This window comes from Dorea sp. AM58-8 (assembly GCF_003464045.1).
Taxonomy (GTDB): domain Bacteria; phylum Bacillota; class Clostridia; order Lachnospirales; family Lachnospiraceae; genus Claveliimonas; species Claveliimonas ammoniilytica.
The window spans coordinates 57,672-115,342 of sequence record NZ_QSDM01000006.1; the positions used below are offsets into that span (position 1 = coordinate 57,672).

Sequence of the window (57,671 nt, forward strand, 5' to 3'; positions counted from 1 at the left end):
AAATCACTCTTGTCCAGCGGAAATACCTGCGTCTTATCCTGCAATCTGCGAAAGGACGCACTTCCTATAATCCGATGGTAGTCTTTCTCGAACTCACTGCGCAGATCTGATTTACCGTTGCTTTTTGCAATTTTCCCAGTTCTGTATCTCTGCGTTGATAATAATTGCTCCCAGTTCACTCCGTCACTTCCTCATAATCCCGTTATCTTTGCCGGACGATCTTTTTTCATTTAGTCCAGATAAATCGGTTCTTCGTAATCTTTGCCAAGTAACGCTTTCTTACGCTCCTGATATCCCAAGAATGCCCATTCCGTCATATCTGTCCACGCATGATCTCTACGATCATATACCTGCACATAACCGATGCGCTTTGGATGCATACGGACACTGTTGCTCTCATACTCATGTCCTGTATACGGATTCAACTCTCCGCGCTCCAGATCTTCCGCATCATCATCTTCCTCTTCTGCATAAACCGCCTGCGCGATCTCTTCTTCCTGAGCCGGCTGCTGTTCCTCATAATAAGTCTGCTCTGGCTGTACCGGTTCTTCATATTCAATAAAGTCACTTTCTTCTTCCATTGCTTCTAATGGTTCTGTGGCTTCCTCAATCTCTCGTTCGATCTTCTCTTCTTCATGCTTTTCTTCCTGACGCTCTTTTTTATTACGGCGCTGGAACATTGCTCTCCATCCGGTCAGCTTCTTCTCGTGATGAGTCTGCTCTTTCTTCTCTTCCGCGTAAGCTTCCTCATGAACTTCTTCCGGAATCTCCTGCTGAACCTCCTCCTGAACCTCCTCGTGGATTTCTTCATAACGAGGTGCTTCTGGGATCTCTTCGTGCGTTTCTTCATAGACTGCTTCGACTGCTTCCGGTGCTTCTTCTATCGGTTCTGCTTCCATTAACACCGGCTCGTCAGAGATCTCTTCCATTACAGATTCAGATTCTTCCGTCACAGGCTCTTCTATCGTCTCATTTACAAACGGAAGCTCTCCAGTCTCTCTGCGTACCAGCTCCTCATGAATATCCATGTAATCGCCAAGCGTCATCTCTTTTTCAGATGCGCCGCTCATATCGGTTACCTCTGACGGAATCTGTTCCATTGCGGCATGAAGCTGTTCTGCTTCTCTCGCTTTTTTCTCCTTACGGGCCTTGGTCTTTGCAAGCTTATGCAGTTCCTTCTCTGTAGGGACAATATCCTCTACATTAGCTGCACGCTCTGCTGCCTCGCTGTCTGCAAGAATGCTCAGCTGAAATGGGCATCCAAGAATATCTGCGATCATACGCATATCCTGTTCCTGAAAGTTATCTCGTCCCAGCCTCTGCGTAAGATTCTGACGGGACATCTTCTTCCCGGTTCTCTCTTCAATTGTCTCTGCGAGTTCTTTGATGGTCATGCCTTTACGGCTTAAGATAATCTTGACTTGTTCTCCGAATGTAAGATCTAACATGATAATCTCCTCCTTATTAATCCTTCCGCCCTGCAAGATACAACGACGGACAGACAGAGTCAATGCCCTGTCTATTGTTTATACTCTCCCCACAGGTCTATCTCTCCCACAAACGAACTTATGATAACAAGTTCGTCTTGTAAACTCATAAGTTTCTTGATAAACCTATATTTTTCCCATACAATATTTTATCAAATGATATTTCGTTCGTCAAGATAATGAAGTTCACCAAATTTCTTTTCTGTACTGCATACTGCAACTCTGGCATCTCCTGCATCCGTCTGATACTCCTGATAATAGTATGTTCCCGGCACTGCCTCCGGCTGTCGCACCAGTCTCGCTCCCCGTTCATCCAGTGCTATCTCAAACTCACGCAGATCCTGTTTCATTCCCAGACGTATCGCCTTGATAAAACTCTCTTTCAACACCCAGTATCTGTAAAATCCTTCTGCCTGCTCTGTTTCGTTTTTCTGACTCTGGATCCAAGCCACTTCCCCTGGGCAGAAATATCTCTCAGCCAGTCTGATCTTATTTCCTTTAATCATTTCCACATCGCATCCCACCTGTGCATCCGGTTGTGTGCTGACCGAACATAGCGCATATTTCCCGGAATGCGACAGATTATATGGCATCTGATCTGACAGCTCATAATATTGCCGCATCTGCTGATATAAAATCCATGCCCCTACGCTCTGCATTTTACCTTCTAAGGGTCTGATCCGGTCAGCTTTCTCCCTGCGCCAATCCGGAAGACGGTTGTAACATTTTCTATATATCATGTCGTCCTGAAGAGGCGTGACATCCATAATCCATGTATATATCATTTAGTTCCTTTCTGCATACTGCCCTATATAGTAACCATAAGTTTCCAGTAAAGCGGACATTCGCAATCCGCTTCGCTACTTGCTCATGAACGCAGTCGCTTCGCAATCTGTCAGTGGGAGCTTTCAACTCCCACTGACAGAAGCATCCCCCTCACCCGCCGCTTAGTACTCCGCGCACTTGAAGCGGGGGAATGCTTATCTGCGTTCAAATCCTGCTATCATTTACTAACTATATCAAAGTATAACATTTACTATGTTTTATATCCATTCTTTTATTCATCCTCAATTAATCATTTTGCATTAAATAAGTATCGTATTGACAACAAATAAGATACAGGATATGATAAAAATACAATATGTGCATACTACTATTTTACCATTCACTTTATATGATTATGGTAATTCATTTACTTATTGACGATACGTGCAAATCACTGTATGATTGTATCATCAGATTTCTGTTTGATAATACAAAAGAGGAGTTTATATGTACGATATGACCGAAAAAGAAAGAAAAGATGCAAAGATGGCCACCTTATACGAATTACGCCTTATTTTTGCCAACAGCGAGAAAGCTGAATATTCTAAAGATGAGATTGTGGAACTTCTTGATAAAATCGCTATGGCTAAAGAACAAGAATAACCCATTCCCTCAAAAGAATACATAAAGACCGGGCAGCTACATCTGACAGCCTGCCCGGTTTGCCTTTATACTATTTTATTTCGTTAACTACTCCCCTGTTTCTTCTATGCTTATCATATTCTGTGCCACAGTTTCACTGATGCGATATACCATATCAGAGCCTTCCACCATGACGTATCTGTTCTCCCCTGCATCATCAGTCTTGCCCAGATACACGGTAAAGGTCTGCTCTTTATCTGAACTGTCAGTATATACCGCCTTCGCAGTAATTCTCTGGCTTTCATCCAGTCCATACTCCGCAAGCTGCTCTGCCGATGCATGATAATTCGCACAATCTGTCAGACTCAACGCCCCAAAACCTCCGGCAAGTTCTCCGACTTGATCATCCTCTTCATATACGGTATCTGTTCCATTTTCAGTAATCGTCACACTCTTCAGATTACCGCTTCCGATGGACGGAACTGTATCGTATTGAACCAGATTGGTCAGATCAAATTGCAGATAATCCTGGAAACCTGAACTGATCGTGTATACCTTTCCGCTGTCTCCCACTGTAGCATAATAGTTCTCGCCTGCGCCGTTGCCAATCAGAATTTCTGTTGCCACGCCATCATTGTCCTGAAACTGAATTGTATAGGACGGTTTATCCAATCCATAATCCGACAGTTGATCCGGATTCTCCAGTTCCCTCACTGCCTCCATCTGCCGGATAGCATCTGCGGTACTCTGAACCGTGTCCTGATTCATTGGAATCTCATTATCTTCATCATATTCCCATGTATCATCCACCTTTGCAAACGACATATTCTGGCTTCCGTCACTATAAGAATATGCAGTAATATCACTGGCATCCGTCAGATATATCTTTGAAGCTTCTGCTTCCTTTTCTTTCTTCCTTTCCGACTTATCGTTCCATGCACTGGCAACACCATTTGCTACGACAAGCAACAGAATCATAGCCAACAGAATGATTGTTTTTTTCTTCTTTCTATCCATAAGCCACCTTCCTGTCCGTGCTAAGCTTTTCGACGTTTCAGCCATTGCCGGAATCCGTAGATCAATACGATAATCGGAATACCGATAATACATGCAAATCCGATTAATCCTGTGTGCTGCATCGTATTATAAGTAATAGAAAGGCTCTTCGGCTCAATAGCCACATTCTGTACGCCATCGAAGTTTGCTGTCACCGCATTGGCAAACAAGGTCAGATTCTCTAATGTTGAGAAAGAATAGGTAATCTGACTGTCCAGCATACTCTCAGAAGTAATCACCGTAAACCGACTCTTCACGGTCTCTGTTTCGGTATCGGAATCCTCCTCATTCTTATCTGTGACATCCTCGCCTTCAATTGTCTCCTCTGCAATTGCACCGAGTACATAAGTGCCCTTCTCCTGGCTGTCCTCCGTCACCGCATATCCATTCGATGATGTGGTCATAAATGATGTAGTCGTAATCGTATCACGTTCCGGATCTGTAAGTTCCATGCCCTGCGCATTTACCATCATTACCATCTGTGTACTCATACCGTTCATCAGATCTGAGTCCCCACTAATATCCGGGAATATATAATAGTAGTTGCCCTGATAACACCGTTCCATATCTGCAATGTAACCATTCACCCTCTGCATGCCATATTCTTTCAGCAATGCATCCAGATTAGGTACATCACCTTCTATATTACCAAGCAGCACCATCACATCACCGCCGGACTTCATGTAACTTTCAATCTGGTCCTTTTCTTCTGTTGTCAGATCTGCGGAAATACCATTCATGATCAGAAGATCACAATCATCCGGAACCGCACTTGTCATCAGCAGATTCAATTCTTCGGAAGAAACATTATTTTTATCCAGCTGATCCTGTACGGATGTGGAAAATGAACTCTCGCCATGTCCGGTTGTGTAATACACCTTATTCTGACTGTCATTCGTTACATAGTTGATCGCACTGGTAAGCTGTCCCTCGCCGTCAAACTGTGTTGCATCCGCGCTTCCTGTCGTGTAATATGCATACTCATCTGTAACCAGAATCTCGTCAAATGTGATTGTGTCACTTTTTCCGGTGTCTTTGCAAGACACTACGATCGAATTCTCTGACACATTATTCTTCGTAAGCTCTGCCGGATGAAGCACCGGATCTACCCATTTTACGGTCACGTCCTTAGACAGTGCCTGATACTTATTTAAAAATGTACGTATCCGTTCATCGGTACTGCTCTTCTCTGCATAAACGGTCACGGTTACCTTCTGGTCCAGCTTTTTCAATAATTTCTTACTGGTATCTGTAATCTCATAGATCTTATTGTCACTGACATCAACCTTCCGCACTCTTTCCGGAAGTCTGGACGCCAACATATTCACCAGCACCACAACACACAGCACCAGCACGATCGCACCTACACTGTAGCTGCCGTTGACTGATGCACTTTTCTTAAACTGCTCTTTCAAACGATTCATGCCGCACCTCCTAACTCCATCGTCTCTTCTGTATCATTTCCATCGTAAGAAATACAAAAAATACGATCAGACTCAGATACAGAATGATTCCACTGACATCTAACAGGTTATTGGAGGCAATGCTGTTAAATGTATCAATCAGGTTCAGCTTGCCACAAATGGTTGAAAGCAGGTTTTCGTAAACTTCTGACTTTACTGCGTATACAATTCCATTTACTCCGAGATTCACAATCTCCAAGATCAGACATATCACCCAGTTCTGGGTCATGCGCCAGACAGCCCAGACTAACAACGACAGTAAAAATGCTATTCCAAATACATTAGCCATAGCTGACGAAGGCAGGAATCCTATGATTCCACTCCACAATTGAATAACCATTAGTATACCAAAGGTACCGATTGCCGCAATAATCTGGCTCTCTGTCAACGATGACACGAACATTCCGATTGCAATATATACACAGCCCAGCAGAAAATATACCAGAGTAGATAAGTAATCCGATAATATATAGGCCGTTCCCTGCATCTTGATCATTAAAGGAAATAACAGATATACCGCACATGGGATTCCTAAAATGGTAATCATTGCAAGGTATTTTCCCATTACGATCTGGAACAGGCTGACCGGCGCTGTCAGAAGCAATTGATCTGTCCGATTCTTACGCTCTTCCGCAAAGCTTCTCATGGTCAGTAACGGTGCTGCGATCAGCAGCATGAAGATACCGCCGGAAAGCACATAGGAAAAGTACGGATATCCGTAATTCAGATTATATGCCATAAAATATATACCTGAAAATGCAAGTAAAAATACAATGATCACATAACCGATCATGGTATTAAAATATCCTTTTAATTCACGCCTATAAATCGCTGCCATCACCTGTCACCTCCTCTTTCCCATCATCCCGAATCTCCTGTTCTGCCAGAGACGCTGTATATTTGCCCTGGGTAAGCTCCAGGAATACTTCTTCCAGTGTAGTCTGTGACAGACTGAGTGTCGTTAACGGCTGATTATTTCTCGCAAATGCGGTAAATATCTCTTCTCTGATATCCTTCGCATTCCTTGTCTCAATCTGAGCTGTTGTCATTAGATTGTTATCCTTTCGGTAATCCACTTTCTTAATTCCGGATACTTCCTTCAGAATCTCCTGTACTCTCGTCACAGGTGCTTTTGCCTGCAGTTCAATATGTCTGCTGCTCTTAAGTCTGTTCTCCAGATTCTCCGGGGTATCACTTGCCACCAGCTTACCTCTGGAAATGATCATAATGTAATCGCACACTTCACGGATCTCTGCCAGAATATGCGAACTCAATATAATCGTATGCTTCTTAGACAGCTTACGGATCAGCTCTCGAATCTCAATGATCTGCTTCGGATCCAGACCAACCGTCGGCTCATCCAGAATGATCACCTCCGGGAATCCAAGGATTGCCTGTGCAAGCCCAACTCTCTGTCTGTATCCTTTGGACAGGTTCTGGATCAGTCGATTCTCCACTTCACGGATACCCGTCATCCGAATCACGTCATTCATCTGTTTTTCACGTTCTTTTTTAGGGATCTTCTTCAGTTCGGCTGCAAACTGCAGATACTCCCGAACTGTCATATCCATATATACCGGCGGCTGTTCCGGCAGATAGCCAATACTCTTCTTTGCAAGCTCAGGCTCTTTCAGAATATCATGCCCCTGGATTAACACCTTCCCCTCGGTCGCCCCAAGATATCCTGTCATGATGTTCATGGTTGTAGACTTTCCCGCACCATTCGGTCCAAGAAGACCATAAATATGCCCCTTCTCAATACGAAAGCTCAGATGGTCCACTGCTGTATGATCGCCATACATTTTCACCAGATTCTGCACTTCAATCACAATATCTTCCTCCTCTTCAATACTCTTAAAGTATCATTGTAAAAAGAAAGTATGACGATTCATTGTAAAAAATGTGTTTTTTGTGTGTTCAGTTTGTGAAGGTAACATTACCCGCATTCATGCTAATCTCAAACTAATTGCCAAAAAATAATCATCTGAAATATCAAAAGCAGGCATCCATGCTAATACATAGATGCCTGCTTTCACAAGTTATCTTGCTGTTTATGCTGATAATACATATTTAGTCTTTAAGTCATTGCAACGATTATAATTTATGAAACCTTCCTTTTGCAGACGTCCGACAACAATTCCACACAGGATATTTTGTTTCTGAGCAAAAGAGCAAATGGATGCTTTTGAAAAATCATTCAGAGACGTAAATGCATTAAATTCTACAGTAGGAATTAATGTCTCTTTTGCGAAGTTGTCAGCAGCTTCTTCGTCTTCATCTGTTGTACCATCAGATTGATTGATATGTCCAAGCAAAATATGACCGAGTTCATGAAATAAACTAAACCAGAATTTATCTGCATCTTTGCCACGTACTGTTAATCCAACAACTATTTTATTTCCATCACAGAAAGTTGCTCCATGCAGGAAAGAACCTCCGATATGAGGAAGGAAAACAAGTGCAATACCACAACCAGATAACATCTCAATCAGTTTAGGACAAAAATCAGCAGGGTTCATTGCTGTCATGCTTCGAATTTCCGGTAGTTTCTCCTTAAGAGTTTTTAAATCAATCAATGACGTTTCAATGGCACGAGCTTCCAGTTTTGCTTTCTGTGCCCATGCTAATAGAGCGAGATTACCCTTTTCTGTTTCAGCCAATCTGCGACATGCAATTTTTGATAATTTCATATCCTTGATAATCTCAAGATTTACAACTTCAAAATATTTTCTAAGATAAATTACCTTTTCGGTTGCCTCTCTGGTTTCCGGTACCCAACCATTCTTTGACATTTCACGATAAGGTAGTTTTTTCACAAGCTCTTTATCAGAATCCATTTCGTTCTCTGCATTTGCTTTTATGAGTTTTTCGCGATAAGTAGCTTCTAATTTATTCCAAAACTTAGCAGGAACGCCTAGTACCATTCTAAACGAACTGCGACTTCCGGAGTCAACTGAACATCACCATTGATTAATTTACTAATATGTTTTTCGGACATACCCATACGTAATGCAAACTCTTTCTGGCTAAGCCTCTGTCAATCAACTGTTCTTTAATAGTTGCTCCCGGCGGTGTTGCAATAAAACTGCGACTTTTCACCATCGTAATACCACCTCCTAGTAGAATGAAAGTATAATGATAGTTTACAATTTCCATTACGTTTGCAATTAGAATTTCATTCCCTTTTCTTTCAAAAACCAGTCTGTAAGGATGAACTAAATCCATTGCGTATTGGCCTTTTCGATTGCCTTTTAATGGATGGCATCTTCCGATATGGAATTTAACCATTTCCTCAACAGTATCAGATGCAGCTATTTCGTCTATACGCTGATGGATTTTTTCAGCCATTTCTAAACCGTATTTCTTTTCTGCCTCACTTGCTAGTGTACACACCTTTTCAATCCTGCGAGACTTATATGTTATTTCCAATCTGTCACCTCTTTTGCGAATTTACCTTTGAGGTAAATCTATTATATTCTGTTCAACTATATATGTCAATAATCTCAATCAACTCAACTGGCAAAATACGTTTCATTTGTATTGCAACATTTTTTATTCAGATTACATATATACTACATCCAAACGAATTATATGTCAACATTTTCATAACCTCACGTTTTAACTCGTCACAACATAAAAAGAGAACCTGCCTTTCGGCAAAGTTCTCTCCATTTTTTCTCATGCTAATAGGTTCTGAATAATTACGCTCTTTTCATATTCTTGATGACTTTCAGTCTGGTGAATTCCTCACGCTCTTTTTCTTCCAGTGCATTATTAATATTATGAACCAGATTCGTATACATCGGAATCGTTATATTCTTCAATGCGTTGGCACGCTTCTGCGTCTTTTTAATATTTGATGCCAGACGATACGCAGAGTTCTCAACCATGGACAACTTAATCGTCAGGTCTTTCACTTCACGAAATGCCTCTCTGGCAATATCGATCGACTCGCTGGTCGTACTGAATGAGTACGTAAGGTTATTCTCTTTTTCATCATATTTCACATGCGGAATCTCAGTACCCATGATGCTTCTCGTCTGGATACGAATGGATTCCTCTATCGGCACGGTAAATGCGAGCTGCTGCACCTTGCTGATACCGTGTTCAATGTTGGCACGCTGCAGGCACGCATATGCCTTGGTAAATGTGCTGTCGATCTGCTCCTGAATCTCCTTTGCCTCATCGATCAGAGCCATCAGTTCTTTCAGAAGCACGTTACGCTTCTTATCCATCAGGTCATACCCCTGACGGGCAAGAGCCAGAGAATTCTTCGCCAGCATCAGATTTCCTTTGGTGGGAAACTCTCGTGGATCCATATCATCGACTCCTTTCCTTTATAGTGAAAAATCCGCGTGAACTCACGAACTCCGTTCGCTCATTCACGTCAAACCCGGCTATACAGGCATCATCCTGTAGATGCTCCGCATCTCCGTCTTATGCCTGTGCATCCGGGGATTTTTCACGTGGATAGTATTTTTCTATGATCTTGGTGTCGATTCGGTCGAGTTCTTCTTTCGGAAGCATTCCGAGAAGTTCCCAGCCGAGGTCAAGTGTTTCCTGAATCGTACGGTTCTCTGTCGGTCCCTGTCCTACGTAACGTTTCTCGAATTCTTTACCGAACTCCAGATATTTCTTATCCAGTGGGGACAATTCGTCTTCGCCGATTACGGATGCCAGGTTTCTTGCCTCACCTACTTTTGCGTATGCAGAGAATAGCTGGTTGGCAAGTCCCTGATGATCTTCTCTGGTGTATCCTTCACCGATACCGTCCTTCATCAGACGAGACAGTGACGGAAGTACACTGATTGGAGGGTATACACCCTGTCCGTAAAGGTTACGATCCAGTACGATCTGACCTTCAGTGATGTATCCTGTCAGGTCAGGGATCGGATGTGTGATATCATCGTTCGGCATGGTCAGGATTGGAAGCTGTGTTACCGATCCTTTGGTGCCCTCTACGATTCCGGCACGCTCATAAAGTGTTGCCAGTTCACTGTACAGATATCCCGGATATCCTTTTCTTGAAGGAATCTCTCCCTTTGAGGAAGATACCTCACGGAGTGCCTCTGCAAATGATGTCATATCTGTCAGGATAACCAGAATGTGTTTGTTGCATTCAAATGCCAGATACTCTGCAACGGTCAGTGCAACCTTCGGCGTGATCAAACGCTCTACAACCGGGTCATTTGCCAGATTCAGGAACATACACACGTGATCGGATACGCCGCTTTCCTCAAATGTCTTACGGAAGAAATCGGCTACGTCATGTTTTACGCCCATCGCAGCAAATACGATCGCGAATTCTTCATCGGAATCATCTCCCAGTGATGCCTGCTTTACAATCTGTGCCGCCAGCTGATCATGCGGAAGTCCATTGCCGGAAAAGATTGGCAGCTTCTGTCCACGGATCAGAGTGGTCAGACCATCAATTGCAGATATACCTGTACGGATATAGTTACGCGGATATTCACGGCGCACCGGATTCAGCGGCAGGCCATTGACATCTCTCTTATCCGTAGAAAGCAGTGGCCCCAGTCCATCAATCGGTACTCCGACTCCGTTAAATGTTCTTCCCAGCATATCCGGTGACACTGCCACTTCCATCGGGTGTCCGGATAATTTGGTATGTGTATTTACCAGGGACATATTCTCGGTTCCTTCAAATACCTGGATGACAGCTCTGCCTTCATACAGTTCAATAATACGTCCCATTTTCTTTTTATTACCATCTACAACGAACTCTACGATCTCATCATAGAATGCGTCCTGAAGTCCTTCCAGAACTACGAGAGGTCCGTTGATATTACTTAAGCCAAGATATTCGATTGCCATTATCCTCTCTCCTTTCTATGCGTTCTTTGCTAATACGTTATTGTAGAATTCATCAATCTTCGTCTTATAGGTATCCAAAAGCTGAAGATTATCGTTTGGTACATCGTACTTGATAGCGATAACTTTCTCAAAGATGCCTTCTGCTTTCAGTACTGACATCGGATGTCCCATTGCCACCAGCTTACGGCTGGTCTTATAAAGATACAGGATAACATCCATCATCTTAAACTGCTTTTCCAGTGACACACAGGTATCGTCTTTATGGAAGGCATTCTGCTGCAGGAATCCCAGACGGATTACCTTTGCAATCTCCAGGATCAGCTTCTGATCATCCGGAAGTACATCCGCACCGATCAGTTTAACAATCTCCATCAGACTGTTCTCCTGCCCAAGCAAAGACATTAATCTGTTTCTATAGTCCACAAATTTTGGCGATACATTATCCGTATACCATCCGCTAAGGTCTGTCAGATATTCACTGTAACTGGTCAGCCAGTGAATTGCCGGGAAATGTCTCGCATATGCCAGAGACTTGTCCAGTCCCCAGAAGCAGCGGACAAATCGTTTGGTATTCTGTGTAACAGGCTCAGAGAAATCACCACCCTGTGGGGATACCGCACCGATAATAGATACAGAGCCTGTAGCACCGCCCAGTGTCTGCATCATTCCGGCTCTCTCGTAGAATGCTGACAGACGAGATGCCAGATATGCCGGGAAACCTTCCTCAGCCGGCATCTCTTCCAGACGTCCGGATAACTCTCTTAATGCTTCTGCCCAACGCGATGTAGAATCTGCCATGATCGCTACGTCATAACCCATATCACGGTAATACTCAGCCAGTGTAAGACCTGTATAAATTGATGCCTCTCTGGCAGCTACCGGCATGTTAGATGTATTCGCGATCAGTGTCGTACGATCCATCAGCGGATTACCGGATTTCGGATCGACAAGTTCACCAAACTCTTCCAATACCTGTGTCATCTCATTACCACGCTCACCGCATCCGATATAAATGATGATATCCGCATCGGACCACTTTGCGATCTGATGCTGCGTCATGGTTTTACCGGTTCCGAATCCCCCTGGGATTGCTGCCGTTCCGCCCTTTGCGATTGGGAACATCGTATCCAGAATACGCTGTCCGGTTACCAGCGGTACGCTTGCCGGATATCTCTGATGCACCGGTCTTGCTACTCGGATCGGCCATTTCTGTGTCATAGTCAGTTCCTGAATATCCCCATTAGAACGCTGGATCTTTACCAGCACTTCATCAATGGTGTAATCTCCATCTGGAACGACGTCTACTACTTTTGCTACTTCAACCTCCGGCGGCACCATACATTTGTGTACAATTGCGCGGGTCTCCGGCACTTCTGCAATTACAGATCCGCCGTGTACTACATCACCCTTTTTTACCGTCAGATGAGTCTTCCATTTCTTTTCTCTATCCAGGGAATCAACCGATACACCTCTGGTAATAAATGCACCACCCTTATCAGCGATACGTTCCAGCGGTCTCTCAATTCCGTCAAAAATATTATCCAGGATACCAGGTGCCAGCGTTACTGACACCGGTGCTCCGGATGCTTCTACGATCTCTCCCGGACGAAGTCCTGAAGTTTCCTCATATACCTGAATGGTCGTACGTTCTTTGTCCAGTGCAATAACCTCACCTACCAGACGCTGTTCACCTACATATACCATTTCAGACATCTTAAAATCACTTTTTCCTTGCAGGTAGATTACAGGACCATTGACGCCGTAGATAACTCCTGTCCTTTTCTTATCCAATGCCCGTACCTCCTCTAAACATAAAATCCTGGAATTCTTCTTCCAATGCTCCTTTGTACGCATGGTCAATCAGCACATTCCGGCCTTTTACCACCGCTCTCACACCACCGACAAAATTCTCTTTGCTGACTGTAAGCGTCATTCCTGTGCGTTCCTCCAGCCATTCCTTTTTGTCTGCGTCTGACGGGTTAATATAGATCTTGAGATCTTCCCCATTTGTGAATCGTGCCGCTTTCTCGATATATGCTACCAGAAGTTCTTTATACTCATCCGTCTTCATGAACTCCTGTAATTCTTTCAGCACTTCCTGAAACAGTTCCTGCTTCAGTTCTTTCTGACGTTTGCCATACTCACGCTTCAATTCCAACTGTGCCTTAGATACAGCCATATTCTGCTGCTGTCTGGCACTGACTGTTTCTGCCTTGATCCGCACATCTGACTGACGGTTGGCCTCGCCTTTGTGCTGATTCAATACATTCGTCAGAGTCTGTTCATGCTGTTTTACAATCGCGTTCGCCTTTGCTCTTGCTTCTTCCATAGCAGCTTCCTGCAAATGCGCTACTCTCTCGTCTATCGTCAAGCTTCTCACCTTCTTCTCTATAATTTCAGTCCAATCGCCTCATTTACATAGGATGTGATAAAGTCTTTTTTACGTCCGGTTCCGTGTCTGTCAGGAATCTCGATCAGAAGCGGCATCGTTCTCTTCAGCTTAATCTCATCAATCAGCTCCGGAAATTCTCGTCCGAAACGCTCTGTCAAAAGTACAATGCCTACATCCGGATCTTCCATAGCAGTCTCAATCGCGTTACGTAGTTCTTCTTTTTCATGGACAACCACGCCATCTACGCCCGCTAACCGCATTCCTGTCAGAGTATCCACATTATCACTGATCAGATACATCCTCATCTTACAATTTACCAAGGATCATGAAGGAGATGATCAGTCCATACAGACACACACCTTCCGCCAGACCTACGAAAATAAGAGATTTACCAAGTGCGCTGGAGTCTTCACTGATTGCTCCCAGTGCTGCGCTTGCTGCACTTGCTACTGCGATACCACCGCCGACACAAGATAAACCGGTTGAAAGTGCTGCTGCAAGGTATCCAAATCCTGTTGCGCTGCTTGCTGCTGTACCAGCTGCCTCTGCTGCCTGTGCAGGCATTCCTGAGAACAGCATGATTCCAGCTACGACAAATGCTCCGAAGAAGAAGAATGCATTTGCTCCGATCGTACGTTTATAACGTTTTTTTGATTTCTCTCCCAGAAGAAATGTTCCGAATGGGATGATGATGCCAAGCACCAAAGCTGCGATAAGTAATAATTTTACTGCTAATGTCATTGTAATAGTCCTCCTTGTCTTAAGTCATATGATTATTTTGTGTTTATTTGGTTAAATGGTTTGAATTCTCGTCCGCTTCCCTTATAGAACCGGCTGAACATCTCATAGTATTCAAGCCTCAGTACCTGAATACCTACAACCAAACCTTCCAGTAACATTACGATTGCATTACCGATTACAATTCCGATCCAGTTCGGGCTTCCATTCTCAGCGCCTGAAAGCATCAGTACTACCTGCATGATTGCTGCATGACTGACTGCAAATGCTCCGATACGCACATAGGACAGCGTATTGGAAAAGTAACTAAGCATCGTCTCGAATAATTCAAAAAATCCCTGTACCAGAAACATCCCTTTGCCGACTTCCATTTTCTTATGTCTCTTCTCGACAATATTACCAAGAGGTTCTTTGAACAGGAACAGCAATATTGGAATCCCCAGGAAAATTACCATTAATATATTACCTGGTGTCTTGTGACCTGTCATATAAAGCACGATCGTCATTACGATAAATGCATAAAATACCAGTCCCGCAATACCATTATGAGAGAACAACATATCTTCCAGATCATGCGCTTTTGCTGCATTGATAATCTGGAACAGCATTACCAGTAAGTTGAGTCCCATACCAAATGCAATTGCTACAATAAATACGGTATTCAGCTGACCGATAAACGGTAAGTTGGTCATCGCGTCTACCGGCTTCAACCACACAGCCGGTATCACATTTTCGAATCCAAATACACTTCCATACATAACTCCAAAGAACATTGAGAATACTCCGGCAACGGAAATAATGCCTGCCAGATTCATTTTCTTCTTCAGGTACAGGATGCCGCCCACGATAAAGAGCAATGCCCCCTGTCCGAGATCTCCGAACATGGCTCCGAATATCAGTGTGTATGTGAGTGCCACAAACATGGTCGGATCCATCTCATTAGCCGCCGGAAGCCCATACATCTCAATGAACATCTGAAACGGTTTGAAGAATTTCGGATTCTTGAGCTTGGTCGGTGGCTCTCCAAAGAACTTTTCTTTATTCTCCTCAACCACTGCCATAACCCTGTCATCGTCATTAATCTCTTTCAGGAACTGCTCTATATCCGCTTCGCTCATCCATCCACAGATCACATAATGACCGTCTTTGTTTTCTTCATCCTCGATGATCGCTGCCTTTTTACGAATGTCAAAGTATTCTGCCAGCTCTGTCAGTCTCTGTTTTGCTCCCAGAAGTTTGGATGCACTACTGCTCATCAGGCTTGCTTCCTTTTCATCAACCTCAGCAATCTCCTGGTCTGTCTTTTCAATCTCCTTCTGTACTGTCATCCAGATCTCTTCTGGAGTACCTTCTTTATATTCATTGGTTAGATGGATTCGTTCAAAATGCAGTGAATTAAAAAGTGCATCCACTTTCGCTTTGTCTTTGTTGGCTGTAATGTATCCGCCATAGACATAACTGTCATTTCTTGATCCTTCCAGAAATACTGCATCCAGATCTTCAAATAAGTACTTCTCAAGTCTTCCGTAGTAGTCCAACCCAATTCTGCCAAAACGTATCTTTAGAAACTGATAAGTGGACACATGTCCCAAATCAATTTCTAATGATCGGAATGGTTCCAGTGCATTTGCAGTTTCTTTCAGTTCACCTGCTTTTTTCTTTAATCGTTCCCTTTTCTCCTGAAAATCCACGTAATCGTGATTAATATCACGTAAGAGTCCCATCATCTCATCTCTGCTCAGAGATGTATCCGGTGAAGCCTGCGTATTACCAAGTAATGCACAGAACTGCTCCGCTTTTCCTAACGGATCACGATACGGATTCACTTCGATGAAGGGCTGCAGATTGTCCGTCGTCTTCAGTTCAGCGATAGCACTCTCCAGCTGCATTTCATGTCTGGACAGATACTTATTGCACATTCTGTCGATATCCGATTGCGGACCGCTGATCTGCAGGAATTTCATCTTTACTATCATTTCTTAGCACCTCCTATGTACCCCAAAGTCTCCCTCGGTGTCAGGCCGTAGCGGATACACTCAAGGGCTGTAGTCAGTCTGTTGATCTCCTCTTCCTTCAGGAACAGATAGGTATTCACTGTTGCCAGCGAATATGGATTCCTTCTGCGGTCTGACAGATACATGCCATGGATACATGCCTTATAGAACTGCTCTATACCTCGGATCTCTGCATCGCATGGAAGCGATTCTCATAATATGTATTTGCCAGAAGTTGCATAAACTGATCTACAGTCGGCGCTTCAACCAGCGCCTTAAATTCATCTATCTTAATCCGATAATGGATTGGTATGGTCATCAGATAAATGTCCGGTGGAAGCATATGATAATACTTCTTCGCACGGTAGATCCAGTTCAGATTCAGCAGATCAATCTTCATCCCACAGTCTCTGGTGTAGATCTCCTTTTCCTTTTTATCCAGGACCTTACGCTGTCTGGTCCACGCATTTTTAAAATAATACTGTTCCAGTACAGTTTCGTAGTCATACAATGTCGCTTCGCTGGTATCCTTCAATTTCACCAGCGGCTCATAGTATTCGGTACCTTTCAGGTTCTCCACCAGTTCCTCAATATTGCCGGATGTTACCAGCTTATCGATGGAAATCTGCGAATACCTGTCAAAATACTCTTTCTTGTAATTCAAATCAAACGGTACATCATAATGATTGAATACGATCCGGAAACAATAATTAATCAAATCTATTTCATACCGTTTCCAGAATCCTCTCATAAACTGCTTCTGTTTCATACCCGCAAATCGATACAATCTTGTATAATCTGCGTACAATGACTGTGCCAGCACTTTTTCCACATTACCCCTGTGATACAGTGTATCATCCATCCGGTTCAGTGCATCCGCATACGCGGGTTTTCCTTTCAGATATTCCACTGCTTCCGGAACGCTGTGAAGTGCGGCAATGTTCTCAAAATCCTGATCTGTCAGAAGTTTTGCCTGCATAGCCCGTACTTTTGTAACCAGACCACTGTATGCCATCACATTTCCCATAGTCTCACCTCTGTGTTATACCTCTATGATACGCTCCAGAATCTCTTTTACATAAGCCTTGCGATTCTGATTATAATCATTTTCCAGATTATCGATAACGGAATGATGTCGTTCCTTCTCTTCTTTCAGGATCTGCTCCATCTTCTTCTCAGATTCTTGTTTGATCTGATCCAGCTTCTGCTTCGTATCTTCTGCCAGTTTCGCATCGAACTGGTCCCGTTCTTCCTGCAACCGCTTCTCAATCACAGCTTTTTCTTCTTCTGCGTGCTCCACGATCGCTTCTGCTGTCATTTCTATATCTTCCAGCTTTTGAAATACAGAATCCATATGGCACCTCCATTCTTTTTACATTATCGGATAAGTCTTTTATCTAATTGGATATTATGCGCTCTTTTATTTTTCAATGCAATCGTCATTTTCAACAAAAGACTATCATTAATTCTATGAAAAATAGTACAAAACCTACTTTTCCAAATACTTGATAAATAGCTCCGCAGCCCAGCTTTTTCCCACACCTTTATCCCATACCATCTGGATATCCCGGGGCGGCATCTTCATATCCACATCAATCTGCACCAGCTCTTTTTTTTCTAATAATGGCTCTGCCAGTACTTCTGGCACGAACCCTATCCCTAGGTCATTTTGTATCAACGGCAGCATCAGATTGGCCGTCGCTACTTCCATATCCAGTTCATAATCGATCTTCGCCTCTGAAAAAACTGCCTTGTATAATTCATAAGTTGCTGTTCCATTACCCAGTCCGATCAGAGGATAACTACATAACTCCTTGAGTGTCTTCCTGCTCTCTGCAAGTTCTGCATAAGTGCTGCCACCTACCAGGATCTCATGAAATTCCGTCATCTTCCTGCTGGTTAATTTCTCGGATACAGAAAATGGATTGGTAATAAACGCAATATCAGTCTTACCGCCATTCAGATCATCAATCACCTCCGGTGTCGTATTGTTACGGATCTTAATCTTAATCTCCGGATAGCTCTTCTTAAATTCACAGATCTTATCCATCAGATACAAGTGAAGTGCTGTCTCTGTCACTCCTATCTCGATCGTCCCTCCCAGCTCTTCGCCCAGACTGCTGAGTTCCGCCTCTGCATTAAACAAATGCTGACACGCCACCTCTACATGTTCATACAGACGTTTTCCTTCTTCTGTAAGCTTCAGACCTCTCGGTTCACGGATAAATAATGTGCAGTTAAGCTGTGATTCCAGAAGCTTAATTACTCTCGTTACATTGGGCTGATTGCTTTTCAGTACACCTGCTGCTTTCGTAATATTCTTATACTTCGCTACATAGTAAAATATCTTATAGTACTCAAAATTAATATCCATATAAATTTTATATTCCTCACATATAATATATATATTTTTAGTATTTCTTTAAAAGTAGTATAATCCACATCGTAAAGAAAGTAAACAGGTGATCTCATGAGAAAATCAAAAAAACAAATGTCCGAGTCTTTCCGGACCGCTGCATTCCTGTCAGTGTCCGGTGGTCTGCAGGATGCTTATACTTATATATTCAGAGATAAGGTCTTCGCGAATGCGCAGACCGGTAACATTGTGCTCTTAAGTCAGTGCATTGCAAACCGTGACTTAGAATTATCCATTCACTATATTGTACCTTTATTATTTTTCGCAGTCGGTATCGCTGTGGCCGAGATAATCCACGGCAAATTCAAAGAAGCCAGACGCCTTCACTGGCGGCAGCTGGTTTTGATTATTGAAATTGCATTACTATTTATTGTCGGATTCCTTCCTGAGAAATGGAATCTTCTTGCCAATGCGATGGTATCCTTTTCCTGTGCAATGCAGGTACAGGCATTCCGCAAGGTGAACGGTTATGCCTTTGCCAGCACCATGTGTATCGGTAATCTCCGAAGCTGTGTAGAATCGCTGTGTGCATATGGAAGAACCCGTGACAAACACATACTTCAGAAAGCTTTCAGCTATCTTGGTATCATTATATTGTTTGCAGTAGGCGCAGCACTTGGCGGTCACTTTATTCCGGTTATTGCTGCACGTACAATATGGATTTCCTGTGGACTTCTGATTGTAAGCTTTCTGTTCATGTTTATCAGGGAAGAAGTGGAAGAACATCCGGAACTTTTGGCAGACGAGAAGGCAATCAAAGAAAGCTTTCATAATATAAAGGAAGAAACATTAGACGTTACGCACATTCTGGAAGACGACATCAAATCATCCAGAAAAGACAAATAAATATTAGATTGTCAAGTCCCATATGCAAAGAAGCGAGAGGTATGTGTCCAACCTCTCGCTTCTTTGCATTTCACATTTATTCAGTTATATTCTCCACATTTAGAATCATACCGCGTGGATCGCATTCACAATCGCACGCTCCATCACCTGTGCAGCCAGTGTCCCAGCGACATTGATATCTGCCTCTACATCACCAACAGACGCCGCATAGATTGTATCCCCATCCGCCAGTGTCCCTACCGGATTAATACATCTTGCATATGCATTGCGTGTCATTGATGCAATCTTATTCATCTCTGCTTTGGAAAATTTACCATTTGTAATCACAGCGCCAATTGTTGTATTACCGGTAAACATATCGGTTCGCTTACTAAGCTTATACAATTCTTCCCTGGTGTCTGCAAAACCACTGCCATCCTCTGACCGAAGTCCTGCAATCTTCTTGCCGTTTTCCGGATCAAAGATATCTCCCAATGCATTTACCACAACTACTGCTGCCATCTCCAATCTGCCAAGTCGTACCGCATAAATGCCAAGCCCTGACTTAGATGCACGCTCCATGCCACACAGTTTACCGACGGTTGCTCCGCATCCGGCTCCTGTATTACCGCTTCTCGGATGATTCGCTTTCGCATCCTCACAAGCTTCATACCCCATCGCCGCATCCGGTCTCACGCTGGCACTTCCAAAGCCCAGATCATAGATGCAGGACTGACATACCAGCGGTACTCTTGCATAACCTGTGTCATATCCTATGCCATGTTCTTCCAGATACCGCATCACGCCATCCGCTGCTGCAAGTCCGTATGCCGAACCGCCAGCCAACACGATCGCATTGATCGGATTATCTGCTGTAGTTGGATCTGCCAGATGCGTCTCTCTGGATGCCGGTCCGCCACCACTGACATCCACTCCGACTTTTGCACCTTTATCAAATAAAAGTACCGTCACGCCTGTCTTCGCCTGATCATCCTGCGCATTACCGATCCGCAGTCCCGTCAGATCTCTGACAGATATTTCTTCTAATTCGCCTGTCTGCTGCATTCCTTACACTTCCTTTAATGCTGCTGCCAGCGCACGTGCAACTGCTGCTCCCACTACGGTACATACAACTGCCTCGATTGCGCCCTGCACACCTACAAATGCGACTACAAATGCAAATGGATTAGTTACGCCAAGCGCATCTACAAATCCCTGAATGTAGTCTGTATTATAAAAGAATAACACCAGAGAGCTCATGTAGAAAATGGTATTCAGAACCGGACAAGCCAGTCCGCCTGCAAAATACGCCAGATTCTTGTTCTTGCTTCTGACTGCTTTGAATATCAGACCGCTGAGCAGACCTTCCAGGATTCTTGGAACGATACATGTAAATACGGTACCGAATGGATTGATTCCAAGAAGCATTGCCCCAAATGCGCTGGTTCCAAAGCACTGCATCAGACTTGTGATACCAAATGCTGCTCCACAGATCGCGCCGCCTTTCGGTCCAAGGATCATCGCTGCTACTGCTACCGGTACGGTCAGGAATGTAATAGACAGTCCCGGTGTTCTGAGGTATCCTAACGGTGTGAATGCCATCACAAAAATGATTGCGATCATCAGCGCCAGTTCTACAAGATACTTTGTGCCTCCCTTAGTGTTAGTTGTTGTCGTTGCTTCCATATTCTGTTCTCCTTTTCTGCTGATAAAACGGCACTTTTCCAAGTGTTCCCCTGTCTTTCAGCCACGTATTATAGGGAAATGAGCATCGCTATCAGACTTCGTCCTCCCCTTAGGCGGTTGCCGCCTTACGGTCAGCACCGGTTCAGATTCTATCTATAAGATATGAAACGCCCGGTGACATTATATCACCGGGCGCACATTTTCTCAACTAATTCCTGTTTCTTTCCGAAAATTCACGACATAGATTCCCACACATACCATCACAAGTGCTGACAGGCTGTACAGATTAAATGCCTCCTGCACCTCTCCCAACACCAACGCTGACAGAATCACGCTACACAGTGGATTCACAAATCCAAGAATTGCAACCCGAGATACCGGATTATGCGCAAGCAATATTGACCATAACGTATAAGCCACCGCTGATACCAGTGCCAGATATAGGATCAACACAGCTCCGGCTGCAGTCAGCTTATCCAGATGCCCGCCCATAAACTTTCCTATTATAAACAGTAAGATGCCGCCCGCAAAAAACTGGCTGCCACTCAACAATATCGGAGACATCTTCTTTGAATAGCGATTGATCAATAACGTAGATACCGCATAGGACACCTGCGATATCAGCACAAAACCTTCACCGGTAAGCTTAAAGCCCATATCTAATGTACTTCCATTCAGATTGATCAGCACCACACCTGCAAAGCCAAGCAGACATCCAATCATCTTCCGCCCCGTCAACTTCTCATTCCGAGCCACCAGACATGACATCAGAATTGCAATAAAGTTCCCTGTTCCGGTAATAATGCCACCCTTCACTCCTGACGTATGGGCAACACCTATATAAAAGAAGAAATACTGCACCAGTGTCTGTGCCAGGCATACCGGCACAATATACCTGATCATAGACTTCTCTGGCAACATGATCTTCTTTTCACGAATTGTTCCAAACAAAAGAACAAGCAATCCAGCCAGTGCAAATCGGATTCCTGCAAATACAATCTGGCTTGCAGTGTCGGACGATTCCACTTCAAGCAGGCGGTATCCCGTCTTAATCGCCGGAATCGCACTGCCCCATAAGACGCAGCAGATGCTGGCAAGTAACACCACCATCCAGGTTCTGGTTAATATATTCTCTTTCTCGGACATATAAATTCTCTCTTTCTCCTATAGTAAAACATCTGTACCCCACAAACATTTACAGATATTTTACCCTTAAGATTTTTGTATGTAAAGAGAGAACAGCGCGTATCAGGATTTTTGATAATGTATAACTGCCTGTTTACCACAATGTGCCAGGCCGATATAATAAACCGGAGTGCCCAAATTCACATCATACTTTTTATCTTTCATCTGCTCCACTGCACTGGCAGCAAGTTTATCCAAATCCTCTTTCTTATCCTTGGTATATTTAAACTCCAGAATCATATTAGGATAGCCGCTTCTTTTTGCCCTCATCAAAAGATCCGCTCTCCCATTTCCGTTCTCACGATTACTTTCTATAATATAATTCTTCTGTTGAAACACACACATTCCCAATACCATCATATGATAACTATTTTCACATTGCAGGTCATGATAGGATGGAAGTGTCAACAAAATGTTCTGATACCTTTCCGCAAACTCATCTATATTTCCCCGAATCAGCTCCATAAATAATTTCTGCATATCTTCCTCATCTATTTGCAGAGAAAATGCAGTCAATTCGCGAAAAGCCGACCATACCTCCTGATTAGGAATCCGCAGTGTATAATAGTCATCTCCCAGATTTTCTTTTATCGTCAGCATGCCTGCATTTACCATCAATCCCCATAGCGAAGCATCACTTTGATGTTCATAGTACGCAGTAGTCAATGAGACAACTGTTGTTATCTCTCCTGTCTCAATCAACTTATTATATTCTTTTTCAAACGTTGTTCCTCGTTCTCTCAGCGCATCTTTTAAAATACTGTTCTCGGCAGTATTTACCCAATATGGTGCCAGCCTTTTTCTTACCGCATAATTGGTCACTGACCACGGATTGTAGATATCCTTATTGCCAAATCGGTACCCATCATACATCTCCTTCACTTCATCCGTAAGTTCCAAGTCAAAGTCATCCAAGAGTTTCCTGACTTCTTCCCCAGTAAAACCAAAACAATCTTCATATTCCGAATCATTTACAGTAAGCACCGTTAGGTTATTCAATCCGGAAAATATGTTTTCTTTCGCTACACGCTGGATTCCTGTAAGCATCGCTCGTTCCAGATAAGGGTTCCCTTTTAACGATGTACTGAGAAATCCCGCTAAAACAGAACGTACTTCTGAATAATAACCATTCCTATTCGCCGACATAAACGGCGTATCATATTCATCTATGAGAAGATAAACATTCTTTCCATAATATAAACTCAAAACTTCACACAGAGTCCGGATTGATTCTATAATACAAATTCTCCATGATTCCATATTTCTTATATCTGCTAAAGCTCTGTATATCTTATTAAATTTTTCTTTTTCTCTATCCGATAACATACTATCGTTTATCAGAGAATAATATCTCTCATATTCTTTTGTTACAGTCTCCCCGATTAATTCACAAAGTCCTTTCGAACAATCTGATTTTATATTCAAAAATGACAAAAATATCACTGGACACTGATTAAGTTCCACCATCCATTCTGTCCTGCTAATGTTAGTTCCTTCAAAAATTGCTTTTGAATCTTTGGTGCAGTCAAGAAACTCTGCAAGCATAGATATGTTCATTGTCTTCCCGAATCTTCTCGGTCTGGTTATCAAAGTAATCTGATACGGCGAGTTGAAAAATTCCCCGATCATCATTGTCTTATCCACATAATAGGCATGAAGCTCTCTCAACCTGCGAAAGTCCTGCAAACCAATAAGAACCTTTTTCTTAGCCCTGGGGCTTCCGTATCGAACCGCTTCCTCACGCAGCATCACACCACTGCCAGAAGTATCCCTTTTATAACCTCCACTTCTGCCAAACAGTTCATCCAACGAACATTTCAGTACATCCGCAATGCGTATCAACGTGTCAAATCCCGGTTCCGCCGTTCCGTTCTCATACTGTGAATATAGCGATTCCTCAATTAACAGCTGCTCTGACATATCCTTTTGTGAATATCCGGCACGCTTCCGATATTCCAATAAATGTTTACAAAATATTTCGTTCATGATGCACCTCCTGCTCTTTTTTTGATAGTATCACAGGTACACATCGTTTTCAACATAATTATTTATTTAAATTTATTGTTTCTTTTTCATTTTTATATATTGACATTTTTAATTTCAGAATATAATATTATGTCACAGTCGATAGGGTGCATGCTGCCGTTTCCGAGCTTTAAGGAAAGGGGAGTGATTCTTATGAGTACATATGAAGAATTTATGATTATACTGGCGACCGCCAACTTGATTATATCTGTTCTAAGTTATACGAAAAAGAAATAGCACCTCCGCTCTGACAAAGTAAGGTGCTATTCTAGCTTCTGAAAACCGCCAGAAACGGATAGGCTTGATCTATCGTATCGGCTGTCTTGTTAATTTCATTATATATGTACTTTTTTAAATGTCAAGTAATATTTTCGATTCATTTCAAAATCTAAATTCAGCTCTTTTACAGAATATCGATATATTCTCCTGCCAGTGCTTTGTTCATACTACGTACTGCGCAGAATTTTCCACACATGCTGCAGGTATCGCTGTGATCCTCTTCCGGACTTCTGCTGTCACGGATTGCCTTTGCATGCTCCGGATCCAACGCACATGCATACTGTGCTTCCCAGTCAAGCTTCTGTCTTGCTTCAGCCATCTTGTCATCAATGTCTCTTGCGCCCGGCACGCCCTTAGCAATATCTGCCGCATGAGCCGCAATCTTGGAAGCAATGATTCCCTGCTTCACATCATCAACATTTGGCAGTGCCAGATGTTCTGCCGGTGTTACATAGCACAGGAATGCAGCTCCGCTCATAGCGGCTACTGCTCCACCGATTGCACTTGTAATGTGATCATATCCCGGTGCAATATCAGTTACGATAGGTCCCAGTACATAGAATGGAGCTCCCATGCAGATGCTCTGCTGGATCTTCATATTAGCTGCCACCTGATCAAGCGGTACATGTCCCGGTCCTTCTACCATAACCTGTACATTATGTGCCCACGCACGTTTGGTAAGTTCTCCCAGACGTACTAACTCTTCAATCTGGCATACATCGGATGCATCAGCAAGGCATCCTGGTCTGCAGGCATCACCAAGCGAAATCGTCACATCGTATTCTTCACAGATATCCAGAATCTCATCATAATATTCATAGAACGGATTCTCTTCACCTGTCATGCTCATCCATGCAAATACAAGACTTCCGCCACGGCTTACGATATTCATTTTACGTTTGTGCTTTTTAATCTGTTCGATCGTCTTTCTTGTTATTCCACAGTGCAGCGTTACAAAATCAACGCCGTCTTCGGCATGCATCCGAATTACATCTACGAAATCTCTGGCAGTCAGTGTTGCCAGATCTCTTTGATAGTGGATGACGCTGTCATATACCGGAACAGTACCGATCATTGCCGGACATTCACTGGTCAGCTTTCTGCGGAATGGCTGGGTATCGCCATGGCTGGACAGATCCATGATGGCTTCTGCCCCCATATTTACCGCACTCATTACTTTCTGCATCTCGATATCATAATCTTTACAGTCTCTGGATACGCCCAGATTCACATTAATCTTTGTACGTAGCATACTGCCGACTCCTTCCGGATTTAAACAAGTATGATTCTTGTTTGCGCAGATGGCTACCTTACCCTCTGCTACCAGCTTCATCAGCGCCTCGGACGTCATGTGTTCTTTCTCTGCAACCACCTTGATCTCAGGTGTTACAATTCCTTTTCTTGCTGCGTCCATCTGTGTTGTGTATTCTCTCATCTTTTTTCTCCTTCTTCGGGATATCCCGGTTCTTTATTGCCCACAACATTTTTCTTACGCGACAGAAGGTGGTGCCCCCAATCTGCCGCCATGCATTACCTTTCAGTCCGTATCTGGTTCAGTGCTCCACCCTTTTCCAATGCAGAGATCAATACATATGCCAGAATACTTCCCACAACTGTAGAAACAAGAAATGGCACAATATAGACAAATAATCCTGTTGGATTCAGTCCCATCAAAAGCTTTGCAACCGGATAAGCTGCAATTCCTCCCAGCACGCCGGTTCCAAACGCCTCAGCACAGCAGGTCAGCCAGAGTTTTCTACACATTGCATATACCAGTCCACAGCACAGAGCTCCAACCATACTTCCCGGAAATGCCATCAGACTTCCGAGTCCAAGAAGGTTACGGATCAGACTTGCCGCAAATGCAATGCCGACTCCCCACCATGGTCCAAGTACAACTGCTGCCAGCACATTTACCATATGCTGTACCGGTGCACATTTACTTCCAAGTATCGGAAAGCTGATAAAGCTTCCGACTACAGCAACCGCTGTCAGAACACCTGCAAGAGCAAGCTTCTTAACTGTGTCATTCTGTTTCATCTTGATTATCCTCCTTTCCTGCCGTAGAGCCCCCGTTATGATGCCTATGTTATGATGCCCACGGATTGTTTCGTGCTTCGCACTCCCACAATCCTACCCTCCATTCGCATATCGTGGGATTATCATCCCACTTTTAGGCTCATGTAGGGGCGTGTTCCAAGGTCATTCATCCACTTATGAGCAAGCTCATGTGGATTTCGACCTTTTTCCCCTGGCATCACACAAAAAAAGAGACCCCCCGTAAGGGCATCTCCTAAATCACTGATTACTCGCTTTGTTGTCCCTACGTTGGCATTATCCAAATCAGGTTATGGGTCGAGAAATGCATTCTCCTCTCAGCCAGCTTTTTACGCCAGCTCCCCGTAACGATCATTCTATTCGTCCTACATTATACTATTATGCAAGATAATTTTCAAGGTAATTATCATAAAAGTCCCCTGTTCAATTATTTCTTTTCCGCTAAATAATAAAACGCTCCCGTTCAGATAAACTGTTTATAACTGTCCATCTGAACGGAAGCATCTTATTTTATAAAGACAATCTCATCTTAATATATTCTTCCATCATATCAGCTGTGCCATCAAGTCCCAGTCTGCTGCTGTTAATGCTGACGTCATATCCTCTGGAGTCACCCCACTTGATCTTACAGTAATGATTGTGGTATGTCTTACGCTTACGATCATGACGTGCGAGCAATTCCTCGGCTTCTCCTCTGGATACACCTTCACGCTGCATGGTACGTTCAATCTTGTCCTGCATATCCCCTAATACGAAGAAACTGATCAAGTTCGGATTCTCTTTCAGAACCGTCTCTGCACATCGTCCCACGATAACAAAAGACTCACCCTCGTCAGCTTTCTTTCTCAGAAAATCAAACTGCAGATTAGCAATGTTTTCCTGTGGAGAATTACTGTAGCCTTTTACCGTTCTAGAGAAAAATGGAGTCTTCGGCAACTCATCGAATTTTTCCAGTGTCTTAACATCCACTTTCTTGTCCAATGCAATCTCGCCGAGCATATGATAATCATAAAAAGTCAGTCCAAATCGTTTTGCCAACTCCTCTGCTATCCTATGTCCACCGCTTCCATACTCACGTCCAATGGAAATAATCAGCTGTTTCTTCAGTTCCATACTATCACATTCCTTTCCATTAACAATATCTGAGCCAGATTCCTACTGTTGCAACCACCATTACGATAATTGTTGCCGGAACTGCACTCTTGCAGTATTTGCCCCATCCAACGATGTGACCTTCTTTTGCGATAACCGACATACCTACTACATTCGCTGATGCTCCGATTGGTGTTGCGCTTCCTCCGATATCTGTTCCCATAGAAAGTCCCCATGCCAGTGTAGAAATATTCACACCATTCAGAGCTGCCAGACTCTGGATAACAGGAACCATTGTAGCCGCAAATGGGATATTATCTACAAATGCACTTGCAATTGCAGAAACCCAAATGATAATCGCTACCATTACATACAGGTTGCCACCACTGACACTACCAATAAATTCGGCGATCAGCTTCAAAACATTTGTCTGCTCCAGACCACCTACTACGACAAAAAGTCCAATGAAGAATAACAGCGTCTTATAATCTACGCCTTTAATCACCTTCACTATATTTTTACCGGATGTAATCAGTGTAACGATTGCAATTCCAAGACCAATCGTCGCTACCGTAAGTCCTGTCTGTGCATGTGTTACAAGAAGTACAACTGCACACAGAAAAATGACTGTGCTGATTGCAAAACTTGTCTTATTGGTAATCGCTGACTTCGGATCCGGATATTCTGCTACTACTTTTCCAGTACGCTTTACACGAAGTTCTTTGTGGAAAATCAAATAGTAATAGATTACTACCAGAATCAGTGAAATACCAGCCAGTACACCAGTATTGGTAATAAAGTCTGCAAATGTCAGCTGCAGAGATGTTCCGACAATGATGTTCGGCGGATCTCCGCACATAGTTGCTGATCCTCCAAGGTTCGCGCAGAAGATCTCTGCCAAAACCATCGGCACCGGGTCAAAGTCCAGCAAATCAGCAAGTTCCAATGTAACTGCTGCCAGGAACAGGATAACTGTAATACTGTCAATGAACATTGCCAGTATCGAAGACATAAACATGAATGTAATAAAAATCGGTATCACTTTATATTTTACCGCTTTTGCGATCGTCATGCAAAGCCATCTGAAAAATCCCGCTGCTGCCATACCTTCTACCATGATCATCATACCGGCTACGAAAATGATCGTTGCCCAGTTGATGCCGGCAGAGCTCTCAGAAGCCTCACCTGCTGTGTACCAAAATCCCCTCGTAAATATCTGAGCCACATTCAATGTCTCAGTCAATGCTGTCATACTATGCATGCAGATTCCAAATACAACAACCATTGTAACCACTGCACATCCCAAAGTAATAATATGACGTTCAATCTTGTCCATGATAATCAGTAAAAACATTACCAAGAATATCAGGACAGCCGCAATTTGTGCCGCCATAGCTTATTGCCTCTCTTTCCTTTGTATTTTCAATTTCCAAATGCCTATTATAGTCGGAAAGATTGTTAAATTCAATGTCAATCTAGCAAAAAAATTGTACTAAAAAAAGTGCTTTTTTTCTTTCTGTACTTTCTCCACAGGTCAGGCCAAAAATCTAACAGTTGGAGGCCGGTACAAAATAATACACTCAACTGTTATTCATCCAGTTTTATTCCCGCCAGTGCCTGTGCAAATGCATTGTTCACCGGTTCCTCTTTCTGCTTTTTCAGATACTTCTGCACATCTTTTTTGGACACGCCTGCACCTTCTTTGGCTCTTCTCGCCTTAAATGCCTCCAGCTTTTCCTTATATCCACATGTGCACACAAATGTCTCTGCATCGCCTTTCTTGATCAATTCCATCTTTTTATGACAGTTTGGACATCTCGCATTGCTGGTTCTTGCTACCGTCTCTTTATAACCACATTCTCTGTCCTGGCACACCAGAAGCCTCGCATTCTTACCTTTAACTGCCAGCATCCTCTTCCCGCAGCGCGGACACTTGCTGTTCGTCAGATTATCGTGACGGAAAGTTCCATCTGCCTGCTTAATCTCCTGAATCAAGTCTTTTGTGTAATCTTTGATCTCATGAAGAAATGTCTTTTCTTTCCCATTTCCAGCGGCAATGTCCGACAACTGCATTTCCCATCTGGCTGTCAGTTCCGGTTTCTTCAGGTCTTCCGGCACTAATTCTAGCAGTTGTTTTCCCTTTGATGTGATCCGGATCTCATTACCATTCTTTTCTATCAGAAACGTATGGAATAACTTTTCGATAATATCTGCTCGGGTTGCTACCGTTCCGAGACCACCTGTTTCGCCCAGTGTTTTCCGCTCTTTGACATTATCAGACTCCATATAACGGACCGGATTCTCCATCGCACTCAGCAGGGTTGCCTCGGTAAATCTTGCCGGTGGCTTCGTCTTTCCCTGCGACCGCATAATTTGGGAAATATCTACTTCCTGACCTTTTTTCAGTGTCGGAAGCTGCTGCCCTGCTAATCTCAGCTGATCCCCGCTTTTATCATCTTCTTCCTCATCCAGAGACATATTGTCATAGACCGCTTTCCAGCCTTCTTTCAATACGACCTGTCCCTTCGCCCCAAATACTGCGGTAGCCACAGATGGCTTCGCAGATGTTTGCACAGCAGCTTTCATCGTCGTCTGTTCATACTCATATGCCGGATACAGTACACCGATAAAACGGCGTACTACCAGATCGTAAATCTTCCGTTCTTCATTACTCATGTGATCTAATTGTACGTATTCTTCCGTCGGAATGATCGCATGGTGATCGCTGACCTTCTTATCATCCACAAATGCTTTGCTTGTACAGATCGGTGCCTTCAAAAGTGCTGGAATATATGCTTTATACGGTCCGATATTGCAGGCTTTTAACCGTTCTTTGATGGTTGGCACAATATCCGAACCGATATATCTGGAATCGGTTCTTGGATACGTCAATACCTTATGATGCTCATACAGACGCTGCATGATATTAAGCGTCTCCTTCGCCGAGAATCCATACCGCTTATTGGCATCTCTCTGAAGTTCCGTCAGATCATAAAGACCCGGAGATGACTTCTTCTTTGCCTGCTTCTGCACATCCGTAATGACCAGTTTCTGCCCCTTAATGCTCTTTTCTATCTGATCAATAACTTCCTTCTTAAATGACCTGAGGCTTCCGGTCTTTGCATTCTGCCAGGTCCATTTCACGCCTCCTGCCATACACTGTAAGCCATAATAATCTTCCGGCTTAAATGCACGGATTTCTTCTTCCCTGCGTGCGATCATCGCCAGTGTCGGTGTCTGCACACGACCACAGGATAACTGCGCATTATACTTGCAGGTCAGTGCACGGGTTGCATTGATTCCCACCAGCCAGTCTGCTTCTGCACGGCTCTTTGCTGCATGATACAGTGCATTGTACTGTCTGCCATCTTTCAGATGTTCAAATCCTTCACGAATCGCCTTGTCTGTTACCGAAGATATCCACAATCTCTTAATCGGCTTGTGACAACCGGATTTATCCAAGATCCATCTGGCAACTAGCTCGCCTTCCCGACCGGCATCCGTTGCAATGATAATCTCCGATACATCCTTTCGGAACAGCTGGGTCTTCACATTCCGATACTGCTTTGCTGTCTGACGAATTACAACTAATTCCCATTTTTCCGGCATCATCGGCAGATACGACATATTCCATTCTTTAAATTTCTTATCATATTCTTCCGGATCTGCCAGTGTTACCAGATGTCCCAGTGCCCAGGTCACAATATACCGACTGCCCTCAATGGCACCCGGAATATTTTTATTGCATTTCAGCACCCGCGCAATATCACGGGCTACCGAAGGTTTCTCTGCTAAAACAAGTGATTTCATAAACATCCTCCTAGAGACTCTTTATATATCGTTTGATCAGAAAGGTACAAAAATACGGAAATGTATGAATACCATTTTCAATCCCTATATTGCCTTTCACTAATTTTATACCAAATGTAATATCCGGATATTTATCACGATCAATCAACGTACGCAACGACTTAGATCTTCCGTTTGCAGCTTTAACCTCTATCGGAATTAATTTATCCATACTTCTGACAAAAAAGTCTTCCTCCAAAGTAGCATTCTCTTTTTTATAATAATATAACTCATAACCACATTTGATTAATGCTTCTGCCACAATATTCTCATACAATGCGCCTTTATACACATTCATATTTTTGTTGGCACGAAGATCTTCCTGTGCCTCTTCATCCAGCATTGCAACCAGCATTCCCGTATCAAAATAATACAATTTATACTTTCCTTCATCATAATTACCACGCAATGGCAATTCCGGAAATTGCAAACAATAACATATATTCACCAACCCGGCATCTTTTAACCATTCGATGCATCCACGATAGTCCTTAAATCTGGCTCCTTTTGCCACTTTTGATATCTGAAACTTCTTATTATCTTTCGCAAGCTGAATCGGAATATGATGAAATACATTCAATATTCTTGTCTGATCTACTCCCTCTGCATACTTTCGAATATCCTCTTCATAGTCTGCCAGCAACTGTCTCTGAATCTGCAAGGTGCCTTCAAATGTATCCGTCTGTATATATTCTTTTACAACACCAGGCAATCCTCCCAGAATACAGTAATCTAAAAACAAATTCTGATACACATTCAACTGTCCTTCCGGAAATGGTGTACCCTTTATCATATGATCCAACATCTCATCTATAACTTCATCAGAATATCCCTTCGCCCATAAAAATTCTTCAAAATCCATAGAATACATTAGATAATCATTTTTATATCCGACACTGTTACTTTCGATTCTTTGATATGAAATACCCAGCAGCGATCCACTGCATATAACATCAAACCGTCCATCCTGACAGAAAAACTTTAAGGATGTTGCTATCTCTGGGAATTCCTGAAGCTCATCAAACAAAATCAATGTATCCTGTGGTATAAACTTCTTATCAGGATCAATTCTCGATATGTTTTTAATGATATCTACAGCCGCATATCCTTCCTCTATAATAGTTTTATATTTAGGTTCTTCTACGAAATTGATTTCAATAAACGATGAATAGTTCGCTTTGGCGAATTCGCGAATAGATTCTGTCTTTCCAATTTGCCTAGCACCTTTCACAATTAATGGCTTACGATTCTCTCCCGCTTTCCATTCTTGTAAATACTGATCTATTTTTCGCTTCAAATACATAATTATCCACCTGCTTTCCCCAGCATTTCTAACTTCTTAGATTTTACCATAAATACGCCGTTTTTTCAATGTCACAACAATTTCATGAGCGATTTTTCACCATTTCACCACCATTTTATGAGCGAATTTTCGCATGCTTGTCACTATTTCATGAGCGAGTTTTTATATAGCAAGCACTATTTCATGATTTAGTGACCATTATATCAGATTTGTATATCTTACTATCATCCACATATGCACCACTGCAAACAACGGCACCAGCGTCCGAAATGACATATGCTTTGTCTTGTGCCTGAATGTCTGCATCCCGATCCAGGCACCTGCTGCCCCACCGATCAACGCAATGCCCAGCAGTGTCTTCTCTGGGATTCTCCATCTGCCCTCCCTGGCATATTTTTTATCCAGGCCATATAAGATAAACGCTATAATATTTACGCAGATGTAGTATATTCCGATAATTCCGTATTCATTTACTATATTCATGTTATCATCCTCTTATGTTCTTTCATCTTCTATAGTACCTTATCCTTATTTGGCCCCCTGCTATTTACATGCAAGCATGCATAACAGACTTTCTTGTGTGAAAGTAGGTCTAAATAGTTACATAGTAACAAAAAAATCACCGCCCCCGCAGCTCTATGTCTGCAAAAACAGTGATTTTTAAATGCGCGATCAGGGGTTCGAACCCTGGACACCCTGATTAAGAGTCAGGTGCTCTGCCAGCTGAGCTAATCGCGCTTATTTCGTTTTCCGTTCCTCGCGAACGCAAGATTTATTATAGAGTAACTTTCCAAAAAAAGCAAGTACTTTTTTGAATTTTTTTCAAAAAATTTGTCGGGGTAGTTTTTCAAGGTAAAAAACAGATGATTTCCCGTACTTTGTCTTCTAATTGTTATTCATATTCCCCCTTTCCGTCGAATATATATACTCTATAGCTACATATCCAGGAGGTTTTTATGATCCGCATTATTCCACGCCAGTCTTTCCCATATATGATCGTCACGATGATCCTTGGTACGCTGAATCATTTTCTCTATGACTGGTCTGGTAAGAATCCTGTCATCGCGCTTTTTACTCCTGTCAACGAATCTGTCTGGGAGCACATGAAACTGCTCTTCTTTCCATTTCTTTTGCTTTCACTGATTGAATACATCATTCACAGACCGGACAGGGCTCGCTTCTTCGGTTCCAGACTGTTCGCTGTCTGGTGTGGTATATTTTCCATCATCGTGCTTTTCTATGGCTACAGCGGCTCCATCGGCAGATCTTTCGTCCTGATTGATATTCTCCTGTACTATTTGGGAGTTATAACCACATACAGCCTCTCTGCGCATACAGAGAGGCTGTTCCATGGCACTTCCATACTCACGATCTTTTTATGGTGGACCGGAAGTACCCTTTTATTATTCCTTTTTACTTGTTTTCCACCGGAGATACCACTGTTTATCAGTGCTTAATCCTATTTTGATGCATCTACATTATCGTCATGATTATAATCAGATTCATTTGCTGTTACTACATTTTTATACAAATCGTCTAACGTCTGATATCCATAATATTTCCAAAGCATATCCGTCATCGACTGATCCTTCACGTCGGTTCTAATCGTAAATTTATTTTTTGGAGTACGATAATCTGAAATATCAACAATCAAATTCCCCTCTCCATCAGCCAACACATCCTGATAGCAGATAAACCAGTAAACGTCATTGACCTGGTCATACGATTCGCTTCCGTTACTGTAGGCATCTCTTACTTTTACATGATATACAAGATATAATGCATTGCCATTTTTCTCCTTTGAGCTCAGCAGATAATCTCCCATATAGGTAAGACTCTCTAAAGATTCATAGTTTCCCCAGTGCTGATCCATATGGTTATGATATTCTTCCTCCGCCTGCTCCTGCATTTCTTTCAGAGTTTCATCATCCAGTTCACTGCTCTTCGTGATATAATAATTCAGTCCCTTAACTGTATACTCCTTTTCCCATTTCTCCGGAATCTTTCCAAAATTTGCTGAATATTCATCTGCTTTGCTCTTGTCCAGATATATCTTGATCTTATCTCCATTCTTCAGAGTCTCATAGTCCTCACATTGAAAATCTGCCGCTGTTAGACCTGAACCTTTATAATCCCATGTAACATAGCCACTCGGTTCTGTTCCGTTAAATTTAACGTCAAGGTCTTTAAATGCGTCAAACGATTTAACCTCTTCCAGTCCCTTCACCTTATATGAACCATCTTTATACTTTAATCTGCATTTCACATACTGCGAATACTCTTTATTGATATTCCATTTATATTTCACTTTATCATTATTAGACAGATTACTATCTGATTCGACTTCCACACTTATGAACGACTGTAAGACATCCACCGGTGATACAGAATCCGCACCGATTCCGTATTGTTCCTTGAATTCCTTAGTAAGCGATAATCTGGAACCATATTTTTTCTCAACCTTCTGCCAGTCAATCTGCGCATATACATCTCCTGAGCCTTCATATCCTGTCGACTCAAAACTCACATACTTATCAAGATCGATCGTCTTCCTGGCTCGCATGATCATAAATCCAGCCAAAAATATAATTACTGCTGCCACACAGATTAGAATTATCATCAGTTTCGTTTTGCGATTCCCACTATTCTTTTTCTTCTGAGTTTTCTCATTTGTTTCCGGCTTTTCTGCTGTTTCTGGAGTCTCCGCTGCTTCTGCTGCAACCTCTGTCTCGTCATTCGCTTCTTCCTGCCCGATTACAGGCTTTCCACACGCTGCACAGAATTTTGCATCATCCGCATTTTCAGTTCCGCAATATTGACATTTCATCTTTACACCTTCTTATCGTCTGACCTCACGTTGTCTTTACATCGTAATAATCATACACCTTTTTTTCTATTAATCAAATATGATATAACATTTTTATTTTTCAAAAAGTAAAAGGCCGGGCAGTCTCTCGACCGTCCGGCTTGTTACCTGTCTGTATTATTCACCTTTAAAGAAATTAATGATTCTTGTCAGCAGACCATCTTTGAAGCCACTTACGTCTACATTGCTGTCTGTAATGATATCGCTTCCCAGTGCAGAATCATCGGTATCATTCAGAATACCGTCTCCTGATCCTACGAAGAAACTCTTAACAGAATTCCACACACCTTCCAGGGCACCCACTTTACCGCTCAGATTATTCAATGTGTCTTTAATAGAATCCAGATCATAATCATACTGTGAGATCTTCTCCATCAGCGATACCAACTGCTGTTTCTGATCATCTGTCAGTGTTACATCATGTTTCTCCGCGATCTTATCTACCGCATCTCCGATTTCATCCGGATCTGTCAGACCCTTGTCCAGAATCTCTTCCTTCACTTCACCAACTACCTGGGTGGCTTCCTCAGAACCGATAGAATCAGCCAGATCACCGGTTGTGATCAGTTCTTCCATCGCAGCTTCCTTCTTGCCCTCGTCCAGCTTCTCTCCGCTGGCAGTCTCATATGCCATAATAATACCAGTCAATGCGCCTGTTCCTGATACTTCAAACGGGCAGGCTGCGATAACATTGCAGTTCTCCATACCGGCGGTTGTCAGTGTACTTGCGATCATTGCACTTGTTACAAAGTTCAGGTTCGCTGTCTTTACCTTGATTCCACCGGAATTGGTCGGTTCTACGTATGCACAGCTGTTTGTTGTGTTGCCGATCTGTTCAGCTGTTGCGATACCTTCCATATATTTTACTTCATCAGAATGTGTTACAATAATAGTTCTTACCTTGTCCGCAGAAGTACCAAAATACTTGTACATTGCATCTCTCTGCTCTGTAGTAAGATTCTCACCTAATGTAACTACATTATCTGTATCTACCTGATCTCCCTCGATCACATCTGTCTTATCTGTACTGTCCTCAGCATCCGCATCTGTAGTATCAGCTGTTGTGTCCTTTGTATTCTCTGAATTGTCTCCTGTTGTGTCCTTATCCTGTGTATCAGAGGTCACATTCTCCGTTTCTGATTCCGATGAAGAAGACTTTTCAGAATTACTGATGTCCTCAGTGCTTTCTGATGACTCTGTGCTGCTCTCTGTCTGTGATGACGCATCTGACGCATTTGCCATCATCGGCAGACTTGCTGTAGTCAAAACTGCTGCCATAAGAATCGGCAGTACCTTTTTCATTTTCATATACTTCTCCCTCCTGCATCCTGATGATGCTCCCCATTATTATTAATCATTATTTCCAAGAGGCGAAGAAGATTACTCTCTTATTCATGTAATCCACTTCACCTCCACATAATATAGCACAATCTTTTCCGATTGTACACGAAACTTTTCTTATAATTTTGTAAAGACTTTTATAAGTTTTATAAGAGTTCCTTTATCCTCTCTGCAAATATCTTCTCATCGATAACTCCCTGCATGATACTGTACACTTCGCCATCCCGAAATGTCACAAAGGTCGGCACTATATCTGCGCCGTATTCCGCAGCCAGCACCGCCGATTCTTCAATCTCTACTTCACAGAAGCGGATACGCTCCGCATATCTCTGCTCCAGCTTCTCCAGCACAGGTTTCATCATGGCGCATTTGCCACACCATACTGCATAAAACATCACTACCACAGGACCCGGGTAGTGTTTTGCTTCCATCGCGAAATTCTTAGCTGTCAAATGAATCATCTTGTTATCACCTCTCGCTATAGTATACTCTTTACAGCTTATCTCGTTGCAATCCGCTTATCTCCCTGCGATCAGCTTATGGATCGGATTGCCCATGGATGAGAATTTCGCTTCGTATTCTGTCATCACGTTCCCCTGATTCATCGTCTCATCGTGATGCAGATCCCAGGTACTCGCCTCAAGTGTCCACCCTGCCTCAGTCACCTCTTCCAGTGAAAATGCGAACAGATCCCTGTTATCCGTCTTAAATTCTACTCTTCCATCTTTTGCCAGTATCTGATCGTATCTCTTCAAAAATTCTTTTGAAGTAAGACGTCTTCTTGCATGCCGTTTCTTCGGCCATGGATCCGAAAAATTCAGATAAATCCTTGCTACCTCTCCCGGCGCAAATGCATCCGTGATAAGACCTGCATCCATGCAGACAAACCGGATATTCGACAGCTCCGGATCTACGGTCAGCTCCGGCAGTTCCATTCCTTCTTTGCCCGGCACAATGTCCCTTCCACAGAATTCTTCGTATTTCTCCACAGCACGCAGTAACACACTGGAATACCGTTCAATACCGATATAATTAATATCCGGATTCTGCTTTGCAAGTGTCATCAGAAACTGACCTTTTCCCATACCAATCTCAATGTAAATCGGATGATCATTGCCAAAAATCTGATTCCATTTTCCTTTTTGATTATTTTCCTCTTTGATTACAATAGGGTGTGCCTGAAGCACACCCTCTGCACGCGGTATATTTCTAAGTCGCATGTCATCTCCCTTTCCGTCGCACTCACGTGCGTTCGTCTTTGTACGCTCCGAACGCTAAGTTCGCGTGCAAACACGCTCACTTTCCGTTGCACTCACATACCACTTTCGTCATGAACTCTCGGCTGCCAGCAGCCGGAGTTCCTTCCTCCGTGGTGCGTTCGTCTTTGTACGCTCCGAACGCCAAGTTCGCGTGCAAACACGCTCACTTTCCGTTGCACTCACATACCACTTTCGTCATGAACTCTCGGCTGCCAGCAGCCGGAGTTCCTTCCTCCGTGGTGCGTTCGTCGCTATCGCTAAAATTCAAAAATCGCCACTCCATATGCCGGAAGCGGATAAGCAAATGAATATGGTCTTCCGTCACATTCGGATTTCTCTGCTTTGTATACAGCCGGTCTCTTCTTACCGGTTCCGCCATATTTTTCTTCATCACTGTTCAGAATCAGGCGGTACTGTTTGCGCTTCGGCACACCAACACGGTAATCTTCTCTTGCCACCGGAGTGAAACTAATCACAAAGAGCAGATTCTGCTTGCCGCCTTTTGCATGGCGTACAAAGCTGTAAATGCTTCTGTCTCTGTCATCCGCATTGATCCATTCGAATCCTTCCCAGGTGTTATCCTGCTCATAGAATGCCTTTCTGCGGCGGTACAAATGAAGCAGATCACGTACCCAGCTCTGCATCTGCTGATGCTCTTTCTCAGCCAACAGATACCAGTCAAGTTCCCGCTTCTCACTCCACTCTCTGAGCTGTGCAAAATCCTGACCCATGAATAGAAGCTTTTTGCCGGAATGTCCCATCATAAATGCATAAGCCGCTTTCAGATTCTCGAACTTCTCCCAGCCAAGCCCAGGCATCTTATTGATCATCGAGCACTTCAGATGTACCACTTCATCGTGTGACAATACCAAAATATACTTCTCACTGTACGCATAACTCATGGCAAATGTCATATTGTAATGCGCTCCCTTACGGAATAACGGATCCAGCTTCATATACTCGGTAAAATCATGCATCCATCCCATGTTCCATTTCAGGCTGAATCCAAGACCGTCATCTTCCACCTCTCCGGTCACCTTTGGCCACGCTGTAGACTCTTCTGCAATCATCACTGCGCCCGGATTACGACCAAGCACTACTGAATTCAGATGCTTAAAGAATTCCACTGCCTGCAGGTTCTTATTGCCGCCGAATTCATTCGGTACCCATTCGCCGTCCTTTTTACCATAATCAAGATACAGGATCGATGCCACCGCATCCACGCGGAGTCCATCGATATGGAAATGCTCGATCCAGAATAATGCGTTGGATATGAGGAAGTTCTTTACCTCGTTCTTGCCAAAATCAAAGATCTTGGTTCCCCAGTCCGGATGCTCGCCCATTCTCGGATCTGCATATTCATACTCCGGTACACCATCAAAGTCTGCCAGACCATGTGCATCCTTCGGAAAATGTGCCGGTACCCAGTCCAAAATAACTCCAATCTTGTTCTTATGCAGGTAATTGATCATCCACGCAAAATCTTCCGGCGTACCATAGCGTGATGTCGGTGCAAAATATCCGGTCACCTGATAGCCCCAGGAGCCATCAAACGGATGCTCTGCGATACCCATTAACTCTATGTGTGTATATCCCATATCATGGACATACTTGACAATCTCTTTTGCAAATTCACGGTAATTATAGAAACCATCCTCGTCTTCCGGATGCTTCCTCCACGAACCGATATGCACCTCATAAATGGACATCGGCTTCTCTTTGTGATCCCATTTCAAACGTTGATCCATCCACGCCTTATCTGTCCATTTAATCTTCGATATATCCGTAATACGAGACGCTGTTCCCGGTCTCAATTCTGCATAATTCGCATATGGATCTGCTTTGTAGAGCAGCTCTCCTTTTTTTGTCTCAATGCAGAACTTGTACATCTCGTTCTCTTTTGCGCCTTCCACAAAACAGGTATAGATTCCTACCGGATCATTCCTCTCCATTACATCCGCAGTCAGATCCCAATCATTAAACTCGCCAATGACAGATACTTTCTGTGCGTTCGGTGCCCACACCGCAAAATATGTACCCTTTTTATCTCCATCTTCAACCAGGTGTGCACCCAGTTTTTTATAAACCTCATAATGATTGCCCTGTCCCAGCAGATACTGATCCAGTTCGCCAATCTCGTATGGTTTCACTCTCCTCTTTCCCTCCATAACTTCACCCTCTTCTGGTCATATTTCTTTACATATAATTATACTTGATACCCCCGTAAAAAGAAAGAGTTTTGAACAGCAATCTGTCCAAAACTCTCTTTTGTACTATCTTCTTTTTATTAGATTCGGAAGTCATCCTCTTTCAGAATGATACGGTCTCTTTCATCGGTTCCTTTACCGAATACTCGTCTTGCAAAATGCTTTACATTTGCTTTCTGCGAATGGTCAATGGCATCATCCATAATCTCTTTTACTTCTGCAACCGTCACTGCGTGATCCTCTCTCTGCATTACATCGATTCGGCTATACAGTGCCAGAATACCCATTTCATCCAGTTTATAACCATTTTCCTTCGCATAGGTCTGTCCGAATGTTACCAGCTCATCGTTGATAAATACCGGAAGTTCCAGCTTAGAAGTGAACTTCTTCTTGAAAGACGGATTAGCAGTAAAGAGCTTCTCCAATGGTTTTCTCTGATCCTCCAGAACTACCAGAAGTTCTCCTGTTCTCTTCTCCATCAGGCGATTCAGATCACGAACGGTTCTGGTATTCAGCTGGCCGGCCTTCTCAATGATGATCGCACCGCCGCGCAGCTTCTGTACGATACCTCCAAGTTCTTTCTTGTTCAGAGACTCTCCTGTAACAATTGCTACCTTGCCTTGTTTCAGATTTCTCTGCTTCTGAATTGCCTTTACAATATCTACTGCAAGAACGGTCTTACCAGATCCCTTATGTCCGATAACCACGATATTACCGGTACGTGATGTTCCTTCTCTCCGCTCTCTGCGGTCATTGTCCAGAACTTCTACGATCTGTTCGCTCATGCCTCGTACCGGTACGAAATAAGAGAATAACTGTTTCTGCTCCTCTGTCAGACCGGCGCGAAGACCGATCTCACTGGTAGCACTCAGATCATAACGTCCGGTTACTACGAATCCTGTGTCAAATGGTACGCCTCCGCGTCCTTTCTTGATACGTCTCTGGATCTCTTCCTCACTAGGTTCTTCAATCGTCAGATCATCGATGTTGCTAAGATCCGGTTCCGGCTCTTCTTCCTCGAACTCATCCTCAAAGTCGCCCTCTTCAAATTCGTCTTCCTCGAATTCATCATCGTCGTATGCTTCTTCACCTTTCGGCTCTTCCTCATACTCATCATATTCTGCGTCGAGATCATCATCCAGGAAGTCATCATTCACATCGTCTTCTTCAAATTCATCATCGAAGAATCCCTGATCATCGTTTTCTTTTTCTGCATCAGTCTCTTCCAGTTCACGGAGCAGATCTGCTAGATCATCCGTTTTATCCGGAACTTCTTCATATTCAGCTTCCTCGAACTCGTCCTCTTCGAATTCGTCCTCATCTGCTTCTACTTCTTCCAGTTCAGCTTCCTCAAATTCGTCTTCCTCTGCCTCTACTTCCTCCAGTTCAGCTTCCTCGAACTCATCCTCTTCGAATTCATCTTCATCTGCTTCTACCTCTTCCAGTTCAGCTTCTTCGAATTCGTCTTCCTCTGCCTCTACTTCCTCCAGAGCTTCTTCGATTTCCTGAGTTTCCTCTTCTTCCTGCTTTCTGCGGGCTTCCGCTTCAACCTTAGCCTTCTCAGCTGCCTCCTGCTCCAGACGTCTCTCTTCTGCTTCTGCTTCTTCAATCGCACGTCTGCGCTCTTCTTCTGCTCTCTGCTCTGCCAGCAACCGTTCTTCTTCTGCTCGCCGTGCCGCTGCTCTTCTGGCTTCTTCTGCTGCCTTCTGTTCAGCAATACGACGTGCTTCCTCGGCCGCTCTCTGCTGTTCTTCGATGCGTCGCGCTTCTTCCTCACGACGTTTCTCTGCTTCCAGCTTCTTCTGCGCAAGGATCTCTTCATCTTTCTTCTTCTGGATCTCAATCGCTTCCGCATTATCCTTCTGCTTAGCTTCCCATGCCTGCAGAATATCGTCAATCTTCATCTGACCGGTTACACGCAGATCTTCATCTGATTTATTCAATGCTTTGCTTTCCGGATTCTCTCCATTCGCAACCGCCATTCCCTTTTTCAGTGCCTCTGCAAGGGTTGCGCCCTTTACAGACTGGCGCAGACCGGATCTCTTATGTGGCTTTTCTGCCGGTTCTTCTTCTGACTTCTCAGCTTCTTTCTTCTCAGCTGTCAGCGGAACTTCCTCTGTCTCAGCTACTGCCGCAAGAGCCTTTGCTGCGATATCTTCTGTAGATACCTCTTTTGGTTCTTCTCTAAGAATCGATGTCTCCGCTCCTTTATCCTCACCTTTATCTGTGTCTTTTTCAGAGGATTCTGCCACAGCATTCTCCGGTGCTTCTTCAACCGCCTTAGCTTCCTCTTCCTGCTGTTCCTCTGCTTCTTCAGACTCAACCGCCGGATGCTCATATGCTTTCTTCTGGCTGTTGTATTTCTCCTGCTGAAGCGGTGTCAACGGCTTATACTTCATCTTAAGCTCCATCGCTTTATAAACGTATTTACCTTCGCTGAACCACAGGATCAGATCATCACATTCCTCCAGACACTCTGCCGTCATACCGGTCTGATCATACAGACATGCTAACTCGTATGCCCATTTTTCAATATATTCTGCTTTCTTAAATTCTTCCAGCGCATCAATCTGCTCCGACAGCGGTGCACGACGCGCCTTCAGAATCTTATATTTTAAAATGTACTGATTCGGATCTTTCGGTGCCAGCTTCACAAATTCTTCATAGCAATCGGAAGCTTCATCCACATCATTCAGCCTGAGTGCCAGTGTTCCCAGACGATAGATCGTCTTTCTGCTGTTTGGTGCACGATCATATGCTACAAACAACACATCCCTGCTCTTCTGATATTCTCCGTTAAATTCATATATCTCACTGACGCTGTTCAGCATCGCCGGATTCTTCACCCGACGCCAGTCTATGGTATCCGCAATCTCCATCGCTTTTTTATAACGCTTGCGCTCCATATGCTCCAGCATCTGCTCTGTTTTTACCCGATATTCATATTTATCCAATGTTCTCACCTCAAAATGTTTCAGTAATACTGCAAACTATGTTTTTATATAGCTTATTTCAGTTTAACATACGGTGTATTCATTGTCAAAATTTTCGCGGTAAGTTGTTAAAAATCTGTTACAATTTCATTACTATTCCAGACGACATTTTCTACAAGATCAAGTCGTCTATTTTCTGATAATCCGCCATATCATAGGCTTCGATAATGTTTCCCTTAACCACATACAACGTATTATCCACGTAGACTCCTCGCGCCGACTGGTAGCCATTTCCATTAACCGTCTCATTCATCAGACATTCAAATCCATTTGTATCATTATAGGAAAATACATAATAATTCTCACCGTTGTTTCCATCTGCCGCAAATCCAATCACATTTTTCTCCGGATCAATCAGCACTGCCTTGTAATCATACATCACAGCTGCGCTGTAGACATTTTCCAGTGTGTACTTCTGTATCTCTTTCACATCACTGCTGTCACTGATATCAAACATGGACAGTTTCACGCCATTCGTGGTAAATCCATCCTCATCCACATCCATACCGATGCCAAGCAACAGATTTTCTCCATAGAAATGCAGATATTCGGAAAATCCTGGTATCTTTAGTTTCCCGATGATCTTCGGATTCTTCGGGTCCGACAGATCTACGGAAAACAACGGATCTGTCTGCTCATATGTCACAAAATACCCCGTATCTCCCAACAGCCTCGCAGAATATACCTGTTCTCCCTCTGCAAGCCCGGTGATCGATCCAACTTCCTTCATATTTGAATCCAGAATATATAATCCATTCGTCTCGTCATCGGTAGTGACCACCCGCAGATAGCCATCATATTCATCAATGCTGAAGGAATCATTGATATATCCATCCACCTTGCCGGATGCCTCTGCTTTCAGTTTCCCATCTTTATAAGAAATACGCTTTATCACGGTCTCCGTTTTATCTGACCATTGAGTCTCATACCAATAGATGTTGTCGTTGCTCACATAAAGTTCCCCACCATCGCTGAAAATGGCTTTGGTGTCCTGAATTTCTCCTGGCTTCGCAACATCTACCGAACTTACCACTTCGTACATATATGCCTGAGAAAACGGCGGCAGGTAAATGTCATCTGCCTCCAGCATCTGTTGATTCACATACGGAATATAATCTTTCTTATCCTTTGGTGTTATTCCGCTCGTTACATCGACCGAATACTGAGTAAACAGATACAGATGTCCGTCCGTCAAACGAGAGGATGTGTAAGATCCACTCTGTGTCACTTCCCCTGCCTTCTCTGGCTTCTCCGGATCTGTAATATCATAAGTTGTCACCCTTGTATCTGTCGAAGCATACGTCCAGGTACCATCCTCTCTCTCCTGATTAAATTCGCTGACGAGAATCAGATGACCATCATTGACATAGAATTCTCTGGCTTGGTCATCATCTTCAACCCTTACCGATGCTACTTCCTTCAGTTTGCCATTTACGGTATCTACGATACTCACAGAGCTGCCATTATCTTTTAATGTATACAGATAACGTCCATCTGTCTTAACCACATCTGCTTCGTCTACACCTTCCTGACGTACATTGGTTTCTGAATACACTGCATTTTCTGAGGATTTGCTGTTCTGCGCCACTCCTGTATCCACGGCCGCCGCTGAATTCGTGCTCGATGAATCTTCTGCTGATTCCGTCACAACGCCCCGTTCCAGCATTCCGGTATCTGTGCCATATTGGTCATCCTGATTCGCCTGCAGATATTCATAGATCTGATCATAGCTTTTCGCTGTCTGAATGTCGGAACTCTCAGCCTGATCGGTTGCTGTATCTTGTTTTTCTACAGGTGATACTCTCTGTGGGCTTTTCTGAATCCCCCACACTGCGCCGCATACCAACAGACAACAAGCTGCCGCGAGTCCTGCCGTATACCCTTTCTTCCAATGATACTTTTTCGGTCGCTCTGACAACCGCTTTTCTATCTGATCCGGCCGCAGACTGTCTGGAATCTGGATATCTTCTGATTTCTTGCGAAGCTGTTCTATCATATCTTCTTCCCATTTATTCATAACCTGCGCCTCCCTTCTTCAACACCATACTCATCTTACCGATTGCTCTGCTTCTCTTAGAACGTACTGTCCCATCTTTTATATGGAGAATCTTGCTGATCTCCTGACTCTGATATCCACCATATACTGACAGACCGATGATCATCCGCTCCTCTTCAGAAAGCACCGCAAGTGCACGCCTGAGATCAAGGCGCAGATTCATCACATCTTCTCCCGCCGCCTCGTCTGATAATTGCTCCCACACATTTTCATTCTCCACCGGACTCTGCTTCGCCATTGCCTTTAATTTGTGCTTGCACACATTTGACAATATCGTAAACATCCAGCTTTTGAACGCATCTTCACTGCGCAGCGTATGTATCCTCTCATACCCTTTTATAACAGTCTCGCTCACTACATCCTCCGCATCATGGGGATTCCTCATCATACACAATGCATAGCGGTACAGGTCTTTATAGATAGTCTCATACATTCCGGCAAATGCTGCCGCATCACATTTCATGCTGTACCTCCTTCGAATCTCATTTTCTTGTTTACTTATCGATACCATACGTGGGCCGTGTTCATGACTTATGACTCTGGTATCTATATATAAGATTACTGGAATTCACGATTTGTTGCATTAAATTTTAGATTTTTATTTGACTTACTAACGATTTTTCACTTTCTAATTTTAGTTTCTTTGATATTTGTTTACTTCTTTTCAACATCTAAAATGAGGAACTCAAATTTTTCTTTAAATTTAAGTTCCTCATTTCACTTTCTCAATTATCCTCTATAGTAATTGATCAGACATCCTTTCAGGATAATCTCTCTTTCTACGTCTGTCAGCTCGCCGAGCTTCCATGACAATTCTGTGACCTCATCTCCGATCACATATGCATGGATCACTTCATCTTTATCTTCTACCGCTTTTCGGATATCCGGTACAAAGATATAATCTCCGTTCTTAAAGCTCAAATGCTCATGTTCTTCTTCTGTGATAAATGGCAGCATACCCCAGTTGATCAGATTCGAACGATATCTCTTGGTCGCATACTCGTTGGCAATATTAGCCCAGCCGCCAAGTACCTTCTGACAGGATGCTGCCTGTTCTCTTGCCGAACCATCTCCTGGTTTTACCGCAAATATCGTGCTTCCGATTCCCAGATTGCTCCGGTTTACACCTTCAAAGTTATCATGCACCTTACTCATGATTGTCTGTAATTCTGGCAGTGCTGTCTTCGGGCAGGTGTCTGCCTCGATTGCTTTCTGTGCCTTCTGTACTTCTTTTGCCCGTCCTACATATCCCGGATCTTTTCTTGACAGCGCAAATTCCGCGAGTCCGAGTGGATTAGAACGGTAAGAAGATGTCTCGCCTGACGGAATCAGCTCATCTGTCGTCGTTACCGGATCATGGATCTCCGATACTACTTTCAGTAACAAATTCTGTGGCAGCGGCTGCATTTCCGGCCAGTCCTTGATATTCGGTCCAAATTTAATCTCCACAGACGGATCTGCCACGCCATGACTGTCAAACACACGGTTCGCATAGATCTTACTGTCGAAGTGATACTTCTGTCCCTTATACTGTACATCCAGATCCGTTGCAGGTGTCAAGAAGCCTTTATTCGCTGCAGTTGCTGCAATGGAACGCGCATCCATCAATGCTACTGACGCGATCTGTCCGCTCTGAAGTTTCGATCCTTCTCTGTTCGGGAAGTTACGGGTAGAGTGACGGATAGAGAATGCGTTGTTCGCCGGAGTATCTCCCGCACCAAAGCATGGTCCGCAGAACGCCGTCTTCACAATCGCTCCGGATTCGATCAAATCAGCCACTGCTCCATTTTTCACCAGCTCCATATAAATCGGCGTACTTGCCGGATATACGCTGAATGTAAATTCGTCCGCACCGATATATTTGCCCTTGATAATGTCTGCTGCCGCGCAGATATTTTCAAATCCACCGCCGGCACATCCCGCGATCAGTCCCTGATCCACATAGAGCTTGCCGTCTACAATCTTGCTCTGCAACGAATAATCTACCGCGCCATCCAGACTTACCAACGCCTTCTTCTCTACTTCATGAAGAATATCTTCCAAATTCGCATTAACTTCATCGATCGTGTATACATTGGACGGATGGAACGGCATTGCGATCATCGGTTTGATCTCACTCAAATTTACATATACCATACCGTCATAGTACGTCACTGCTCCCGGATTCAGTTCTTTATAATCACCCTCACGTCCGTGAATCTCATAGAACTCGCGGATCTTCTCATCCGTCTTCCAGATAGAAGACAGACAGGTGGTCTCTGTGGTCATAACATCGATACCGATACGGAAATCTGCACTCAGCTTATCCACACCGGGACCGACAAATTCCATAACCTTATTATTCACATATCCATTACCAAACGTCGCACCGATAATCGCCAGTGCTACATCCTGAGGACCGACACCCTTCCTCGGCTCGCCGTCCAGATAGATCGCAATGACTTCCGGCATGCGGATATCGTAAGTCTTATTCAACAACTGCTTTACAAGCTCCGGTCCTCCCTCGCCCATTGCCATAGTACCCAACGCACCATAACGAGTGTGGCTGTCAGAACCAAGAATCATCTTTCCGCCACCTGCCAGAATCTCTCTGGCAAACTGATGGATAACAGCCTGATGAGGCGGTACATACACACCGCCATATTTCTTTGCACATGTCAGTCCAAACATATGATCATCTTCATTGATCGTACCGCCAACTGCACACAGTGAATTGTGGCAATTAGTCAGGACATAAGGAATCGGAAATTTTTCCAGTCCGGATGCTCTCGCAGTCTGTATAATACCGACAAATGTAATGTCGTGAGATGTCAGCTTATCAAACTTAATCTGCAGCCGTTCCATATTGCCAGATGTATTGTGCGATTCCAGAATGCGGTAAGCCATCGTCTGCTTTACGGCTTCCTCTCTGGATAGCTTCTGTCCGGTCTTCTGCTCCACTTGACGCGCATCTTCTGCAATCTCTGTTCCATTCAGAAGATATACGCCTTTATCGTAAAGTTTTACCATATTTTTCTCCTCCTTCCAGCCCCTCTTAATGGACTGACTTCGTTTGTTTAGTGTAACACAAAAAGCGGTTGCCATACAATAAGCAACCGCCCTTTATTATTGGTTATTCAGATATTTTAAATGCTTTTCTACCATAACCGCAATCTTAAATGTCAGTGCGTCCTCAAAGACTCTGACATCCAGACCTGTCTTCCGCTGAATCTTCTCCAGGCGATACACCAACGTATTCCGGTGTATAAATAACTTACGGGCTGTCTCAGAAATATTAAGATTATTATCGAAAAATGCATATACCGTGACCAGTTCTTCATCATCGAACATCTCCGTTGCATTTACAGCCAGCACTTCTTTCAGAAACATTTCGCACAGAGATCTTGGTAACTGATGAACAAGACGTCCGATGCCAAGTTCATTATATGCCAGCACACCGCGCTCTCCATAAAATACCCGTCCCACTTCCAGTGCCATGTCCGCTTCTTTATATGAACGAGATACCTCTTTCAGCTCCTGCACGATCGTTCCGTAGGATACTCTCACATTCACCATTGCTTCCATACTCAGAGTATCTACGATTACTTTCGCCATCTGCAGGATCTCCGGGTAATCCTCTTTATTTTCCAGTTCTTTTACTAATATAATATGTCCTTCGTCTACCGCTGTAACAAAATCCCTGGTTCCCATACCATAAAGTCCACGCATTGTTTCAAGTACCAGATTGTCATTCTCATCCTTCGGTTCTACGATAAACACGACTCTCCGTCGCTCATTTGCAATGTGCAGTTTTCTTGCACGATTGTAAATGTCCACCACAAGCAGATTGTCTAACAGCAGATTCTGAATAAAGCGATCTTTATCCATCTGTTCCCCACATGCTTTCATCAGCCCGACCACCTGAATAACGCCCATACGCCCTGCCAGCATACGGTCATCGCCAGTCCCGGTCAGTGCCAGCACATACTCCAGTGCACGATCTGCATATATGGCAAATAACGCTGTCTCTTCATCCGTTCTCTCCGATATATCTTCCATTTCACTGTCTTCTATAAAGCTTTTTACTTTGTCCTTCAGAGTCTCAGACTCCGATGCGGATGACGCCATACTCTCTCCATCCGCTCCCCACAGTGAAGTCTCATATCCCGATACTCTCTTGATATCCTGTATTGTTTTCTGAATCACCTGATTCGTCAGCAAACAATCCCCTCCCATTCTGCATCCTGCAGCTTTCTTCTTTCATCACCCGCATGCGATAATCAAAGCGTGCAATCTCAACTTCTGTTTTCTGATATTTAATATAACTGCACACCGCCACAGTTGCAACCATAATTGGGAGAATTACCTTTATTTTCATACGCACCTTCTTTCTGATTCCCCTGCCCACACAACATATGTCTATTATACATAATTCGTGTTAATTTGTGAGAAATTGTGTCGTTCCGCCCTGTCGCCTATACTATTTCGGTAAAGTCTGTAATCCATAATATGGTAATGCAGTTTATGAATACAAATGGAGACGATGAATCCTCATCGTCTCCTGTGTCTCTTTATAATTTTTCCAATATTCTAGTTTGTAATCGTCAATTCGGTCTCTTTATCGAATACATGGATCTTCTCCGGATCAAGTGCAAAATCGATCATATCATTCGTTCTTGCCTTGGTATCCGGTTTTACTCTTGCAGTCATATTCGCTCCATCGTAATCGAAGTACAGGAATACTTCCGCTCCCAGCATCTCGTATACACGGATCTTCGCTGTGATCACTGTATCACGGTGTGCTGCCAGGTATTTCGGATCATCATGAATATCTTCCGGACGAATACCAAGAACAACTCTCTTGCCATCATATCCTCCATCGATCAGCTTCTTAGCTTTGTCCTTCGGCAAACGGATATCGGCATCCTGCAAAGACAGGATCACGCCGTCCCCTTCTACGCAGCAAAGCGCATCTACAAAGTTCATCTGCGGAGATCCGATAAATCCTGCTACGAACAGGTTGTTCGGCTTATCATACAATACCTGTGGTGTATCTACCTGCTGTACAATACCACCATTCATAACTACGATTCTGGTTCCCAGCGTCATAGCCTCTGTCTGGTCATGTGTTACATAGATAATGGTAGTTCCCAGTCTCTGATGCAGTCTGGAAATCTCTACTCGCATCTGTCCACGAAGCTTGGCATCCAGATTAGACAGTGGCTCATCCATCAGGAATACCTTTGGATCACGTACAATCGCACGTCCCATCGCTACTCGCTGACGCTGACCACCTGACAATGCCTTCGGCTTACGATCCAGCAATGGCTCCAGATCCAGGATCTTAGCGGCTTCACGAACCATCTTATCAATCTGGTCTTTCGGCACTTTACGGAGCTTCAGTCCAAATGCCATATTGTCATATACAGTCATATGAGGATACAGGGCATAGTTCTGGAATACCATCGCAATATCACGATCCTTAGGATCTACATCATTCATCTTGGTGTCGCCAATGTATAACTCTCCACCTGTAATATCTTCCAGACCTGCGATCATACGAAGTGTTGTAGACTTACCACATCCTGATGGTCCGACAAAAATAATAAACTCTTTATCTTCAATTTCAAGATTAAAATCTTTTACTGCTTCATATCCGTTTGGATATGTTTTATTAATATGTTTTAATGATAAACTTGCCATGTTCGTTCCTCCTGAGTAAACAGTCTTTTTCTACTGTCATCCATTATACCGAATCCATTCTTTGGTTACTATGACCAGGTTGAACAATCTTTTTACCGATTCTTAGTCAGATTGTCCAAGTTCAAGTAGCATTCTGTATATATCGCGTTTGCTGACTCCACGATCTTTCGCTACCTGCTTCATTGCCGACTTGTGATCCATGCCCTGAGACTCATAATGTTCCATATGTGCTTCTAACGGCATTTGTTCCCACTGCTCCTGCTCTTCTGCCTTCAGTTCCTCCCGGCTTCTGCCCTCGATCACCAGTACACATTCCCCTTTTGGTGCATTTTCCTGATAATACTCACAGGCTTCCGCAATATGTGTCTGCCATGCAGTCTCATGCTTCTTCGTCAGTTCCCGGCAGATAGTAATCCGACGGTTGCCAAGCGCTTCCAGTAGTTCCTTTAACGTCTTCACCAATCGATGCGGTGCTTCGTAGCAGATAACCGTGCGAGTATCATTTTTCAGCTCTTCCAGTACCTGCTGCCGTTCTTTTTTGTCCGAAGGGAGAAATGCTTCAAATGCAAATCTTCTGGTGGACAATCCTGATAATGTGAGCGCGGTAATACATGCTGCAGCTCCCGGCAACGATGTTACCGGCACTCCGGCCTCATAACACATCTGCACCAGTTCTTCTCCCGGATCAGAAATACCCGGTGTACCCGCATCTGTGATCAGTGCCAGATTCTTTCCCTCCAGAAGCATCTGTACTAACTTATGTCCTTTTTCAATTTTGTTATATTCATGGTAACTGGTCATCGGTGTCTTAATCTCAAAATGGTTCAGCAGCTTGATACTGTTACGGGTATCTTCTGCTGCGATCATATCCACTTCTTTCAATGTCCGAATTACCCGAAATGTCATATCTTCCAGATTACCGATTGGTGTCGCACACAAATATAATGTTCCCGGATTCATAATTATCCTCCTGTAACTGTGCTTTATTTCTTATCTTTTACTCTGCCGTTCTGCTATCTCTCTTCCCGGCTCTTCTTCATATCGCCGTACATAGCCAGTACTTCTTCTGTATAACTTCCATCCTGTTCATATACGATCAGCGGTGCTTCCACCTGCATCCGTGGTCTGCCATTCTTCATGCCTTCGATCAACACCATACTCGGTTCCTTATCGACTCTGGAATATACGAGACGCATCCGCTTCGGTTCCAGCTTTGCCCTGCACATCTCACACATGATTTCCGGCAACCGGAATGGACGATGAACCATATAGAATCTGCCTTTGTCTTTCAATAACTTCGCACTCTGTTCTACCACATCCTGCAGTGTGCAGTACACTTCATGTCTGGCAATGTACTTGGCTTCGTTGTCATTTTTCAGACCATGCTCTCCGATCATATACGGAGGATTTACCGTAATAACTTCAAAAGAGGCTGCGCCATACAGGCTGCCGCCTCTTTGATATCTCCGGTCTTTATCTCGATTTTCTGTTCCAGATCATTATACTGCACACTCCGTCTCGCCATATCCGCGCTGGCTTCCTGAATCTCCAGCCCGCCGTAAAATGCGCCCTGATTCTTGGATTCCAGCAGAATCGGAATCACACCGGTTCCGGTTCCAAGATCCAATGCTTTCTCGCCACGCTTCACACGGGCAAAAGACGACAGCAACACTGCATCAATACCAAAACAGAATCTGGACGGATCCTGGATCAGATAATATCCGCCCGTCTGCAGATCATCCAGACGTTCGCCCGGATGGATCAGCTCATTCTTATCGTATTCTCTACTCATCGTTTAATTTGGATGCTCCGTTCTTCTCTTCCAGACCTCTGAGTTCCTTCATTTCTTCCTTAGAAACACGATTATTCTTTCTGCGGCGCGGTTTGAATCGAAGTTCATCCACTTTATAATCACGCACTTCCTTTTCGTCATTATCCAGTGATACAATAACCTTAACCGTCTGACGCAGTACATTTACCGACTGTACTTCTCCTTTCAGCTTCTCCGGTGTGGTCACATAGTCGCCGATAGATGGTAAATGACTGTTCAGTTCTTCGTATGTCTCTTCCTCATTGGTCAGACAGCACATCAATCGTCCACACACACCTGAAATCTTAGTCGGATTCAATGACAGATTCTGCTCCTTCGCCATCTTGATCGATACCGGTGCAAATTCTGTCAGATAAGTATGACAGCACAGCGGTCTTCCGCAAATGCCAATGCCTCCGCGGATCTTTGTCTCATCGCGGACGCCAATCTGCCGCAATTCGATTCTGGTGCGGAATACACTTGCCAGATCCTTTACCAGTTCGCGGAAGTCGATACGTCCATCCGCTGTAAAATAAAACAGTACTTTGTTATTATCAAATGTATATTCTGCATCGATCAGTTTCATTTCCAACCCGTGCTTGCGGATCTTTTCCTGACAGATCTTAAATGCCTCTTTTTCCTTTTCCCGGTTCTTTGCCTCTCTCCGCACATCATCCTGTGTGGCAATTCGGATAACCGGTTTCAATGGCTGGGATATCTGATCATCCGGCACCTCTTTTATACCGGTCACCACTGAACCAAACTCCACGCCACGCGCAGTCTCTACGATTACTTTATCTCCCGCTTTCAGTTCCAGTCCTCCTGGCGAGAAGAAATAGATTTTTCCTGCCGTGCGGAATCTTACTCCAATTACTTTTATCATTTAGCCGTTCTCCTTTATTGTAAGACACAGAAGCTCCATAACCAGCTCGAAATTAACATTCGCATCCAGTCTGGTCTTCGCCTTTTCAAGACTTTCCAGTATCAGCTCGATACCTTCATATGAACTTCTGGTCGCCTGCTCCTTGATGCTGGATACCTGATCCTTAAATACAATCTCATTCACATCTTTGGTCGCCTTATATAATAACACATCTCGATACCATATCATAATAATATCCAGATAATCATTGATTTCTAATTTATATGTCTGACATCTCTTGATCGCTTTTTCGATCTCGCTGATTTCCATATCATGGATATATTTCAAAAGCTGTACTACTTCATCACGGATCTCCCCGAAATGTTCGGACTGTGCCAGCATGATTGCTTTGCCCATATTGCCCTGTGCAAATGCTGTACAGATATCAGCCTTGTAATCCGGTACTTCCAGCTTCTCCATCAGGTATTTGCGGATCAGCTTATCGCGGATATTGCGCAGCTTCAACATGACACATCTGGAAGTGATGGTCGGAAGAAGCTTCTCTGCATTCTCAGTCAGAAGAAAGATCACCGCATACTCCGGTGGCTCTTCCAATGTCTTCAGCAATGCATTCTGCGCCTGCGTCGTCATCAGATCTGCCTCCGGTACAATATAAATCTTATATGGTCCCTGATACGGCTTGATCTCAATATCGTTATTCAGCTGTGTACGAATGTCATCCACACTGATCGTATTCGGCTTCTCATGCTGCACCCAGATTACATCCGGATGATTGCCACTATCTGTCTGTTTGCAGGAATGACACTTGTTACAAGGCGAACTTCCCTGTTCCTCACAAAGCAGCGTCTCTGCAAAAAGCGTTGCCAGCATCTTCTTACCCGAACCACGTTCTCCGTTTAGAATGTACGCATGAGAAACCTTATTAGCGTTCACTGCGTTCTGAATATATTCGATAATATTTTTATGTCCTACTACGTCCTTAAAGCTTCCCATTGCACATCACTCCTGTTATCTCATTTAAACATGTCTCCATGTCCGTATTTCTATATCTTTTATCTATCCCGAGACGCTTCAGATTCTCCTCGCAGAAATCTTCTTCATCCGCAAGAAATCTCCGGCACATCTCTTTATACTTTGGAACTGCCTGTCTGCGCTCCCGTTCCAGTGCTCTTGCAAGCCGTTCCCCATCTTCCACTTCTATATAGATCGGAACCAGATGCTCCGCACCATAATATTCCCGGATCTTCTCATAGGTCTCCAATGTGCCGATCAACAGATAATCACCTTGCTCCAGGTCAATCTGACCGTCATCTACGGTAAAATATTTCCAGATACCATGTACCGTGTTATATGCCCGAAGCTCCACGATCTTACCGTCTGTTTCCAGCTCGGCAAGCTGCTTATCATCCACAAAATGATATTCCACTCCGTCCTGCTCGCCTTCCCGGATCGGTCTGGTTGTATACGGCACTACCCTGTGTATCTGCGGCAGTCGCTCCAGAACCTTCTGATACAGCGTATCCTTTCCTGATGAACTTTTTCCCATCATGCAATATATCTTCCCCATGTCTGATCCTCATTCTCTTGTGTATCTTACTATATCTACAGTCATTTTACCAGTTTTTTTGCACTCGCAGATAATCGTCTTTTTCTAATCCCTCTATGGAAAATCCTACTTTTCGGTAATCTTGCAGCAACCTTACCGCCTCTTCTGTCACCTGTTCACCCGGCACGATCAACGGACTTCCCGGCGGATAAAGATAGGCATATTCCACTGATATTCTGCCCACACTCTCTTCCCATAATACCATCTCGGTCTCTTCCAATGGAATTTCAAGCGCCCTGGCACTGTTCATGACCTGCGGATTCTTAGGGAGTCTTCCCATAGCATCCTCCATAGCTTCCACCACATCATTCAGCGCCATCTGTTTGCCCACGTTCATCTGCTCATTTTTCAATCCAATCTCGCTGTCTATCTCCAGAAATGCCTTTACTAATCTCTGAAAACCTTCATCCGTATCACTGACCGACGTCATTGCAATCACATAAGTCCCTGCCGCCATCTCCATCTGCAAATGGTATTTCACACGCAAAATGCGATACAGTTCCCTTCCACTAAGGCCAACTCCCTTCGCCGATACAACAATCTTAGACCAATCATAATGCTCCGTCTCCAAAAGCTTCAAGTACTTCATCTGCTTCAGCTGCGCCCGGGCTTCCTGCAATCTCTTCACATACGGTACAAACATCTCGTCTCGTTTTTCTGCCAGCAGATGCACGCAGTTATCGATCGACGCCATCAACACATACGAAGGGCTGCTGGACTGCAGCATATCCAGATAACGGAAGATCCGTCTGCGATCTGCAAGTTCACCCTGTACATGCAAAATAGCTGTCTGTGTAAGCGACGGCAGTGTCTTGTGAACGCTGTGAATTACCACATCAGCTCCTTTTGCCAGTGCATTTTTATCAAAATACGGATGAAATCCCAGATGTGCTCCATGTGCCTCATCCACGATCAGTGGAATACCATATGCATGCACCACTGCGGCAATTCCTTCCACATCAGAAATCACGCCATCATATGTCGGAGACACGATTACCACAGCGCGTATGTCCGAATGCTCCATAAGCGCAGTCTTCACTGCGCTTACAGAAATATAAGTATTCAGATGTAAATCCTCATCAAATTCCGGATACAGATAGACCGGATTCAATTCATTCAGATAGACTGCGTGATAGACTGATTTGTGGCATTGTCTGGCAAATAGTATCTTATCGCCCTTCTTCGTGCAGCCAAGTATCGCACTCAGGATTCCTACTGTACTTCCATTCACCAGAAAACGGCTTTCTTCCGCGCCGTACACTCTGGCTGTCAGCTCCTGCGCATCTTTCAGAATTCCACTTGCGTGATGAAGGTCGTCAAACCCTTCAATCTCCGTGATATCGATTCCAAATGGAAGATTGTCGCCCCAGGATGTCTGTCTCTTATGCCCCGGCATATGAAATCCGTAATAATCCGATGCCTGGTAGGCACTCAATCTGTCATATAATCTCTCCATATTACCATCCTTATTCTTATGATGAACTTCTTATCTATTTTACCAGTTTACATACATTATATCAAGATATGCAGTCTAATTTGTCTCGCATTTGACTCTCTACTTTCAAGAAGACCTTCTTCTCATTATCATGCCAGATATTCCTCCAGAATTTCCCGGATCAACACTTCCTTAGATACATTTTTATCCTGCCTTGCAGGTGTCGGCTTTGTCACAGACTCCCTTGCAGGCTCTCTTTCAGAAACTTTCTCTGCTTCTCTTTTAGGAACTTTTTCCACTTCTCTTTCAGGGATTTTCTCCGGTTCTCTTATGGTTTCCCTTATGGATTCTCTTGTCGCTTCCTTTACCGGCATATTTTCAGGCATAAGTTCCGGAACAGGCTCCTGTTTCATTTCCTGCTTCTCCTCTGGCATAATCTCCGG

General features: G+C 43.7%; 51 protein-coding genes, 1 tRNA gene, 2 pseudogenes and 1 riboswitch (2 of these 55 cut by a window edge). Of the genes and pseudogenes, 3 read left to right on the plus strand and 51 right to left on the minus strand.

The window, feature by feature from the left end; genetic code table 11:
* From DXA18_RS06460 to DXA18_RS06470, 3 genes are all read right to left on the minus strand, one after another.
* Positions 1-179, minus strand: partial view of a deoxyguanosinetriphosphate triphosphohydrolase gene (locus DXA18_RS06460; protein WP_118383203.1) — the 5' end (the start) only. 1,246 nt of this gene lie to the left of the window's left edge; 179 of the gene's 1,425 nt are visible here — the first part of the coding sequence; the start codon lies at positions 177-179; its stop codon lies beyond the left edge, outside the window.
* A 51-nt stretch (positions 180-230) separates the two neighbouring features.
* Complete coding sequence (locus DXA18_RS06465) at positions 231-1,448, minus strand: hypothetical protein (RefSeq protein WP_118383204.1); 1,218 nt, start codon at positions 1,446-1,448, stop codon at positions 231-233.
* A gap of 191 nt (positions 1,449-1,639) precedes the next feature.
* Positions 1,640-2,272, minus strand: coding sequence for a 4'-phosphopantetheinyl transferase family protein (locus tag DXA18_RS06470; protein ID WP_118383205.1), 633 nt, complete (start codon positions 2,270-2,272; stop codon positions 1,640-1,642).
* 487 nt (positions 2,273-2,759) lie between these two features.
* Between DXA18_RS06470 and DXA18_RS15785 the strand changes: the two genes are divergently transcribed.
* Positions 2,760-2,915 carry a hypothetical protein gene (locus DXA18_RS15785; RefSeq protein WP_199665548.1) on the plus strand — a complete coding sequence of 52 codons (156 nt, stop codon included), beginning with the start codon at positions 2,760-2,762 and terminating at the stop codon, positions 2,913-2,915.
* An 87-nt stretch (positions 2,916-3,002) separates the two neighbouring features.
* On the opposite strand, the gene DXA18_RS06475 is transcribed toward DXA18_RS15785, so the two are convergent.
* The 17 genes and pseudogenes from DXA18_RS06475 to DXA18_RS06550 form a co-directional block, all read right to left on the minus strand.
* Positions 3,003-3,911, minus strand: coding sequence for a DUF4340 domain-containing protein (locus DXA18_RS06475; RefSeq protein WP_158567101.1), 909 nt, complete (start codon positions 3,909-3,911; stop codon positions 3,003-3,005).
* Positions 3,912-3,931: 20 nt separating this feature from the next.
* Positions 3,932-5,374 (minus strand): Gldg family protein, encoded by a 1,443-nt coding sequence (locus tag DXA18_RS06480; RefSeq protein ID WP_118383207.1) that lies wholly within the window; start codon positions 5,372-5,374, stop codon positions 3,932-3,934.
* 10 nt (positions 5,375-5,384) lie between these two features.
* Positions 5,385-6,251 (minus strand): ABC transporter permease, encoded by an 867-nt coding sequence (locus DXA18_RS06485; RefSeq protein ID WP_118383208.1) that lies wholly within the window; start codon positions 6,249-6,251, stop codon positions 5,385-5,387.
* A complete protein-coding gene (locus tag DXA18_RS06490) occupies positions 6,235-7,242 on the minus strand; it encodes an ABC transporter ATP-binding protein (RefSeq protein ID WP_118383209.1) in 1,008 nt (335 codons plus the stop codon). The genes DXA18_RS06485 and DXA18_RS06490 overlap by 17 nt, the downstream gene beginning before the upstream one ends.
* 222 nt (positions 7,243-7,464) lie before the next feature.
* The gene (locus tag DXA18_RS06495; RefSeq protein ID WP_330424441.1) at positions 7,465-8,337 is read right to left on the minus strand and encodes an ImmA/IrrE family metallo-endopeptidase; all 873 of its coding nucleotides are present in this window, start codon (positions 8,335-8,337) and stop codon (positions 7,465-7,467) included.
* The gene (locus DXA18_RS17600; protein WP_442873205.1) at positions 8,328-8,417 is read right to left on the minus strand and encodes a hypothetical protein; all 90 of its coding nucleotides are present in this window, start codon (positions 8,415-8,417) and stop codon (positions 8,328-8,330) included. The genes DXA18_RS06495 and DXA18_RS17600 overlap by 10 nt, the downstream gene beginning before the upstream one ends.
* On the minus strand, positions 8,384-8,842 hold the full coding sequence (locus DXA18_RS16720) for a type II toxin-antitoxin system RelE/ParE family toxin (protein ID WP_330424442.1): 459 nt from the start codon (positions 8,840-8,842) through the stop codon (positions 8,384-8,386). Before DXA18_RS16720 ends, DXA18_RS17600 begins: the two co-directional genes overlap by 34 nt.
* Positions 8,843-9,114: 272 nt before the next feature.
* Positions 9,115-9,732 (minus strand): V-type ATP synthase subunit D, encoded by a 618-nt coding sequence (locus DXA18_RS06505; protein WP_118383210.1) that lies wholly within the window; start codon positions 9,730-9,732, stop codon positions 9,115-9,117.
* Between the two features lie 118 nt (positions 9,733-9,850).
* Positions 9,851-11,248: a V-type ATP synthase subunit B gene (locus DXA18_RS06510; RefSeq protein ID WP_118383211.1), complete on the minus strand. Its 1,398-nt coding sequence runs from the start codon at positions 11,246-11,248 to the stop codon at positions 9,851-9,853.
* Between the two features lie 15 nt (positions 11,249-11,263).
* On the minus strand, positions 11,264-13,039 hold the full coding sequence (locus tag DXA18_RS06515) for a V-type ATP synthase subunit A (protein WP_243007055.1): 1,776 nt from the start codon (positions 13,037-13,039) through the stop codon (positions 11,264-11,266).
* Positions 13,032-13,619, minus strand: a complete 588-nt coding sequence (locus tag DXA18_RS06520) for a V-type ATP synthase subunit E (protein ID WP_118383213.1) — start codon at positions 13,617-13,619, stop codon at positions 13,032-13,034. Before DXA18_RS06520 ends, DXA18_RS06515 begins: the two co-directional genes overlap by 8 nt.
* A 17-nt stretch (positions 13,620-13,636) precedes the next feature.
* Positions 13,637-13,945, minus strand: coding sequence for a V-type ATP synthase subunit F (locus DXA18_RS06525; protein ID WP_118383214.1), 309 nt, complete (start codon positions 13,943-13,945; stop codon positions 13,637-13,639).
* 1 nt (position 13,946) lies between these two features.
* Complete coding sequence (locus tag DXA18_RS06530) at positions 13,947-14,381, minus strand: ATP synthase subunit C (protein ID WP_118383215.1); 435 nt, start codon at positions 14,379-14,381, stop codon at positions 13,947-13,949.
* A 32-nt stretch (positions 14,382-14,413) separates the two neighbouring features.
* On the minus strand, positions 14,414-16,354 hold the full coding sequence (locus DXA18_RS06535) for a V-type ATP synthase subunit I (RefSeq protein ID WP_118383216.1): 1,941 nt from the start codon (positions 16,352-16,354) through the stop codon (positions 14,414-14,416).
* Positions 16,351-17,399 (minus strand): annotated as a pseudogene (locus DXA18_RS06540) (V0D/AC39 family V-type ATPase subunit). Before DXA18_RS06540 ends, DXA18_RS06535 begins: the two are co-directional and overlap by 4 nt.
* A 15-nt stretch (positions 17,400-17,414) precedes the next feature.
* Positions 17,415-17,726: a hypothetical protein gene (locus tag DXA18_RS06545; protein WP_118383217.1), complete on the minus strand. Its 312-nt coding sequence runs from the start codon at positions 17,724-17,726 to the stop codon at positions 17,415-17,417.
* A gap of 135 nt (positions 17,727-17,861) precedes the next feature.
* The gene (locus tag DXA18_RS06550; RefSeq protein ID WP_118383218.1) at positions 17,862-18,746 is read right to left on the minus strand and encodes a LysR family transcriptional regulator; all 885 of its coding nucleotides are present in this window, start codon (positions 18,744-18,746) and stop codon (positions 17,862-17,864) included.
* Between the two features lie 96 nt (positions 18,747-18,842).
* On the opposite strand from DXA18_RS06550, the gene DXA18_RS06555 reads away from it, so the two are divergent.
* Positions 18,843-19,634, plus strand: coding sequence for a YoaK family protein (locus DXA18_RS06555; protein WP_243007056.1), 792 nt, complete (start codon positions 18,843-18,845; stop codon positions 19,632-19,634).
* 105 nt (positions 19,635-19,739) lie between these two features.
* Here the strand turns inward: DXA18_RS06555 and DXA18_RS06560 are convergent, their stop codons facing one another.
* The 12 genes from DXA18_RS06560 to DXA18_RS06615 all read right to left on the minus strand — a co-directional run bounded on the left by DXA18_RS06560 (position 19,740) and on the right by DXA18_RS06615 (position 33,828).
* The gene (locus tag DXA18_RS06560; RefSeq protein WP_118383219.1) at positions 19,740-20,678 is read right to left on the minus strand and encodes a P1 family peptidase; all 939 of its coding nucleotides are present in this window, start codon (positions 20,676-20,678) and stop codon (positions 19,740-19,742) included.
* 3 nt (positions 20,679-20,681) lie between these two features.
* Positions 20,682-21,299 carry an ECF transporter S component gene (locus tag DXA18_RS06565; protein WP_118383220.1) on the minus strand — a complete coding sequence of 206 codons (618 nt, stop codon included), beginning with the start codon at positions 21,297-21,299 and terminating at the stop codon, positions 20,682-20,684.
* A 204-nt stretch (positions 21,300-21,503) separates the two neighbouring features.
* Positions 21,504-22,445, minus strand: coding sequence for a DMT family transporter (locus DXA18_RS06570; RefSeq protein ID WP_118383221.1), 942 nt, complete (start codon positions 22,443-22,445; stop codon positions 21,504-21,506).
* 102 nt (positions 22,446-22,547) lie between these two features.
* Positions 22,548-24,470, minus strand: a complete 1,923-nt coding sequence (locus tag DXA18_RS06575; RefSeq protein ID WP_118383222.1) for an AAA family ATPase — start codon at positions 24,468-24,470, stop codon at positions 22,548-22,550.
* A 442-nt stretch (positions 24,471-24,912) separates the two neighbouring features.
* Positions 24,913-26,223: a phosphomethylpyrimidine synthase ThiC gene (thiC, locus tag DXA18_RS06580; protein WP_118383223.1), complete on the minus strand. Its 1,311-nt coding sequence runs from the start codon at positions 26,221-26,223 to the stop codon at positions 24,913-24,915.
* A gap of 95 nt (positions 26,224-26,318) precedes the next feature.
* Complete coding sequence (gene thiW, locus DXA18_RS06585) at positions 26,319-26,834, minus strand: energy coupling factor transporter S component ThiW (protein ID WP_278337065.1); 516 nt, start codon at positions 26,832-26,834, stop codon at positions 26,319-26,321.
* 257 nt (positions 26,835-27,091) lie between these two features.
* Positions 27,092-27,201, minus strand: a riboswitch (TPP riboswitch).
* 155 nt (positions 27,202-27,356) lie between these two features.
* On the minus strand, positions 27,357-27,959 hold the full coding sequence (locus DXA18_RS06590) for a cytidylate kinase-like family protein (protein WP_199665549.1): 603 nt from the start codon (positions 27,957-27,959) through the stop codon (positions 27,357-27,359).
* Between the two features lie 19 nt (positions 27,960-27,978).
* On the minus strand, positions 27,979-29,331 hold the full coding sequence (locus tag DXA18_RS06595) for an SLC13 family permease (RefSeq protein ID WP_118383225.1): 1,353 nt from the start codon (positions 29,329-29,331) through the stop codon (positions 27,979-27,981).
* Positions 29,332-29,525: 194 nt separating this feature from the next.
* A complete protein-coding gene (locus tag DXA18_RS06600; RefSeq protein WP_118383226.1) occupies positions 29,526-31,748 on the minus strand; it encodes a DNA topoisomerase III in 2,223 nt (740 codons plus the stop codon).
* Between the two features lie 10 nt (positions 31,749-31,758).
* On the minus strand, positions 31,759-33,090 hold the full coding sequence (locus DXA18_RS06605; protein ID WP_118383227.1) for an ATP-binding protein: 1,332 nt from the start codon (positions 33,088-33,090) through the stop codon (positions 31,759-31,761).
* A gap of 198 nt (positions 33,091-33,288) precedes the next feature.
* Positions 33,289-33,573 carry a DUF1294 domain-containing protein gene (locus DXA18_RS06610; protein ID WP_118383228.1) on the minus strand — a complete coding sequence of 95 codons (285 nt, stop codon included), beginning with the start codon at positions 33,571-33,573 and terminating at the stop codon, positions 33,289-33,291.
* Between the two features lie 182 nt (positions 33,574-33,755).
* A tRNA-Lys gene (locus DXA18_RS06615) sits at positions 33,756-33,828 on the minus strand.
* A gap of 218 nt (positions 33,829-34,046) precedes the next feature.
* Between DXA18_RS06615 and DXA18_RS15540 the strand changes: the two genes are divergently transcribed.
* Positions 34,047-34,547: a DUF6512 family protein gene (locus DXA18_RS15540; RefSeq protein ID WP_147345580.1), complete on the plus strand. Its 501-nt coding sequence runs from the start codon at positions 34,047-34,049 to the stop codon at positions 34,545-34,547.
* Positions 34,548-34,549: 2 nt separating this feature from the next.
* Here DXA18_RS15540 and DXA18_RS06625 read toward each other — a convergent pair whose 3' ends face one another.
* From DXA18_RS06625 to DXA18_RS06715, 19 genes and pseudogenes are all read right to left on the minus strand, one after another.
* Positions 34,550-35,917 carry a zinc ribbon domain-containing protein gene (locus DXA18_RS06625; protein WP_118383230.1) on the minus strand — a complete coding sequence of 456 codons (1,368 nt, stop codon included), beginning with the start codon at positions 35,915-35,917 and terminating at the stop codon, positions 34,550-34,552.
* A gap of 156 nt (positions 35,918-36,073) precedes the next feature.
* Entirely contained in the window at positions 36,074-37,264 is a 1,191-nt protein-coding gene (locus DXA18_RS06630; RefSeq protein ID WP_243007057.1) for a DUF1002 domain-containing protein, read from the minus strand.
* Between the two features lie 179 nt (positions 37,265-37,443).
* Positions 37,444-37,758: a thioredoxin family protein gene (locus DXA18_RS06635; RefSeq protein WP_118383231.1), complete on the minus strand. Its 315-nt coding sequence runs from the start codon at positions 37,756-37,758 to the stop codon at positions 37,444-37,446.
* Between the two features lie 57 nt (positions 37,759-37,815).
* On the minus strand, positions 37,816-38,517 hold the full coding sequence (gene trmB / locus DXA18_RS06640; protein ID WP_118383232.1) for a tRNA (guanosine(46)-N7)-methyltransferase TrmB: 702 nt from the start codon (positions 38,515-38,517) through the stop codon (positions 37,816-37,818).
* A gap of 296 nt (positions 38,518-38,813) precedes the next feature.
* The gene (gene glgB / locus DXA18_RS06645) at positions 38,814-40,724 is read right to left on the minus strand and encodes a 1,4-alpha-glucan branching protein GlgB (protein WP_118383233.1); all 1,911 of its coding nucleotides are present in this window, start codon (positions 40,722-40,724) and stop codon (positions 38,814-38,816) included.
* A gap of 119 nt (positions 40,725-40,843) precedes the next feature.
* A complete protein-coding gene (locus tag DXA18_RS06650) occupies positions 40,844-43,681 on the minus strand; it encodes a hypothetical protein (RefSeq protein ID WP_199665553.1) in 2,838 nt (945 codons plus the stop codon).
* Positions 43,682-43,868: 187 nt separating this feature from the next.
* Positions 43,869-45,773: a beta-propeller domain-containing protein gene (locus DXA18_RS06655; RefSeq protein WP_118383235.1), complete on the minus strand. Its 1,905-nt coding sequence runs from the start codon at positions 45,771-45,773 to the stop codon at positions 43,869-43,871.
* Entirely contained in the window at positions 45,766-46,275 is a 510-nt protein-coding gene (locus tag DXA18_RS06660; protein WP_118383236.1) for an RNA polymerase sigma factor, read from the minus strand. The genes DXA18_RS06655 and DXA18_RS06660 overlap by 8 nt, the downstream gene beginning before the upstream one ends.
* 266 nt (positions 46,276-46,541) lie before the next feature.
* Positions 46,542-48,821 (minus strand): hydratase, encoded by a 2,280-nt coding sequence (locus DXA18_RS06665; protein WP_118383237.1) that lies wholly within the window; start codon positions 48,819-48,821, stop codon positions 46,542-46,544.
* A gap of 96 nt (positions 48,822-48,917) precedes the next feature.
* Positions 48,918-50,012: a PucR family transcriptional regulator gene (locus DXA18_RS06670; protein ID WP_118383238.1), complete on the minus strand. Its 1,095-nt coding sequence runs from the start codon at positions 50,010-50,012 to the stop codon at positions 48,918-48,920.
* The gene (locus tag DXA18_RS15635) at positions 49,951-50,169 is read right to left on the minus strand and encodes a hypothetical protein (protein WP_118383239.1); all 219 of its coding nucleotides are present in this window, start codon (positions 50,167-50,169) and stop codon (positions 49,951-49,953) included. The genes DXA18_RS06670 and DXA18_RS15635 overlap by 62 nt, the downstream gene beginning before the upstream one ends.
* 212 nt (positions 50,170-50,381) lie before the next feature.
* Complete coding sequence (locus DXA18_RS06680; protein ID WP_118383240.1) at positions 50,382-51,494, minus strand: ABC transporter ATP-binding protein; 1,113 nt, start codon at positions 51,492-51,494, stop codon at positions 50,382-50,384.
* Between the two features lie 102 nt (positions 51,495-51,596).
* Positions 51,597-52,454: a 16S rRNA (cytidine(1402)-2'-O)-methyltransferase gene (rsmI, locus tag DXA18_RS06685; RefSeq protein ID WP_118383241.1), complete on the minus strand. Its 858-nt coding sequence runs from the start codon at positions 52,452-52,454 to the stop codon at positions 51,597-51,599.
* Positions 52,455-52,507: 53 nt separating this feature from the next.
* Positions 52,508-53,286: pseudogene (locus DXA18_RS17345) on the minus strand (tRNA1(Val) (adenine(37)-N6)-methyltransferase).
* Positions 53,279-54,187, minus strand: coding sequence for a PSP1 domain-containing protein (locus tag DXA18_RS06695; RefSeq protein ID WP_118383242.1), 909 nt, complete (start codon positions 54,185-54,187; stop codon positions 53,279-53,281). The pseudogene DXA18_RS17345 and the gene DXA18_RS06695 overlap by 8 nt, the downstream one beginning before the upstream one ends.
* Positions 54,188-55,180 (minus strand): DNA polymerase III subunit delta', encoded by a 993-nt coding sequence (gene holB, locus DXA18_RS06700; protein ID WP_118383243.1) that lies wholly within the window; start codon positions 55,178-55,180, stop codon positions 54,188-54,190. It abuts the gene before it with no gap.
* Complete coding sequence (locus DXA18_RS06705) at positions 55,167-55,754, minus strand: guanylate kinase (RefSeq protein WP_118383244.1); 588 nt, start codon at positions 55,752-55,754, stop codon at positions 55,167-55,169. The genes holB and DXA18_RS06705 overlap by 14 nt, the downstream gene beginning before the upstream one ends.
* 46 nt (positions 55,755-55,800) lie before the next feature.
* The gene (locus DXA18_RS06710) at positions 55,801-57,249 is read right to left on the minus strand and encodes an aminotransferase class I/II-fold pyridoxal phosphate-dependent enzyme (protein ID WP_118383245.1); all 1,449 of its coding nucleotides are present in this window, start codon (positions 57,247-57,249) and stop codon (positions 55,801-55,803) included.
* Positions 57,250-57,377: 128 nt separating this feature from the next.
* Positions 57,378-57,671, minus strand: the final stretch of a protein-coding gene (locus DXA18_RS06715) for a hypothetical protein (protein WP_118383246.1). 555 nt of this gene lie beyond the right edge of the window; the window shows 294 of its 849 coding nt (coding positions 556-849); the start codon falls outside the window, past its right edge; the stop codon is at positions 57,378-57,380.

What these genes read in the sequence shown, in the direction of transcription:
- DXA18_RS15540 (WP_147345580.1), top strand. Translation starts at nt 34,047, where the DNA reads ATGATCCGCATTATTCCACGCCAGTCTTTCCCATATATGATCGTCACG.
- DXA18_RS15785 (WP_199665548.1), top strand. Translation starts at nt 2,760, where the DNA reads ATGTACGATATGACCGAAAAAGAAAGAAAAGATGCAAAGATGGCCACC.
- DXA18_RS06705 (WP_118383244.1), bottom strand. Translation starts at nt 55,754, where the DNA reads ATGGGGAAGATATATTGCATGATGGGAAAAAGTTCATCAGGAAAGGAT.
- DXA18_RS06710 (WP_118383245.1), bottom strand. Translation starts at nt 57,249, where the DNA reads ATGGAGAGATTATATGACAGATTGAGTGCCTACCAGGCATCGGATTAT.
- DXA18_RS06495 (WP_330424441.1), bottom strand. Translation starts at nt 8,337, where the DNA reads ATGGTACTAGGCGTTCCTGCTAAGTTTTGGAATAAATTAGAAGCTACT.
- DXA18_RS06665 (WP_118383237.1), bottom strand. Translation starts at nt 48,821, where the DNA reads ATGGTAAAACTTTACGATAAAGGCGTATATCTTCTGAATGGAACAGAG.
- rsmI (WP_118383241.1), bottom strand. Translation starts at nt 52,454, where the DNA reads ATGAATCCGGGAACATTATATTTGTGTGCGACACCAATCGGTAATCTG.
- DXA18_RS06695 (WP_118383242.1), bottom strand. Translation starts at nt 54,187, where the DNA reads ATGATAAAAGTAATTGGAGTAAGATTCCGCACGGCAGGAAAAATCTAT.
- DXA18_RS06550 (WP_118383218.1), bottom strand. Translation starts at nt 18,746, where the DNA reads ATGGATATTAATTTTGAGTACTATAAGATATTTTACTATGTAGCGAAG.
- DXA18_RS06485 (WP_118383208.1), bottom strand. Translation starts at nt 6,251, where the DNA reads ATGGCAGCGATTTATAGGCGTGAATTAAAAGGATATTTTAATACCATG.
- DXA18_RS06505 (WP_118383210.1), bottom strand. Translation starts at nt 9,732, where the DNA reads ATGGATCCACGAGAGTTTCCCACCAAAGGAAATCTGATGCTGGCGAAG.
- DXA18_RS06610 (WP_118383228.1), bottom strand. Translation starts at nt 33,573, where the DNA reads ATGAATATAGTAAATGAATACGGAATTATCGGAATATACTACATCTGC.
- DXA18_RS15635 (WP_118383239.1), bottom strand. Translation starts at nt 50,169, where the DNA reads ATGAAAATAAAGGTAATTCTCCCAATTATGGTTGCAACTGTGGCGGTG.
- DXA18_RS17600 (WP_442873205.1), bottom strand. Translation starts at nt 8,417, where the DNA reads ATGGGTATGTCCGAAAAACATATTAGTAAATTAATCAATGGTGATGTT.
- DXA18_RS06660 (WP_118383236.1), bottom strand. Translation starts at nt 46,275, where the DNA reads ATGAAATGTGATGCGGCAGCATTTGCCGGAATGTATGAGACTATCTAT.
- DXA18_RS06570 (WP_118383221.1), bottom strand. Translation starts at nt 22,445, where the DNA reads ATGTCCGAGAAAGAGAATATATTAACCAGAACCTGGATGGTGGTGTTA.
- DXA18_RS06575 (WP_118383222.1), bottom strand. Translation starts at nt 24,470, where the DNA reads ATGAACGAAATATTTTGTAAACATTTATTGGAATATCGGAAGCGTGCC.
- DXA18_RS06565 (WP_118383220.1), bottom strand. Translation starts at nt 21,299, where the DNA reads ATGGAAGCAACGACAACAACTAACACTAAGGGAGGCACAAAGTATCTT.
- DXA18_RS06655 (WP_118383235.1), bottom strand. Translation starts at nt 45,773, where the DNA reads ATGAATAAATGGGAAGAAGATATGATAGAACAGCTTCGCAAGAAATCA.
- DXA18_RS06530 (WP_118383215.1), bottom strand. Translation starts at nt 14,381, where the DNA reads ATGACATTAGCAGTAAAATTATTACTTATCGCAGCTTTGGTGCTTGGC.
- holB (WP_118383243.1), bottom strand. Translation starts at nt 55,180, where the DNA reads ATGGGAAGCTTTAAGGACGTAGTAGGACATAAAAATATTATCGAATAT.
- glgB (WP_118383233.1), bottom strand. Translation starts at nt 40,724, where the DNA reads ATGGAGGGAAAGAGGAGAGTGAAACCATACGAGATTGGCGAACTGGAT.
- DXA18_RS06465 (WP_118383204.1), bottom strand. Translation starts at nt 1,448, where the DNA reads ATGTTAGATCTTACATTCGGAGAACAAGTCAAGATTATCTTAAGCCGT.
- DXA18_RS06555 (WP_243007056.1), top strand. Translation starts at nt 18,843, where the DNA reads ATGAGAAAATCAAAAAAACAAATGTCCGAGTCTTTCCGGACCGCTGCA.
- DXA18_RS06635 (WP_118383231.1), bottom strand. Translation starts at nt 37,758, where the DNA reads ATGATTCATTTGACAGCTAAGAATTTCGCGATGGAAGCAAAACACTAC.
- DXA18_RS06680 (WP_118383240.1), bottom strand. Translation starts at nt 51,494, where the DNA reads ATGGCAAGTTTATCATTAAAACATATTAATAAAACATATCCAAACGGA.
- DXA18_RS06650 (WP_199665553.1), bottom strand. Translation starts at nt 43,681, where the DNA reads ATGCTGGAGCATATGGAGCGCAAGCGTTATAAAAAAGCGATGGAGATT.
- DXA18_RS06595 (WP_118383225.1), bottom strand. Translation starts at nt 29,331, where the DNA reads ATGGCGGCACAAATTGCGGCTGTCCTGATATTCTTGGTAATGTTTTTA.
- DXA18_RS06475 (WP_158567101.1), bottom strand. Translation starts at nt 3,911, where the DNA reads ATGGATAGAAAGAAGAAAAAAACAATCATTCTGTTGGCTATGATTCTG.
- DXA18_RS06630 (WP_243007057.1), bottom strand. Translation starts at nt 37,264, where the DNA reads ATGAAAATGAAAAAGGTACTGCCGATTCTTATGGCAGCAGTTTTGACT.
- DXA18_RS06545 (WP_118383217.1), bottom strand. Translation starts at nt 17,726, where the DNA reads ATGGATTCTGTATTTCAAAAGCTGGAAGATATAGAAATGACAGCAGAA.
- DXA18_RS06470 (WP_118383205.1), bottom strand. Translation starts at nt 2,272, where the DNA reads ATGATATATACATGGATTATGGATGTCACGCCTCTTCAGGACGACATG.
- DXA18_RS06480 (WP_118383207.1), bottom strand. Translation starts at nt 5,374, where the DNA reads ATGAATCGTTTGAAAGAGCAGTTTAAGAAAAGTGCATCAGTCAACGGC.
- DXA18_RS06535 (WP_118383216.1), bottom strand. Translation starts at nt 16,354, where the DNA reads ATGATAGTAAAGATGAAATTCCTGCAGATCAGCGGTCCGCAATCGGAT.
- DXA18_RS06590 (WP_199665549.1), bottom strand. Translation starts at nt 27,959, where the DNA reads ATGGAACTGAAGAAACAGCTGATTATTTCCATTGGACGTGAGTATGGA.
- DXA18_RS06560 (WP_118383219.1), bottom strand. Translation starts at nt 20,678, where the DNA reads ATGCAGCAGACAGGCGAATTAGAAGAAATATCTGTCAGAGATCTGACG.
- DXA18_RS06600 (WP_118383226.1), bottom strand. Translation starts at nt 31,748, where the DNA reads ATGAAATCACTTGTTTTAGCAGAGAAACCTTCGGTAGCCCGTGATATT.
- trmB (WP_118383232.1), bottom strand. Translation starts at nt 38,517, where the DNA reads ATGCGACTTAGAAATATACCGCGTGCAGAGGGTGTGCTTCAGGCACAC.
- thiC (WP_118383223.1), bottom strand. Translation starts at nt 26,223, where the DNA reads ATGAGAGAATACACAACACAGATGGACGCAGCAAGAAAAGGAATTGTA.
- DXA18_RS06605 (WP_118383227.1), bottom strand. Translation starts at nt 33,090, where the DNA reads ATGTATTTGAAGCGAAAAATAGATCAGTATTTACAAGAATGGAAAGCG.
- DXA18_RS06625 (WP_118383230.1), bottom strand. Translation starts at nt 35,917, where the DNA reads ATGAAATGTCAATATTGCGGAACTGAAAATGCGGATGATGCAAAATTC.
- DXA18_RS06525 (WP_118383214.1), bottom strand. Translation starts at nt 13,945, where the DNA reads ATGAGGATGTATCTGATCAGTGATAATGTGGATACTCTGACAGGAATG.
- DXA18_RS06510 (WP_118383211.1), bottom strand. Translation starts at nt 11,248, where the DNA reads ATGGCAATCGAATATCTTGGCTTAAGTAATATCAACGGACCTCTCGTA.